The following is a 57,671-nucleotide window of genomic DNA, read 5'->3' as shown; positions in this document are numbered from 1 at the left end:
ATCTCGGCTATCAAAATGATAATGTAACAACCTGGTTCTATAAGGGCTTGTGTGAAGTGAACCGCGAACACTCGGTAGAAGAATGGATCGAGCTTATTATGGAATTTGGAAAAGTGAACTATCAGTGCATGGAACTGCTCGATAAGGCAAATACCGAATCCTTCGGCACACCAACGCCGACAAAGGTTCACACCGATATCCGAAAGGGACCTTTCATCGTTGTATCCGGTCATGATCTCCGCGATCTGGATCTGCTCTTAAAACAGACCGAAGGAACCGGTGTCAATGTCTATACACATTGCGAAATGCTTCCGGCTCACGGCTATCCAAAATTAGCCGCCTATAAGCATCTTGCCGGTAACTTCGGAACTGCATGGCAGAGCCAACAGACGGAATTTGATAATATCCCTGCACCCGTCCTCTTTACAACCAACTGCCTGATGCCGCCACGCCCCAGCTATGAGGATCGCATCTACACTACCTCTGTTGTCGGCTATGAAGGAATGGTGCATATCGAGGGAACAAAGGATGGCAAGAAGGATTTTACTCCGATCATCAAGCATGCCCTAAAGCTGGGCGGCTATGAACACGATCACAGCATGAGCGGTATCAATGGCGGTCATATCCTGACAACAGGATTTGCTCATGGCGCAGTCCTCTCCCATGCAGATAAACTTACAACCGCCATCAAGAATGGTGATATCAAACACATCTTCTTAGTTGGCGGTTGTGATGGTGCCCATCCGGGCAGAAATTATTATACGGAATTTGTAAAACAGACTCCTATGGATTCTCTCGTTCTGACACTTGCCTGTGGCAAATATCGGTTCAACGATCTCGACCTGGGTGAGATCGATGGAATTCCAAGGATCTTAGATATGGGGCAGTGTAATGATTCTTACAGCGCGATCAAAGTTGCCCTTGCACTGGCAGAAGTTTTTAACTGTGATATCAACAAACTTCCTCTGACCCTCGTTCTCTCATGGTATGAACAGAAGGCTGTCTGCATCCTTTTAACTCTGCTTGCACTCGGTGTCAAAAACATCTATCTCGGTCCAACCCTTCCGGCATTTATGACAGAAACCGTTGTCCGTTTTCTGGTTGACACCTACAACCTGCAGCCGATCACGGCTCCTGAACAGGATATGGATGCGATCCTCGGGCGCAGCTAAACAGTCAGTCGGCATCATCCCATTCCGGCAACAGCTTCATCACACATTCCGGCAAACATCAGAGCTTCATCACACATTCCGGCAAACATCAGTGCTTTATCACACATTCTGGTAACCACCACAATAAGGACAGCGGCTGGCATATCCGGTTGCTGCCTTATAAGAAGCACCGCAGTTCGAACATCGGACTGCGATCAGGTGAAGCTGTTCCGGATCGATCGGCTTGTTGTCCATCAGCTCTTCTTCTCTTCTGAGCCGTTCTCCACGGACAGAAGCAGGATCATAACTGTACTTACCATTGTATTCATAGATATCGATCGTCATTCCGATCGGGAACATGGAATCCGCTCCTCCACTGATCGAAGTCGGCAGGATCACTTCCCGCTCGATACCATAATTATCAAAATAATGCACCTTTACATTTAAAGGAAATCTGCCATTTACCATATAAGATGTATTTTTTACATAACCATAAATCTTCGCTGTATACTTTTCACCATGTACACGGATCATTTTCTTGTTATGGAGCATAACAAGGATCGTCACGATAAAACATAATCCAAGTACCACAAACATTAATGGAATTAATATAAATGCCCCGGGCTTACCAAATGCAAATAAAAAGATCAATGTCATAAAAAGCCCTATTCCTGCAAAACCCACTCCGACAATCATACATATCTTCTGTGCACTGTTCATATCCATCTGCCTCCCACATAATGATCATAACTATGATACTAGCATCTACCCATTTATAAGTCAAACAAATCCATGTATTATTGCGTATACAATTATCTGTTTTCACCTATGATATTCTTTATACCTGCATATGAAATTTTATAAATTTGAATATGAAATTTTCACTTGCATTTTTACTAAAAGCTTAGTATAATGACCGACGTTGTAAAAATTGAAGAAAAAGCTTTGGTATAAAATTGGAAACGACACAAGTGTGCTCCTGATATTTCACCTCGTTTGCCGACGGATGAGCATATCACTTGATAACGAACAACACATGTGTCTTTTTTGTGCTTATTTTTAAGATATTTGCAGTTTTGGTTCTGCATTTATTCAGATTATTTATCAAAAAGGAGATTTATTTTATGCCAAAAACTTTATTTCAAAACATTGTTTTCACTTTAATGATGTCTTTTCTTATGGTCTATGCCATGATCTGCTACAACATTTCCCTAAACACGGGTGGAATGTCAAACTCCGTTTTCTTAGCCGCCTTTCATGAGCTTATCATCATGTGGCCGGTTGCCTTTTTACTTGAATTCCTGTTTGTAGATAAGGCTGCACATGCTCTTGCATTCCGCTTCGTGAAGCCGGATGACCGCCCGATCATCATCACGCTTGCAATTTCTACCATGATCATCTGTATTATGTGTCCTTGCATGAGCCTTGTTGCCACTATTTTATTCAAGCATGCCGGTCGTCAGTTTGCAGCCGTGTGGCTCCAGACCACCTTCTTAAACTTCCCGGTAGCTTTCTTCTGGCAGCTTTTTTACTGCGGTCCATTTATCCGTCTGATCTTTCGCAAGATTTTTCCAGAGAAATAAGTCTGTATAAACAATGGATTCGAGCAATCCGAGCAGGCTGGCACTTCCTACATATGATCCGCTTTATTTTCTATTCGGTTCGCACGCTTATTCATCAGCAGTCGCCCAAACTCGTCCTTACGGACTCAAACATGGGCTTGATGCTGATAGCTAGTGCAAACCTCATAACGAAAATACGCTAATATCATATGTAGGAAGTGCCAGTCTGCCCGGATCACCCGAATCCATTATTTATATTATGAAATTAGAGAATCCCCTCCGACAGATGGTTATATGCGTAACGTTTTACCTGTATTTCTTATATGGTCATCAGACGTTTTCTAACTATGACATTTGCGAAGATTTCGTTGTGAGCTGCATATTGCCAGTAAATACGTGTGCCTGTTCGAGCTCAAAGAGCGAGTTGGCACAGGAGTATTTACGAATCAGGCATATGCAGCAAACAGAAATCATAGCAAGTCATAGTAAAAAACGGCTGACTGCCAGATAGGAAATACAGATAAAGCCCCATATGTATAACCATCTGTCGAAGGGGATTTACACATTACGACTGCCAGACCAGGTTACCGGATGGATCAAGAGCCTGAATCCGGTAGGTATGGGCTTTAAGGTCTGCGGACAGACGGGCAAGATAACCGTCCTTTTTCCAGGTGATATAAATACGGTTATACATCTGGTCCGCCGGTACTTCTGCAAAATGCAAAACATTTTCTGCCTGAGCGGAGATCTGCGCTGCAGGCTTTGTCCGGATTGTCATTTCCGCATCAAATCCAAATGCCGGAAATTCTTTCCGGAATTTCAACATTTCAAGCTGCTTTTTTACGACCTCCTTTTCAAGGCCTGACTCTATATCTTTTTGTGAAAGATTCGTCCGGTTGATCTCTTTATGTCCACCTGCACCCGCACGCTTCACTGCCTCATAATCATTAGATCCGGCAAACAGATCCAGATACCAGACCTGAGGTTTTCCGGGCATAAATATCTGTAATGCTCTGGCTAATAACAATGCCTGTTCATTTTCGCCAAGTGCATTATAATATGTCGTATTTACCTGATAATACATCTTTTTATTACCGTGAAGATCCTTTACAAAACCACCACGATCCACAAGCAGTCGGATCAGATCTTCAATCCTGTTGTCCGGCAACAATCCGGCAAGATCCAATACCGGTATTCCATCATGGCATCCAAGCATATTCACAGTATGAATATTCTCTTTTATCTGTTCCTTTGCCCACTGCTCCAGGTAAGAGCCATCGCCTCTGTAAAGAGCATCCAGGATCAATCCCGGAAGGAAAAAGTCATATGTCAGATATCCCTTCTCTGCTATCATCTTATACTTTTTCTCTTTATATCCGGCATGAATCTCCGGAAGAAGACGGATTCCATATGGTTTTGCAAGCTTATGGATCTGTTCAAGGAATTCCCATGTCTCCGGTTCATTTAAGAAATTGGCGCGTCCCGGTGCTTTTGGGGCATATGCAAATGCATCCAGACGGATTATCTTCGCTCCGTAACCTGCCAGTTTTTTTATGGTTTCACGGTAAAAGTCCCAAACCTTTTCTGATTTAATATTGAGATCCATTTGTCCTAAATATCTGGTATGATAATCATCAGTATCCCGAATCTCCTGATAAAACGTATTCCAGTATGGAATCCGACTGCCATCTGCCATTTCCACCATCAACAGAGGTAATCCCGGTTTGCGGAAGAACATTGGATCCAGATACTTCTGTTCCGGTTGTATATAGCCGTCTTCTGTCATTTCTCCACAGTTTTCCCAGAATGTATTCCAGTTAATAAAAAAGTCACGATATTCCGATTGACTGCCATTCTCCAACAGATCCTGAAACTGTGGCGACTGTACAGACGCATGGTTTAACACAAAATCCAGCTTCAGATCTATATTCTGTCTACCCAACCGTAATAGTGCCTTTTCAGAATGAAATGTCTCCTCAAGATCATAGTCGATTACAGAAAAACCACGATCCAGATCAGAATGGTAAATACTCGGTAGTATATACATTGAGGAAAATGCATCTGCAAATCCATCTCTTTCAAATAAATCCGCAACAGCTTCCAGATCTCCGCCAAGACTGTCCGGATACAGATTCAGCATTGGACCATTTTCAATTTTATTTATATCTGTCATAGTTGTTTCTTCTATCTCTGTTTTCCTCATATTCTATAACCTCCTGTTCACTTACTATTCCGTATAAATCCTGCCATGCATATCCTGAATGATATCTGCCCGATCCAATCCATCATTAATCTTCTTCTGCTCAATTCTTAATACTCTGGCTACAAAGGGACTGTCAATGGCAGTGTCACGATTCCTCTTCTTTCGGTTTTCAAGTGTTTCTTCCGGCGTACTGATCAATACAACAGATACATCCACCCCCTGCAGGTATGCACTGTTTCCATGTGTCCATTCAAGGATCAGAATATCTGTATCTGATACATCCCTGCGATCATACCAGATATCATCCGGGGTTCTTCCCATATGACGTAGCAGCAGTTGTGAGGTTCCTCCATGAAACTGCATGAGAAGATTCGATATAGCTTCATAATCCAGTTCCTGATCCGTACCCAGATAGTCTATAAGAGCCTTGTCTCCATACTTCTGATATATGGATAACCACTGCATGTCCTCTTGTTCTTCTGCATCCCTTCCGGCTTTTTGAAGCTCTAATAATTTTTCTTTTATTTCATCTGTATATAGCCTTTCAGTTATAAGTCCATTTAACCCGGACATACGAAATCTCGCAATTCGTTCTGCATCATTATATATGGGAATCCGATGCGGATAATTGTCCCCGCTTATAATAAGTGATTTCTTTCCCTGTTTTTCAAACATATTTTGAAGTAAGAAAGCCATTCCGGTCTTACCAACACCAGAACCTCCGGATACCGATATGACTGTTTTTTTCTCTTTTCTTTCTTCTGTTTTTTTCCGGATCAACGGAAATAATCGTTCTGCGTTTTTGATCTGTTCCTGTGCCAGATCCGATACTGTAATTTCTTTCGTATCCATCTGTCCGTCACCTCATTTCTGATCATCTTATATATCTTTTATTCTATTGTTTTTGCCAAACTCCCCGATCTCTGCAAACAGAAACCGGGGAGTCCTATTTATTCTTATTCTACTGCATCAAGCAGGATCTGATAGCTTGGATAATTACCGGATACTACCGTAAACGGCATACCGAGCTCCATCAAAGCAGCTCCTGAATAAACAGTACCTGTTTTCTTATCCCGATAGGAACGTTCCGGCGCAAGCCCTCTCAATCGAATATAAAATACAGGATGATTACCATGTGTATTTAATAAAACAGCACCTACAACTGCATGTTTTTTTTCTTCATCGACAGACATCCATGCTCCATATTCCGCCTCAAACGGATTACTTAATCTGTAATAATCCCCTTTTAAAATAACCGGTGCTGCTTCATGATAGGTTTTGATCTGTTCACGGACTGCCGTCTTATCTTCCTCAGATAACTTTCCAAGATCCAGTTCATATCCGAATGCACCTGTCATGGCAACCACACCTCTGGTCTTCATGTCCGTCACTCTGCCGGTCTGATGATTCGGCACCGCAGATACATGGGCTCCCATCGTTGATAAAGGATAAGCAAACGATGTACCGTACTGGATACGGATACGGTCAACGGCATCTGTATTATCACTGCACCATATCTGTGGTGTATAATACAGCATACCCATATCAAACCTTCCGCCACCGCCGGAGCAGCCTTCCCATAACATATCCGGAAATGCCTGCGTCAGACGTTCCAGCAGGTCATATACACCAAGCATATAGTCATACATTACATTTCCCTGCCATACCATACTGTCGGAATATATATCACATAAGCTTCGATTCATATCCCATTTCACATAATTGATATCGCCCTGCCTGAGGACAGCTGCAATCTGTTCATAGATATGATCCACCACCTCCGGATTTGCAAAATCAAGTACAAGCTGATTTCTGCCGTGTACCGGATGTTTACCGGGAACCTGAATTGCCCACTCCGGATGTTTTCTGTAAAGATCACTGTTTTCTGAAACCATCTCCGGTTCTATCCAGATACCAAACTGAACACCTTTGTCATGAACCCGTTTTGTCAGCTCCGTAAGAGAACAGCCCAGCTTATCTTCATTTACAATCCAGTCACCTAGGGATGAATTATCATCATCTCTTGTGCCAAACCAGCCATCATCCATGACCAGAAGCTCTACACCAAGTGCTGCAGCCTGCTCCGCAAGATTAACGATCGCTTCACCATTAAAATCAAAATAACAGGCTTCCCAGCTATTTACAAGAACCGGACGGATCTGATCTTTATATTTCCCGCGACAGATATGCTCTCTCACCAAATGATGCATCTGATTGGATAGCTGTTCCATTCCATACGCTGAATATGACAGAACTGCTTCCGGGGCATAAAATGTCTGCTCCGGCTTTAATTGATAGGAAAAGAAATCCTCCTGAAGACCCATAACCAGACGGATCTGATCAAACTGATCTAATTCTACGCTTCCTTCAAAGCTTCCACTGTACACCAGTGATACACCATAACAGGCTCCGGCGGTCTCTGTTGTGCCATGTTCCGCAAGGATCATATATGGATTATACTGATGTCCGGACGTACCACGATTACTTCCGATCACCTGTCTGCCATGTGTTACCGGTGTTCGCTGCATATTCCGTTCCATTGCATGCCGTCCATAAAATGTCAGTACATCATAATCTCCATACAAAAGATCAAGACATGCGCTGGAAAGCTTCTCCAGATAGATTTCATTCTTTCCGACATTTGTAACTTTTACACTTCTGGTTATTACATCGCAGTCAGGTAATACGCCATATAATAATGTTACCTCTACACCGACTCTTTCGTCCTTCAGATATATGCACAGAGTCTGTGCAGCTTCAGAATGTGCTGCCGGAAGTCCCGGGAGATCATACTTACCATCCTGAATCTGATATCCTGTATAGCGAAGATCAAGTGCCATACAGCCATTTGCTTCACGGATCTTTCCTGCCGTTGTTCTGTAATCACCGGTTCCAAGAACAGGGAATTCCTGAGGAAGTGCATCTAGGGAATAAGTACGATCGTTTCCAAGATCATATGGATTTCCTGAAAAACCTCGATCATAGTAAGTCAGTATATAATCCATTTCCGAATCCAAGCGTTTTCCGTAATACAGATGAAGCAAATAATCATGTGTATCGGCCATCATCTGATAAGTGGTATGTTCCGTATGGAGAGAAAATATTCTTTTCTCTTTGTTATATATAATAGCCATAAATTAAGTCTCCTTTTATTTTACTGCTCCGTTTGCCACACCTGATATGATCTGTTTCTGACAAATAATATAGAAGATCAGAATCGGAAGTAACGCTAACAGATAAGATGCAAAAGCCAGATTGTAATTTGTTCCAAACTGAGTCTGGAAATTCAGCTGTGCAAGCGGAAGTGTATTCTGATCACCGGACATAATTACAAGCGGTGTCATAACGTCATTCCATGTGCCAAGAGCTGTAAGGATCGCAACCGTTGCATGCATTGGTTTCATATTCGGGAAGATGATCTTCCAGTAAGTCGTCCATGTAGTGGCTCCGTCAACACAAGCTGCCTCTTCCAGTTCAAGCGGAAGATTATTCAGATATCCTGCATATAACATTGTGTTCATCGGAAGATAAAATACTGTATAAAGTAATACCACACCAATCATATTTGCCAGTCCCATTTTTGCTGTCTGTTTTACAAGCGGCATCATCAAAATAGCAAATGGCACGAACATACCACTGACAAGATAAAGATAAATTCCATTATAGATCCGATTCTTTTTCTTGCTTCGTCCAAGTACATAACCGATCAGGGAATGTATTACGATCGATAATGCGATAGTTGCCAGTGTGATAAATAAACTGTTACCGAGAGAATGCCAGAAATCTGTTACCTCCATAGCTTCCTTAAAATTACTCAGACTCCAGTGCTGTGGAAGAGATAAGATTCCATGGATATCATTTGTCATCTCAGACGGCTGCTTAAATGCGATCATAACCGTCATATATAATGGGAACAGGATGGTTATAAGACCAAGGATCAACAGAATCGTAACCCCGATATTATATCGTTCTTTTCCTGTCTTAATCCCCTTTTCTTTATATTCTTTTCTGATCTGTCTCTGCGATTTTTTCATAACTGTTCCTCCTTCTTACCCAGGAAACGCATCTGTAATACAGATATCACTACGATTACTATAAAGAACACGACTGCATTTGCACTCTGGAATCCAAACTGTCCGCCACTCATACCATTGTTGTAGATCAGGTAGGAAATGGATTCTGTGCTCTGCGCAGGACCACCCTTTGTCAATGACATGATCTGGTCAAATACCATCAGGAAGTTCTTCATACAAAGGACTACATTAATTGTAAAAAACGGAAGGATCAGCGGAAATGTCAGATAACGGAATTTTGCAAATCCGGTTGCACCATCTAAAGATCCTGCTTCGTATACATCTTCCGGAACTGTCTGAAGACCGGATATATAAATGATCGTATTCATCGCGATCGACTGCCATGCACATACTACTGCGATCGCAAGCCAGGCCGTTTTAGAACTTGCCAGCATACTGTTTCCCTCAAAACCGAGCATGATTGCAATCTGTGGCAGAATATAAGTAAAGAAATAGTTAAAAATATAACCAACAACCAGACCGCCTAAGATATTTGGCAGGAAATACAGTCCACGAAGACCGCTCTTAAAACGAATCTTGCTGTTTAATGCCATCGCAAGGATCAGGCTGACAACATTTACGATGATCGTTGTTACTATAGCCAGTCTAAATGTAAACAGATAGGATGAACCAACTCTGGCATCATGAAAAAGATCAATATAGTTTCGAAAACCAACCCACTCATAGCTGCCATACCCACGGAAATTGGTAAAGCTGTAAATCGCACCCTGAATCAAAGGCAATGTGTTGAATGTAAAGAACAATGCTACGATAGGAATTGTGATCAACATAAATGTTCTGGATTTCCCGGACATTTTCTTTTTCTTTTTAGCAAACTTCATATCTTCTGTCTTTTTTGTATCCATTTCTATTCCTCCTCTCCGGAATGCTCCTGCTCATATTTGCGAACCTTTGTGATCAGGTCACGATTGTACCGTTTCCATTCCGTATCAAATTTCTTCAAAAACGCTTCTGTATCTCCATCTAACAGATAAGTCTGAATCAATGCATCTACTGCCATCTCAGATGGATAAAAATGATCCTGATAATCAGTCACGATTCCGTTGTCCAGATATTCCTGCATACCGTCTAACATAGATGCAAGCTTGAAATCACCTTTCTTACAAGGTACTGCATTCTGATTGTCTATATAGTCCTGTACATTTTCATCCTCTAACAGGAAACGGAGGACTTCATAGGCTGCTTCCTTATTCGGACAGTCTTCCATCACGCAGAACTGAAGGTCTACACCGGATGTCAGAACCATGTCATCCTTATTGTTAGAAGCCGGGAATACAAATGAATCAATATTGATATCCGGATTTACTGACTGGATCTGTGGTACAGCATAGCTTCCGATCATATACATTGCTGACTCACCTTTTGCAAATGCTGTACAAGCATCATTATAAGAATATGCAACCGGATTGGCTTCTCCATACTGAAGCAGGGTTTTCATTTCTTCCGCAACCTGAACATACTGATCGGAAAATGTCGTTTCTCCCTTATTAACATCCTTACATACGGTCGAAGATGTCAATGAAGCTACTGCACTGTTCCATGGAGAAAGACAGGTCCATGTATCCTTGTAGCCCATATAAAACGGAAGAATTCCTTCTGCTTTAATCTCATCACATAATGCAAGAAGCTCATCCCATGTTTCCGGGATCTTCCAGCCATGCTCCTCAAACATATCCCGGTTGTACAGGATACCGGCAGCATTTGCCACATATGGAACACTGTATGTTCCTTCTGTTGGAATAAATTTCAGATTCTCACAGATCGTCAGATAATTTTCCTTTATATCTGCCAGTCCATCAAAATCAGAAATATCCATCAACATATCGGCATCAATAAAATTCGAATAATTGATGTCACCGCCAATACCAATGATATCCGGATTATCTTCACGAACAAATCTGGTCTTCAACACCGTCATTGCATCGTTCGGAGACTGATCTTCAATTCAATATCATCATGACTGGCATTAAACCGTTCCTCAACTTCTTCAAAATAAGAGGTTGCTTCCGGCTTGTACTGTACCAGTTCGATCACTGTTTTTCCGTCTTTATTATTCTTGCCACACCCCGCCAGTAAGCAGAAACCAGTCATCATTGTAAGTACAAATAATAGTTTTTTCCCTTTTAGCATAAATACATTTCTCCCTTCTTTTATAATATGCTTTTTTAAGTTATTTTCATTCTAACATATCATAATGCTTGTTAAAATATCGTAATAATTCCATTTTTATACCAAAATGCATTATTTTTGTCTCACTATTGCATTTATCTAGCATTTTGGTATATAGTAAAAAACAGTAGAGTTTATATTGTGTATTTGTTCTAATTTTGGGAGGTTTTTTTATGCATGAATACCTTTTTTCTATATTTCCAAATGAGAAATTTATAGATCTTGGACTATACCAGTACGGATGGGAACGCTGTGCACCGGCCCATCAGTTCGGTCCGGCTGCCAGAACCCACTATCTGTTTCATTATGTCATCTCCGGAACCGGACTTTTAATGGCACAGGACAAAAAAGGAGAGACTAGAAATTATTCGATCAAAAGCGGACAGGGCTTTCTTCTGTATCCGGGACAGATCAGCACCTATATCGCAGATGAGACAAACCCATGGGAATATACCTGGCTGGAATTTGATGGATTACGGGTAAAAGAAGCACTGGACATTGCCGGTTTTTCAAAAGACCAGCCCATCTATCATGCTACCTCAAAGGAATACCGGGAAATCATGATGAACGAAATGCTCTATATTGCCAATCACCCAAACGAACCGCCATTTCACCTGATCGGTCATTCCTACCTTTTTCTGGATGCACTCACCCGTTCCACCGCCTCTACCCAGATGATAAAAACCGGTAAAATGAGCGATTACTATATAAAAGAAGCAATCAACTTCGTAGAGCAGAATTTTCCTTATGACATCTCTATCGAAGATATAGCTGCCTGTTGCGGCATCAACCGCAGCTATCTGGGAAAGATATTTCATGATTCCATTGGCAAAACGCCACAGGAATTCCTGATAAACTATCGGATGTCCAAAGCAACAGAGCTGCTGAAAATGACTAAATTATCAATTGCAGATATAGGAAATGCAGTCGGCTATCCAAACCAACTGCATTTCTCAAGAGCTTTTAAAAATATATATGGTGTCTCCCCCAAAAACTGGCGGGACCAGAATCACTAACATAGAAACCCCTCCGGCAGATGATTATATATATGTGGTTTTATCTGTCGGAGGGGATTCGTTTCCTTAGTTATAGGTTCCACCTACGCCGGATCCGGCATTGAAGCCAAATAACGCACAACAGATCAGGTCGATGATAAAGACCGTGCTTAAGACAGCGCAGATCAGGATCTGTGTTTTCCGGCTCTTCTTATGCATAAAGCGGCTGAGCTTCGGCGCCGCGATATAGACACCGAACAGACTTCCGATGCCAAATGCAAGTAAGCCGACCAGACAGATCCTTCCATTTAAATTCAGGAAGAATTTCTTATAATTCCAGTAGTGGGAATTAAAGAAGAAATCCAGGATCCAGCTTGCGATATATTCGAGCACGCCACAGATACCCATAGACATCAAGAATAATTTCAATTTATCTGCCTTAAATCGGTCTAACAGGAAGATGATAACGACACCTCCGACACCATAGATTGGAAGCCACGGTCCATACATTGTTCCACGATTTACAAGCTCATGATCTCTGACGATATGGAGCATAACCTCCCACACCCAGCCGACAAAACAGAATGAGAAGAAGAAAAAGATGAAATCCGTCAACCGGTATTCACTCTTAATCTTGATTCCCTTTGGTACTTCTACTGCTGCATCCTGCAAGAGATATACCGGCACAGCAGTTTCTATACCTTTACAGTATGGTGCTCCGTCAAATGCACGCTCAACAAATGCTTCACTGTCTATTCTCTTTCTAAGATGAAAATACATCTCCACGTCGATCTCTACATCAAACGGTACTGCTACTAACAGACCGGCAATCGGAACAAGCTTTAACAGCATAACAGGAATGCATGACAGATCTGTTACGAACATCTTCCATTTGTATCCATTTGTCATTTCTTTGGATAAAGCTTTTGCCTCTTTCCAGCTAAGTGTCTGATTCTCTGCAACCAGATACGGAATCATCCGGTACTGATAGAATTTGTATATACCACCGACGATCGTAAGATCCATAAGAACAGAACCACCTTATATACGAACATCGTCCAGATCAATCTCAATAAATGTTTAAAATGAAATGGTGCAAACATACGGTTGATTGATACTTTATCACTGTACCGGCACTCCATCGCATACCGATTCTTTCCAACGATGGCTGCACTCTGAATAAAGAAATGCACGATCATCATAATAAATGCGGATAACAGAAGTGCAATGATCACTTCTCCGGTATTACGTTCCAGATAGGCGGCATTTGCGCCTAACAGCTTAATGATCCATGTCTGACTCTTGGAAGCAACATCGATCAGTCCGATCACAAAATCCGAATGTATAAACGGAACATCCTTTACAATCGGTGTATTTACAGCATAGTCTTTTAAGATTTCCACGTTACTTGCTACATGCGAAGTATCCAGTCCGATTGCCTTGTCAATCCCATTTACAAATGTCGACTGTGCAAATTCATCGACACCTAAAAATGCAAAGATGAAGCAGACTGCAACCAGTGCAAGCCACGCCATCGTTCCACGCTTAAACACCGTGTTCCACGCGCCTTTTCTCAGTTCTTTTCGATTCCAGTTCATATTCTTATGCTCTCCTCCAGCTCTGCTTACTGTATAATCTCATACTGTAACAGCTCGTAGTGCAGCTTCGTTCCCTCTGCGATCCCATTCGGCAGCAAGGCTCTTGCAACCAGCTTATCTCTTCGGAACCATCCAGATTCTGCAGATGCGCATATTCTCCATCAATCTGTTTTACAATATAATCACAAACTAACATTTCCATATCTCCTATCAAAAGCGTTAGCCTGATTATACTATCTCTTTCGACAAAATTCTATCTTTATATGCAATTTGAAATTTACAAAAAAACTTCGCAATCAAAATAAACTGCCTGTACGCATACATTTAATCATTAGACAAATATATCCACCCGGAAAAGAATTCAATGCATTTTTCGTTATAAGATACACATTGTCAACAAATGCGGGTGTATGTCTGAGCCCAAAGGGCGAGTTCACACAGGAGCATTTGTGAATCAGACATGTGTATCGAATAGAAAATGCATTGATATTTTCAGAGTGGATATATCTGTCTAATGTTATACTGCTTATAAACAGTTTATTTTGATTGCGAAATTTTTGCTACTTTCCAAAATGGAATAAGCCCTTTTTCTCATATGGCTCACTGGTTGCGGAAAGCATCTCATAACCGATATCCTTGATTGCCTTCTTTGCAGCCTCAGTATCGATATTGTCCTCGCTGATGATCACCGTTTCCCCGCTCTTGGCAGAAGAAGTTACCTTTTTTACCTTGAAATTCTTACGGATCACATCATTCATGTGGGCTTCGCACATACCACACATCATTCCATCAATTTTTAAAGTTGTCTTTATCATCTCAATTCCTTCTTTCGTATTCATTATGTCGCATTTAATATATACCCCACATGGGTATATGTCAATTCTGTTTCTATTATATTGAGAATTAATTATCGCTTAATCGGATATTACTTCACAAATCACTTTTTGAAAAATCATGCTGTATAAAAAGGAAAAACCGGCAGTCCCTAATCTGCCGGTCATCACCGATATCCCCACATCGGTCTCACGCTCTTTTCTTTATACTAAATTCCCAAATGCACTGATCTATTATCGATCATAGTCAAATTATATCACCCTGCACCACTTTTTGTACACTAACCAAACGGATAGTATTTGCCATTTATTTCATTTATTTTTATCTTTTTTACCTCTTCTTATCGAATCAAACATACACGCACTGTCCAATTTGCGGGTTGTATTTTTATATAGTTCTGATTAAAATAGAAAAAAAGAAAGGAGCACCCCATGACAATTCAGGATTTTGTTTCTCTTTCAGGCGAGATATTGACACAATATTATGACAACAACATTACGCCATTTCTCGATGCATGCCATGAAGATATTCTGTGGATCGGTCCTGCCGAAAAACAGGTGATTCGCACAAAAAAAGTACTGGTCAACACATTTCTGTCTGAACAGCACGAATTAAAATTTGTTCTTCATGATCTGGTTATTACTCCTCTTGCTACGACCAGCAACCGGGTAGTTGAGATCATTATGTTCTTTATGGTTGATACGATATGGCCTGATAACAGCATGAATCGGGTTAATCAGAGGATTCATCTGTCCTGGATCATGAACAACGGAGTTCCTCAGATTCGGCTCTGCCATATCTCAAATGCTATCTCTTACGATGAACGAGATACCATCTATCCGGTGCATTACGATTCCAAATTCCGCGGAATGCCGCTTGCCGGCGTATCCCGCTCGGAACGTTTGTCGTTTAAGGGTACAGATAAATCTCTGCTTTTTCTGAATCGGAATCAGATCCTGTACATAGAATCCCATGGCAGACACTCCAATATCCATACAATCTCCGATTCCTACGAGATTACAGAAAGTCTGCTTTCTCTGGAAAAACGCTTCCCGGATTATTTCCTGCGTTGCCATCAGAGTTATTTGATCAATCCTGATTTCGCATCATCAATTGAACGTTTTAAACTTACAATGTCCGATGGCTTTGTAATCCCAATCCCGGAAAAGAAATATACTCAGGTAAAACGTCTGCTTCTGGATTTTATTAACGCCCGGTCATCAGGCACCGGAATTTAAAAGATCTTTAAACGGTGCAAATGCTGATGGAATCGCAATCTCCTGCTTCAGCTCTTCTAATGTAACCCAACGAAGATCTTTCGCCTGCTGTTCCATACATTCCATATAAAAGGCTTTCATATGCCATTCTACATGGGAAAAAATATGTGTATATGTTGTCTCCATCCAGATTTCTTTTGGGTGGAGATTTTTTGACGTTACATACGAAAGGATCTCCTGTGTGCTGTAGCTTCCGGGAAGATTCGGAAATTCCCACAATCCATGTAACAACCCTTTCTCTGTCCGCTTCCGTATCGCAACCTTATCTTCATACCGAAGCATCAGCACCGCTTTTTCTTCCACTTTCCGTTTCTTCTTTGCTTCACGAACCGGATACTGCTGCCAGGAATCATGCTTATGAGCTTTACACAATTCCTGTAGTGGACATACCTCACATTTTGGCGCACCATTTGGCAGACAGATTGTTGCTCCAACCTCCATCAGACTCTGTGTCAGCATATCGCAATGTCCATACCGGTACACCTGCAGAAGCTCCTCCCGGATTTTCTTCTTTACTGCCTGCTTGTCGATATTTGACGGATCTTCCATCACTCTGGTATATACCCGGAGAACATTTCCGTCCACCGCAGGAGTTGGCAGATCAAAGCAGATCGAGCCGATTGCTCCCGCCGTATATTCTCCGATTCCCGGCAGGCTCAGGATCTCATCGTATTCTGCAGGGAAGTTTCCCTGCCATTCTATCACCACTTCTCCTGCTGCCTTTTTCAGATTTCTTGCACGGTTATAATATCCAAGTCCTTCCCAAAGTTTCATCAGGCGGTCATCATCTACCTCTGCCAGCGCCTCAATCGTCGGAAGCTCCTGCAAAAACGTTCTGTAATATTCTTTTACTGCTTCCACTCTCGTCTGCTGCAGCATGATCTCCGACAACCATACATGATACGGTTCTTTATCTTTTCTCCATGGAAGATCTCTGGCATGCTCCGGATACCATGCGATCAAATTGTCCGCGATCTGCTTATATACATTCTGCATAAACTCATTCCATCCTGTTGCGTTTTTGTATTTTATCTCTATCAATGACCAGAGCGGCAATTTTTTATTTTTTTGCCGTTCCGGTCATTTTGATAAGAATAATAATTATACACTTAAAATCTTCTTCCGCCCATGCCACACATAGGCTTTTCTTCTGTCTCCGGTGTTTCTACTACATAATTTGTGCGAAATGCAGCATTTACTTCTGCAATTTCTTTCTTGCCATCAATGTAATCTCTGAAATATTCCATCAAATTCATACCGGAATTCTCACAGCCTTCTTCTTCCTCCCACTGTTTTACAAGTGCAATTCGTTCTGATTTTGTTGTGTCTTTAATTAATGTACTTTTCATCTGAAATTACCTTCCTTTTTTCTTTTTTTCCGGGATCTCGATTCCTCTTGCTTCTAACAGTTCCTTCAATGACTGTGGCTCATAATTCATATACGGTTGCATACAACCGACATTGATCGCCAGGAAATCCTGGTCTTCCTCATGAAGATCCTTGCGTTCATTCAGCCGCTTTATGCAGTCCTGAAAAAACACATCCTCCGGGGATCGGTGTGTATGCCCATACAACAGGATATTCCCTCTATGCTGACCATTCCAGAACAGGATTGGATAATGACAAAGCACCAGCTTATATGCATTTCCTCGAATGTTGTCTGTAATCTCTTTGTAATTACAAACCTCCTCAAATAACTGCCGGAGCCTGTAATCTGACAGATCATCATGGTTCCCATGCACAAGAATCTTATGTCCTTTTAACTGCGCAACGAGTGCAATCAATTCTTCACTTTTTCCCCGCTTACTGAGGTCGCCAAGGATATAGACCGTATCACCATTTGTCACCTTCCGGTTCCATCTGGCAAGCATATCGGTATGCATTTCTTCCAGTGTCTTATAATCTCTCTCATCATATCCGCTTCCGCTGCCTGCAAGCTGACTGGCACAGCAGAAATGCAGATCGCTGATATAATAATTCATTCCGTGTTTTCACCTCGCAATGTCCTTATGACATTTTTCCTCTCACCAGTTTACATTCTACCAAATAGGTATATCAATTCATCCAGTGGATCTGTTCTCCCTGAACCAGTGGATATCTAAAAAGCTCGGAACCGTCCAGATCACAATGGTGCATATCCACACCTGTGATCTGGTGGTTGTCGTATGTTGTATAATAATAAATTCCTTTATCTGCATTACAGCAGGAAGTATAGAGTGTGATCTCATATTTGCCATCTGCCACTTCACAGCATCCACGCTGCTGATCGACCGATCCGAGAATATGGAAGAACTGGCTGATACTCTCAGCCTCGCTGTCACCGGATTTCGAATTCATTTTTGTAAATGCGACCTTCGCAAATCGTGACGCTGACGACAGATCACCCGGCAAACCAAGTGCACCCATGCCCCTGCTGTAAGACTGTAACTGCAGCTGCTCTGCGAAAGTATTTTCCGGCTGCTTCGGAGATAAGCCCTGATAATTATTCAATAAAAACATCTGTGTCTCAAATGGTGGATTGTTCGTGAGAACTCCGACCGGATTCTCATGTATATGCATTCCATCCGCCATACACTCAACTGTGATCGCAGCATTTCGATCTGCTATGATCCAGTGTAACTGTGCCGATGGAAGCTGTTCGCTGAAAGGTGTTCCGACCAGATTCATCCGGTCAAGCAATGCCCGTACCTCGTCCAGATCCGCACACTGTCCAAGTATCCACGGGATAAATTCAAACTGTGCAACATTATCCCTACCAGCTTCTACTGCCTGATAAACTGCATTTCCAACAAAATTAAGTCCCGCCATACCAACACCCTTTTCATTGATCGCATCATAATAAAGCGGATATCCACCTGCCACATGCGCCATGCCAATGATCGCATAATGAGAATACCTCTTTCCCATATGACGAAACTCAAACGGGAACTTTCTCGGTGTCACCGTAATCTCATCCCCATAAGAAAATTCATAATCTAACGTTCTGCCAAAATAAAAATCCTTCGTTTTATACGTCGCTGCTGTACACATCTATAACCATCATCCTTTCCTGTTTTCTCAATTTTGCAATCTTGCACTCATCAAGTTCAAAATTATATTCTTATTATTTTCATATACTACACATGTTACTATTAGCATTCGCATAAAACAATGGTTCAATTATAAAAGAATTATAAAAAGCGGCATTCTTGCAAAAGCATTTCCGTATAACCAGCTATTCACTATAATATAACATCAGCGAGGATTTCGTTATGACATGCACATTGCCAGTAAATGCGAGTGCTTGTATGAGCCGAAGGCGAGTTGCACAGGAGCATTTACGAATCAGGCATGTGCATGGAATAGAAACCACAGCGAGTTATATATAGTGAGTAGCTGATTATACAGAAATGTCTCTGCAAGAATGACGCTTCCAGATTCTATTCTTCCATGTATTCAATATAATCTGTTTCATCCGCAAAAAGCTGGTATCTTCCATCTACATATCCCATATAACCTTCCGTTACAAAATATCCTTTTATCATAATTCCGATCTCCTGTACATTTGTTCTGTCCTATAAAGTTCCGATTTTCTTTGAATTTCCTGTATTTTTATACAGTCAACCCGTTTATGGCTTTATATTACAGTTTTATATGCACAAAAAATCGTACATCTTTTAAACCAGCAAAATATCAGACAGATTTGCCTGAATTCCTGCTGCCACCTCCGGCTTGTTCATGGAATATACATGAATGTGCTTTACGCCATTTGCCAGAAGATCTATGATCTGATCAGTCGCATAAGCAATACCTGCCTGCTTCATTGCAGCTTCGGTATCTCCAAACCGGTCAACAATATTCTTGAAACGTTCTGGCACATTGCAGCCGGATAATTTGACGGCATTTTTCACCTGAACCCGCTTCGTGATCGGCATGATTCCCGGAATCACCGGCACAGCAATCCCTGCTTCTCTGATACGATACATGAAATTAAAGAAAATATTGTTATCAAAAAACATCTGTGTAGTCAGATATTCACATCCCGCTTCCACTTTCTTTTTCAGGTTTGCAATATCATCCTGCTTGTTTGCAGAATCCGGATGAACCTCCGGATAACAAGCTCCGCCCACACAGAAGTCTCCGCTCTCTTTTATTAATTTTACCAGCTCCGATGCGTGAGCAAAATCAGTAAATACCTGTCCATCATAATTCTTTGGAATATCCCCACGAAGTGCCAGGATATTTTCAATCCCTGCATTTTTCATTTCAGAAAGTGCTGTCCGGATGCTGTCTTTATTTGCGCATACACAGGTCAGATGCGCAATCGTCGGAACTCCGTATTTTTCTTGAATCTCATTTGCAAGCTTGATCGTATGTCCTTTTGTGCTGCCACCCGCTCCATATGTAACACTCATATAACTCGGCCGTAATGCCGCAATTCCAAGTGCCGCAGCTTCCACACTTGCAAAATCTGTATCCTTCTTCGGTGGAAAAACCTCAAATGACAATGTTGCTTTCTCCTGCCCTATAATATCTCTTATCTTCATGTATTTCCTCCTGTCATTTCATCTTTTTTGTATATCTGCAGTTGGGATAATTCGTGCATCCCAGAAATTTACCATATTTTCCTCTTTTATATACTATTTTTCCGCCACATTTAGGACAGATCCGCTGAACTTCCTTATTATTTTTTCTGATATTCTGTGCTTCCTTAATTCTCTTAACATGCCCAACTCTCAGGTCGCTAGATGCTTCATTAATTGTCTTAATTCGATCCGCCAACTGTTTGATTTCATCTTGTGTAAAAACAGGTTCTTTATATGATTTTATAACCTTTTTCACCTGTAAGATATGAACCACATAATCTCTACTTTTTACTTTTATTGTTGAATTTGCTGAAAAAGCAACAATGGATATAAATTTTTCTTCCGACAATCCCAATATTGTGCTCAAATTTTTTATATGACCATAATTCTGTCGTATTGGATTATAAAATTTATATTTTTTACCATACATATTTTTTGTCCATTGCTCAGCATATGGACTTCCTGTAATCCATCCTTTATAATTCTTCGTCTCAATTACAAAAATTCCATATAAAGAAACAACAATATGATCAATCTGAGTACTTCCCTTTTCTGTCGGCAGCATCACATCATTTAAAATAATATAATCACTATCTGGTAATGTCGCTAAAACCACCGATACTTTCTTTTCCCCGATTATTCCTTTAACCTTTGCCTGCAGCCATCCAACTAATATACCCGCTACAGCAAAACCTATTATAACCCAAATTGGCCAGTTCATAACATACCTCCCCTTATACTTTTCTCGGATGCCCCTATTATATAAATTCTACAATAATATGACAATAAAAACATTCTTTTCTGCCACACCATGAAAACTTTCGAAAAGTTTGCTGGCGTAATCCCATATTTTCCTGTATAGTATATGGGTATGTAATTTGTTTGGAGGAGTTATCAAAAGATGAAAAAACGTGAATCATTTAACAACAAATGGGGATTTGTCCTCGCCTGTATCGGCTCAGCGGTTGGCATGGGTAATATCTGGATGTTCCCAACCAGAGTATCCCTCTATGGCGGAGGCTCTTATCTGATCCCTTACTTCATATTCGTTATCCTGATCGGATTCACCGGTGTGATCGGCGAAATGAGTTTCGGACGTGCTACCAAATCCGGTCCGGTCGACGCTTTCGGCTATGCCTGTGGAACAAAGGGTAAACAAAAACTTGGCGAACTTCTTGGTTTTATACCGGTACTTGGCGCACTTGCCATGGCGATCGGCTATACTGTCGTAATGGGCTGGATCTTAAAATATATGATCGGTGCATTTACCGGTTCAACACTTGCACCGGAAAATGTAGAATCCTTTGGTGCCGCATTTGGCTCAACCGCTTCTGCATTCGGCAATAACCTGTGGCAGATCATTGCACTCGCTGTCGGCATTATCATTCTGATGTTTGGTATCGGAAACGGAATCGAAAAGGCAAATAAGATCCTGATGCCTCTGTTCTTTATCCTGTTTATCATTCTTGCGATCTATACCGCCTGCCAGCCGGGTGCTGCCGAAGGATATAAATATATCTTTCGGATCGAGCCAAAGGTTCTCGCCGATCCAAAGACATGGATCTACGCACTTGGCCAGGCATTTTTCTCCCTGTCTGTTGCAGGAAATGGGACACTGATCTATGGCTCTTATCTGCCGGACGAAGAAAATATACCGGAAGCTGCCGGACAGGTTGCTTTATTTGATACGATCGCTGCGTTACTTGCAGCCCTCGTTATCATTCCGGTTATGGCAACGACCGGTGCGCAGTTAGACCAGGGTGGTCCGGGACTTATGTTCATCTATCTGCCTGCCCTGTTCAAATCTATGCCGGGCGGACATATCATCGCCATGATCTTCTTCGTTGCAGTATTCTTTGCAGGCTTGTCCTCATTGATCAATCTGTACGAAGCTCCGATCGCAACGATTCAGGAAAAGCTTGGATTAAATCGTAAATTATCCTGTGGTGTGATCGCAGGAATCGGCGTGATCGTATCCATCTGTATTCAGGGAATCGTATCCGGCTGGATGGATGTTCTGTCCATCTATATCTGCCCGCTTGGTGCAGGACTTGCCGGAATCATGTTCTTCTGGGTATGCGGTAAGAAATATGTAGAGGAGCAGGTAAACCTTGGACGTGAAAAGAAGTTCACAGACAAATTCCTGCCAATCTGTAAATATGTCTATTGCCCTATCTGCATTCTGGTTTTAATACTTGGAATCGCATTAGGCGGAATCGGCTAAAACAGGGATAATGCGAGATTCAGATACTTCTATTTATAACAATACCCCTATTGAATAACACACTACGATTTCTGTTCGATGCACATGCCTGATTCGTAAATGCTCCTGTGCAAACTCGCCCTTTGGGCTCAAACATGCACCCGCATTTACTGGCAATGTGCATTCTCACAACGAAATCTCGTTCATGTTATATCAATAGGGGTATTATTATAAATATAAAATATCTGAATCTCGGCATTACTCCTCGTCATTAGGAATGCCATTTGCCAGGTATTCATTCCACTTGGCGTTGTTACGCTCCAGTTCTTTTTTCTGCATGATGCGGTTGCGGTCTGTGAGGATCGCGAGCATCTCATCTACGACCTCCTCCATAGGAAGGGTCTGATAATGTGACAAATAGCCGATCATACGACCGGCTGTAAAATCTGTATTCAGATTCTGTGTTATAACCTCGCAGAATTCCACCGGATAGCCCCGGTCAAGCATCATCTGATATAGGTTTTTACTTGCTTCTGATCTTGGTTTCATTTATGATCACCTGACTATTCTTTCGATATATATCTGCATATCCAATTATGCATCCAAACGGTTCGCTGATCGTCCGATCTGCTCTCCCATTTTCACCAGTGTTTCCATTCCTGATCCGGTATGTTCCAATAAATCCCGATCCGGTATCACAACATTCTTCTGTGTCAGCAGAATGATCGTTGAACCGCCGAATTCAAATCGTCCTTTTTCAACACCCTTATGAACAAATCCCAAGCCTTGCTGATTATTACTGATCTTACCAACCATCAATGCCCCGACTTCCATCTGAAGAAGCGTTCCAAACCGCTCCGTCTTTATCAGACAATACTCTCTGGAATTCATCTTGTAGATCGGACAGACATCATTTGCAACCGGGTTCACCGTATGCAGAATTCCTGCTATCTTACGCTGTTCGGATTTTCTTCCATCTGCTGCATAGCAATACCTGTGATAATCATCTACCGTCAACCGGATCACATAAATATGTCCGTCCAGATACCTCTTAGCCAGCTTCTTGTCCTGCAACAACTGTTCCAATGTATACTCGGTGTGTTTAATAAGAAAATGTCCGTTTTCATGGATCTTATACACACTGACCTTTCCATCACTTGGGCTGACCAGCGCATTTGCATCCGGATTAACCGGTCGTTCTTCTGCTCTGATCTTTCGAGTGAAAAAATCATTATATGAATCAAATATCTGTTTCTCATATAAGGACAGATCAATGCCATTCTTCTTTACAAACCCCGGAACTGCCAGTCCTGAAATCCGGGTATCCAAAAATGTCCCGCCTATGCGGGACACTATCGGTGACAGAAAGGGACGGATCAGACACCTCGTCACTGCATGTCCATAGATAAATGCAAGCAGGCGATCCTGACCGGTCTCGCCCTGTCTTTTATGTCCTTTTCGATCTATATATATGATACTCATTTTCTTTTCTCCAATCTTCTCCTACCATATATGGAGCATTCGAAGCACCGCCAGCGTTACAACGCCAACGATGATCACCAGTGTGCGGTTCTTTGGTTTACGGAATTTGAAATTTGTAATAAACAGCAAACCGACCAGCAGTACCAACGCATGAAGCTGAGCATAAATTCCCGCTTACCAAGCATCGGCTTAAATACTGCCAGAAGTGGCAGAAGCACAGCCATAGATGTGATCGGAAGTCCCTGATAATATTTACGTTTTTCCTCTGTCTCATCCTGTCTGACTTCCTCAGAAACATTGAACCATGCCAGACGGATCAGGCCTGCCAGCACATAGAATAACAGGATCGCAACACCAGTCAATCCACGCATTCCCATGCGGTAGCAAAGGATTGCCGGTGAAACTCCAAAGCAGACAATATCCGCCAGAGAATCGATCTGGATTCCAAATCGTTTTTCAGCCTCTGTACGATCTTTCTTTGTCCGTGCAACCTTGCCGTCAAACATATCGCACAAACCGGAAATTGCCAGACATACAAGCGCCATCCGGCAGTCTCCATTTAATGAAAATAACATACCACCAATGGACACCATCAGACTGATATATGTAAGAATTACTGTATAATCATAAACACCTAACATTTCTCTACCACACTTTTCTTTTTTCTTCCAATAGTAAAATTTGCAACAATCGTAAATATCGCACTGAGGATCAGTTCTGTATAATACCCCAAGCCACGGGACAATACCATACCCGGCAGAAGAAGCATGCTTCCAAATACCGGAAGGAAGATATCAAGGAATATCTTCTCACTGATTCCCATTCCGCCCGGAAGCGGCAGCATATCAACTGCAACCGCGATCGAGCCCTGAAGAAGTATCACGGTAAACGCTGATGTTCCTTTTAATCCAAATGCAAGATATACGAACCAGGTTGCTGCAAACAACGCAAACCGCTGCACCATCGTAATGAGGAATACAACGATCAGCACCTTTTTATTTTCCTGCAAATAAACAGCAGCCCCCCGATACTGATCCATCGACTGAACCAGCTTCTTTGCTCTTGACTTTCTATGTTTTAATATATGGATTCGTTCTAACAAAATATGCCCTTTGATCATAATTGACTTCGCAAAATTCGGATGAAATGCAAATACAACCATAATCGCTACACACACCACATTCAATCCCATTCCGAGATAAAACCAGAAGATTGCATCCGATAAATACCGATGTATAAATCCCTGCCCGAAGATCACCAATGCAATACCAAGCAGTACCAGTACCATCTTGTAGATAATGGTTATAATCAACAATACCATCGTTGAGATGGAATCGGTATATCTTCTTTCTTCATATAGTAAACCTGTGCCGGCTGACCGCCTGATGCAGACGGAGTAATGCAGCTAAAGAAAAAGCCAACGGATGAAAATAAAAAGCAGATCCATTTCTTTACCTTTATACCAAGTGAATGCATCAGATAATGAATAATGATAGATTCTCCCCATATGAAGATTATTACACAGATAACGCCGGGAATCAACCAAAACGGGTTCACAGTTTTAATTATTTCGATGATCCGCCCCATATCCTTGCCATGAAACACACCATAAAAAGTTGCCGCAAAGATCAGAAGCAAAAAAATTATATTAAATATCCATTTTTTCTTACTCTCCATACGTCCTCATTTCCAATTTCACTGCCTTATGCATGAAGCATTTTTACTGTTTCTTTACCATGTCTTTGCCAATATCTGTTTTAGTATATCACAACGTTTGAAAAAAATGTTAAATCTGACATTAATATCACATTAATAATATTTAATGTTGTATTGCAAAGTGTTTTTAATTCCTTATTCACCTTCCATCGCTTATATGACAACACAACTGAAAAAACATTACAGAAAAGCGTATTTTTTATAATCCCATCTTGACGACATTTGTCGATAGTGTTTAAATAGATTCTGCTTCTAATGTGTGAAAAAACATTTTAAAATACTACTTTGGGATTATAGATATGAAAACGATACAGTCAAAAGAAATGGATATGTTAAACGGGGGATTAGTTGGAAAGCTGATCCTTTTTTCACTGCCACTTGCATTCAGCAGCATTTTGCAGCAATTATTCAACTCCGCAGATGTCGCTGTTGTCGGCAGATTTGCCGGAGATAATGCGCTCGCTGCAGTCGGAAGCTGTGTGGCTCTGGTCGGCATCTTTGTCAACCTGATCGTCGGTCTGGCTGTGGGACCAAATGCCGTCCTCGCTAATCTGATCGGGCAGAAACAGCGTGACAAGATCAACGATATGGTACATACGATCCTGACATTTGGCACAATCCTCGGACTTGGGCTTATGATCCTCGGCTTTGCCTCTGCCCGGATCATTCTGGAATTATCCGGTACTCCGTCCGGTGTTCTTGCCGAAGCACTGTTATATATCCGCATCTATTTCTTAAGCATTCCGTTTATGACCGTTTATAATTTTGGAGCTGCCATTCTGCGAAGCTTCGGTGATACCAGACGACCAATGTTCTATCTTATCATCTCCGGTATCGTAAATGTCATCCTGAATCTGATCCTCGTCATCTGCTTTCATCTGGGTGTTGCCGGTGTTGCCATTTCCACTGTAATCTCTAATATTATCAGTGCTGTTATGGTCATGGTATACCTTTACCGCAGAGATGATGAATTTGCATTCCGGTTCAACCGGATGAAGATTGTGCGCCCGTATCTGCGCAAGATCCTTCAAATCGGTATTCCATCCGGTATCCAGGGAACCATTTTCTCGATCTCGAATGTTTTTATCCAGAGTGGTATTAATTCATTTGGCAAATTTGCGATTGCAGGTTCTTCTCTTGCGCTTAATTTTGAATATTTTACCTATGACATTGCAAATGCATTTGCACAGGCAACGGTCACCTTCACCAGCCAGAACTATGGCGCAGGGAACATCAAACGCTGCAAGAAGGTGTTCTGGTTAAATATGCTGTTTGGCATTGTCTTCACAGAGATTCTCGCAGTTATCTTCATCGTATGGAGTGACTTTTTCGTCGGAATCTACACAGAAAGTACAGCAGTCGCTGCCTACGCTTTGATCCGTATGTATCATGTCTGCTCACTGGAAGGTCTGACCACTACTTACGAGGTTGAAAGTGCCGCTCTCCGAGGTATGGGCAAATCAGTGGAACCTGCAATCTTCACCATCTTAGGAACGGTTGTTTTCCGCTTGATCTGGCTTGGAACAGTCTTCCGTCTGCGGTCAACATTTGACTGGCTGCTGAATGTATATGCGGCTTCATGGATATTTACCGGATGCGCACTGTTTATCGTGTATGTAAGACATATGAAGAAGGTGGAGAGAAGACAGAAATCAGCACTTTAGGGACTATGAAATAATAGCTTCTTTGGTAGTTCTGATTAGCTGCCTTTTGCTCATAAATTATTTTATTCCATCCTCCACAATCTTACAAATTGCACCGCCATCTATAACTGCGATAATCTTGCCCTTGGCTGTTTTACCGATCCTGTCATACAACCGGCCGGCACTTGAAGACTCACCCTTGACAGTGAATGGACTGTTTGCAACATAACCACATTTACCAATGCCTTTGATCTGCACCATAATTGCTTCTGAATCAAACTCATTGTCCGGTTCCTTTTTCAATTTCACCTTCATACCCTTTTCCATAAATTCATTTCCCAGATAATGATTACATCCTGTAATTGTAAAATACATATCCTTCATATATACCGACTCCTTTCTGATCATATATTATATCGTGAGCATAGCTCACTCAATGCATTCCGCAAAATCAACATCCTTGCGAGCAAATAATTTTGCGTTCATTATATCTTGTTGCTTATGAATGTCCCTGTCTTCATGGCTTTATATTAGCAACTATCATGTCCAAATAAATGTACATCCGAAAATTTCTTTTCATCCACAATATATTATTTAATACTGCAAAGTCGCCAGACACCTGCATTTCTACAGGTATCTGTGACTTTGCATTTTACTCTAAATGAGTGGACCATGTATGCCAGTCATATGGATCATACTTGTTGATATCTACATAATAATCACCCTTCATTAACTCTTCGATCGTATTATATTCATTCAAAGCGAACTTACATGATGCAGAAGTTAATGTACTATAAGTTGGTTTATGCCAGCCTGTAGGATCAAACTTAAATTCTGAACTGTCCGATGCATACCCCTGAACCTCACATTCTACAAACTTACCCTGCCCCATAAAAATCAGTGTCACCACATGTCCTCCACTTACATTATGCGGCTTTTTACTTGCAGCAGAATAATACCGGCTATAATCATTATAAAAACCATTTTCCCCATCATATGAACAGGACAATATTATATAGGGATAACCAAGTTCTGTCATGGCATTTGCTACCGTTGACGCACCCCAGCATGTATACTCTGAATAACTATGACTACCGATCCAATAATTAAGTGCTGTATATGTTTCATAATCTGTCATATCGGGTGCGCATTGGGCAACATCTTTTAAAATACCTTTCAAACGCACCTCTCTATCATAGTTATACACAGGCTCTAAAAACGGATCATATTCCCAATACTTTTTACGGTTAAATTCTACAGAATTTGAAAATCCGTTCGACACCAATGTTACAACCTTCGTATCACCAAAATACACATCTACGGATTGTTTTTTATCTAGCAGACAGCTTACATTTACAAGTATATACCCAATATATCCTTGCTTATAAAGCGTCTGCTGCATTTTGTCTCGCACCGGCATTTCATCATAATATACCACCGATATGTTTGTCGCTACCTGGACATTTTTTCTATCTGGGATATATTGTGTATTTGAAAAGCTGTTAAATCCACATTTTCCATTATACTCTGTATGAATTACAACATCGTTTTTCAACTTCTGTTTAATAAAAATCGGGAAATAGCACTGTGCAAAATCCTTTGAGATTTTGTATGCTTCATCATTATAATTCGCATAATCTGTATATTTAAAAAAAGGAAACTCATCCGTTTTGTAAGCAAGATCTATTCCGTTTACTGTTTTAGTCGTCATATGATAATCAGGTATCGGTATCTTTTTCGTTACCTTCGACCACTTGGAATAATATGTTTTTCCGCCTATTTTTTTATAGGTACGTATGCGGAATGTATATGTTATTCCATATTCACTGACATATAGATAGAAGCCGCTATAATAAGTTTCTATCTTTTTTTTCGTTACCTTATCCCCTATGGTTCCATTGTTTCTTACCTCAAGCTCATACCCATCCATTTTCATAGTAGCACTATTCATATTCCAATCGAAATCTAACGTATCACCATAAGTATCATTTCTGTAAAATGTGCTTTTCAAACCTTTTATAGTAGGAAGTGCTACACTATATTCTATCGTCTTACTTCCTTTTATTTTTTTACCTTTATATTTGCCTTTTAAGGTTACTTTGATTTTATATTTACCCGGTTTGACCGGATTTTTAGGATATGTAATCTTATAATTCTTCGGTTTTAATTTCTTCCCCTTATACTTTACTGTAACTTTAGGTTTAATTTTCTTTCCTGTATAAGCATAAGTTTTTTTACTCGTAGTTACCGTCCATTTCGAAGTTGTACCTTTTGCATAAGTCTCTATATCAGCTCCCTGAAATGCAAATATACCGAATACTAATAAAATAACTACGGCTAGTAAAAGTCCTCTTTTTCCTCTCATATAACGTTTCTCCTCTCAGGGTATTACCTATATTCTTCTATCAGTCCAATGGCTTCTTTGATCATGCCGTCACAGTGCGGTTTCTTCTGACCACCCGCCTGTGCATTTGCCCTTAACAGATCAAAGCAATTAATCATACCATTATGATTCTCTTTCATTTTTCTCTGGAACTCTCCTACAATATGAGGATCTGAGATTCCCAATGCTCCGAGTACCATCAGTGCTCCTGTCACAGCTCCACATGTACTGCCTGACTTCATTCCTCCACCAAAATTTGTACCAAGTGCCTTCATCTGGCTCTCCGACAAACCAAGCTCCTCTGCATAGGTCATCATTATCGTTTCCGCACAGTTCGGACACCTCTCATTATTTCTTAACTGCATTGCTTTTTCTATGTGTTTATCCATAAAAAACCTCCTGATTATCATTTGTAGATTCGGATATAAAAATACCCATTTGTCATTGTTTTTATGAGCAGCATGCTTTTCGGTAAAAATTATCTGCTGAATTAAAAATATCATTGTAAACTTATTATACAAGATACAAATACCATCGCAAATACTTTTTCATCATTTTCAGAAACTATACAATCTGCATCCATATCGCAGGTAATGATCTGCTCCTCAAAATCTAAAAAAAATCTTTTTCACTCCACCATTTGGGACCGGATGTATTTATAACAAAGCCATCGCATATATTTAATAGCAACGACAACCTATGATTAACATTTATTGTTTCATATGCCTCAGAATGTATGTAGAAATATGAATTAATCAACGATTTAAACATCTCTCCAGATGTTCTGCCCTTATTTCTAAATTCATTATAATCCAATACTCTCTTTTCTGAAAAATCTTTATCTATGCCCACTAAAGTACTTGCACATTTTCTCCATGTTTTACCAGTCTTATAAAATGAGAGAAAATATAACTTTTCAACATTCACATCAATACCATCAACATTATATTTGCATGGCTTATAGAAATATCCATCATACAAAGATGACAGCTCCCATATGCTACGAAGCACTTCTATAACATCTTCTGCATTACTTTCAAGTGATATCATAAATTTCTTTGTCTCTTGTATCAGATTACCGGATACATTTTGAAAATCAATATTTGGGGGCTGCATGATATTAGTATTTGCATTTGGTTTTGTTTCAAATTCAACTGTAATCCTCAATTCCAACCTCCTATTGTTGTTTTACCCAAACTTCAAAGAAACTCTTTTCTCTATCCTTCTTTTCAGGGTAACTTGTAATAAAACCTTTCCTTTGTAGTTGTGATAATAATTTTTCATTATGACCATTTACATCAATTGAAATTTCTTCCTTATGTCTGGATTTATTATCACTAAGCTTACTCCACTCACCCCCAAGATCCGTTAATAATCTCGAAATTTCTGCAATACTATACACTTGCAAATGATTTACAAGCAACATATGTCTTCCTGCGTTATCCAAATTTTTCCATGCATATTCAACATATGCCTTATCTACATTAAATTGATTATTGGCAATAGTCTTTGCCAGATTTTCAGTCATACTACTTGCAGATATTTTTTCCAATATTCCACGCTTGTACTTTTTATCAATAGTCGTATCATTCAGTAACATAACAATTTCTCTTTCGTTCAGTGGAATAGATGGCAAATCATTTACAAAGTCATCAATATATTCTTTACAATATACTCCAAAACTATCTTTTGCAAGACTTCTAATCTTTTCAATCTTTGATACGGTATATCTTATATAATGCTTTCTGATTAATAAATTTATTTTGTCCACCGGAAGTTTTGATACATCAAACTCAATTTCTTCATCACATTTATAATTATCTGCTATTTGTTCCACTGTTTGTACTGTAATTTCTGAATTAGTGATAATATTCTTTATACAATCATTGTCTATCTTATCTGTCTTCTCTGACTTTACAATGTCACTACAGTTTTCATTAACCCAGACTGACAGTTCAGTGGTAATACCAAATTCATTATAATAAGATTCGAAATTCTTCCAAGTGGAAGAAATACGGCTATTTTCAAGTAAATAATTCCAAATTTCTTTCCTTTTTTCTTTTTCAACATTATTCTCACAACATTCATCCAGGTTGTCCCAGTTTACTTTTTCCTTATCCAATACAGCTATGACAAGTTCAATATTTGTATTTGCCAAACGTTCTATGATATCTTCTACCGCACTTATTTCCTCAGAATTATTCTCATCTATTCCCAATACAAAATGATTAATATAATCTTCAAAATTATCCCAAATCCTTTTATTTAAGACATTAATTTCAGCATTTAGAATAGTTGTATAATGTGCGTTCTTAAGCCCATCTGCCAAATCCGAATGATAAAAATTTATTACCGATGAAACCATAGAATTATTTAACTCATACATATCGTTTTGGTATATATAATTTAATACTTTCGCGTCTGCACCTACATTATTAATTTTTCTGAATACTATCGCCTGTCTTGATATTACTTCGATTAGTACATCCGCTGATACTCCATTTAAGCATGCTAATGATTTTTCATCTTCAACGATAAAATTTTTTATGCAATTCGAGCGATCTACTTCATCCATTATTACAATTTGATCCATAGTTGCATTATTTAAAATTAACGACAAATATTTATATTTAGTCTCATCCAACAAAGAAACATCCTGCGCAATATTTTTCCACATATGGCGGTAGTATTTACACAATTCACTTACAAACTCATTAACATTTTGACCTCTCTCAATATATTCTTTTGTAAATTGATAATGTTCCACTCCTTTGTCCAATTCGAAACCATCAAAATAATACTTTTTATTAGTTTTCTCTGAACATTGGATAAGCATAAAATCCGTAAGTATATAATTTAATGTCTCTGTCTGCCTATACTCAGCATCATAAATACGATCACTCACCTGCTGCAAATTTTTTATTTCAAATGCGAAGTTCTTTGCTCTATTGCGCATACGAATGCTACGTAAATAATCATTCTCATCCTTCGTAATACTATTGGGATGGAAATAATTAATATAATCTGCATAACTCTCGTTATATATCCATTTATAAGTAAAAACTTTAAAAATCCATATTCACTTATTCCTTCCGGAAGAAAATCCTCTCCAAACTCAGCAATCAACTCTTTTAATGAGTATCCATCTATTTTGGCAATCGTCACTTCCAAATTTTGTATTTCTAAAATCAATTCTTGCTTTTTAGGGCCTTCGCTGAATTGCAAATCATTCATACGCTTTAAATATTTGCTACCCTCTGATGCCATTTTTTGTTTGATATTACTTACAGTATGCGATTGCTCATAATAACCATTAGATTCATAATATCCAATAATTAGCTGGTTAATGTTCTCAAATTTAGTTAAATCAAAATCCCCTTTAAGTATTTCTCCATAAGAATATTTACTTCCATTATTTATCTGCAAATTTTTTATTGGATAATATGTTCCATTGTCATATGATAAAAATCCCAAAAACGCATGCTTAATTTCTCGCAACCCGAAAAGAATATCGTTATGTACATTTTCTAGAATTTTTCTTTTAGGTACTATTAGCTCTTCAAGTTTTTCCTTTTCGGCATTGACATAAGTTCCTTTCTCCTGAAAAGCCTGCTTAACTATTCCTCTCTCAGCCTGTAATTCAGCAAATTCTTTCGGATATAGATTTTTAAATGTAATCATCGAAAACATTTCTTCATCTTTAAGTTTCGTCGTTTTTAATGTTCTCTTATATACAAGAAATTCATTGCATATATTAGTCAACACTCTCATATCTTGTACAAAAGGCGAAATCTTCCATATATAGCGATCAGATATATCATAATTTTTGCTTTTATATACACCATCTGCACCTTTTTCAAATTTTAACAATCCTCTTAATATTTCCCCAGAGTTTGTTGCATTGATATAAGGAATCACTGGAACAATGAAATCAAAAAACTTGGTTCGCTCCTCGTCTTTGAACATATCATCTTTTATCGCATATATAAATACAACTTTGCGTTTAATATTATCATAATTATTTATGACCGTATTTAATTCACGTAGTTTTATAAAAATATTAGGTTGGTTGAACCTGTCCAAATCCTCAATAAAAACAGTATCATAAGTTGTACTTTCAAAGAAATAGACAATTTCATCTAACGACTTATCAAAGATTGATTCCTTTTCTTCTTTCTTAGATATACTTGCCTTATCACCCAAGTTAATATTAGCAACTCTGAAATTTGACATCACATATTTAAGAACTGTTGTAATCAATAACAATACAACAAAGATTGTTACTATAAATACAGCATACGATGACCATTGATTAAGGTGAAAAAAAGCTCCATTATTAATGACTGTATTTTTAAAGTCTTCCAAAACATTCGGATTAATTTCAAAATAAACAACTGATGCTACGACAGTTAACATCAATAGCGAGAAAAACATTTTCCAATAGGATAATTTCTTAATCTTTCTATATCGGCTTTGTGGAATTTTGCCCACATCCACTCTGTAAAAAAGTTGTTTAAGAATCCCTTCCTCTATTACATTTTCATCAACGTCATCTAAAGTCCAATCATCAGCTAATGAAGATGTGTTATCATCTTCTCCATTTACTGATTTTGTTGGCGTTGAAAATGCTGCCAATGATATGGACAAATATTTTGTCTTAGGATATTTTTCCAGATACGTTTTTATAACACTACTTTTTCCCGCCCCATACGGACCTGATAATGCTATATTTTTTACCTCTTTATTCTTTATCGCCCAATGAAGTGCTCGTATATATTCTTCACTATTCTTTGTATCTGATTCTGGTGTTAAGTCCCTGTATCCAAACTTCCCCTCCGGGCAGCCATTTTTCTGTTGCCCAGAAATTAAATTTTGTATTTTTTCTTTTAGATTCAATTCTTTCATTTTTATCCTTTCCGGGCATCGTATGCTCTGCTATTTTTTCACCGGTTCTCTCATCTCTCGATATATAACCCCAGCCAATGCATTCATAATTGCATCATATTTAGCTTTATCTTCAAACAAAGACTGGTAGCTCTCCTGAGACTCCATATAACTATCCATTGCAACAGTTCCAAAAGCATTGGGGAAGATAGTCTGCATGAAGATAAGTGGATCTGTTGTGCGTGCTGAATTAGCAAGTTTCTCGTCTTTTGCTAATTTATCATGAAGAGCTCCAAGCATAACTCTATCCGCATCCGTGAAATCGCCCTTGAATTTTTCATTCACTTTTTCGAGAATTTCATCCAAAGTGCTCTTTTTCTTTAATCCCTGTTTTCCTTTATCTGTAACAGTTTCGTATTGACCATCCATATTTTCAAGTTGTATGACTCCTTCAAATGTCTTTTTTATCTTGTAATATTCAAGTTCCAATTTGCCATCAAGATCTACATCCTCCTCTTTTTCCGCTGGAATAATATCTATCAAATATCTAAGGAATAAATACTCATGATGCATCTCTCTGTCAAATATACGAACCACCTGCGATATATAGCTGTACCATTTTACAAGACTTCTCGCTTGTCTTCTAAACAGATAGCGTTCTTCTGGATTTTTAAGGTTATATCTATCAGCTACTGGTTTTAAAACACTGGTCATCTGCCCCATAGAATTCTTCTTTTGCGCACCAGGTCTATTCCATACCTCAATGAATCCAATAATGTCATTATCATTGTAAATAGCATAATCACGTAACTCTCGTTGTGTTTGATACATCAGGTCAACATTTACTTCCTGTTCCAAGCTTGTCTCCTGATAGAACGGCCGGAATGCATCCAATATCTCTTCCTTCGTATTTGCAAAATCGAGTATAAATGTATCTACCTTGCCTGGACATGTTCGATTAAGTCTTGAAAGTGTCTGCACTGCTTTTACTTTCTTAAGTTTTTTGTCAACAATCATTGTATGTAGCAATGGCTCATCAAAACCAGTCTGATACTTTTCAGCGACTACAAGAATATTGAAATTATCATGGAACTCGGTTTTTGTCTGTGATTCAGATATATGACTTCCATCACGTCTCACATTTAATCCCGTCTCTGTATATTCCTCATCGCCATCTTCTACACTTCCTGAAAATGCAACTAATACATCCATATTGTCATAGTGATGATTGGCTATGTATTTTTTTAGTTCATAAAAATATCTTACCGCTGCCAATCTGGAATCTGTAACAACCATCATCTTCCCTTTTCCACCAATCTTATAACGGGTAGTGTCTTGGAAAGTCTCTACTATAATTTCAGCTTTCTGACTGATATTATACGGATGTAGCTTTTCATATTTTTTTATTGCTTTTGTTGCCCTACTCTCTGGCAGTTCTGGATTTTCATCTGTTTTCTTTGCAATCTTAAATCAAGTACTATATGTCATATAATTCTGTAATACATCCAAAATAAATCCTTCTTCAATTGCCTGTCTCATACTATAAATATGAAATGGATAAAAGCCTTCTTCGCCATCAGATGCTGGTGTACCAAACATCTCAAGAGTTTGTCCTTTGGGTGTTGCTGTAAATGCAAAGAATGATAAATTCTTGTGTTTTCCATGTGTTATCATTTCCTGCACTACCTTATCATTTTTATCAACTTCATCTTCAGCAATTCCCTCAATCTCCGCATATTCTCGTAATGCTTCCTCTGTATCTGCAAGAGCTGTTTTTAATTTCAGTGCTGAGCTACCAGTCTGAGAAGAATGTGCTTCATCCACAATAATCGCATAATTTTTCTTTTCACTTTTATCAACTTCGGTATAGATTACAGGAAACTTCTGCAATGTAGTTACAATAATACGAATTCCATTATTTAAAGCATCCCTCAAGTCTATTGATTTCTTTTTATACCTTGAATGTAATTCCACGATGTTTAAAACCATGTCTTAATACATAGATAAGACCATCAGCATCACACGCATTATTAAATGCAAGACAAAATTTTCTTTCCGGATTATCTGCATTTTGCATGACAAATCGTTTCCAACAATTCTCCTGTGTAGCTTTAATAAATCTAATTAACGTATCCACATATAATCCTACTGTAATATGCATTAGGTGTAATACCAGCTACATTAAGAAATTTTTTGGTTTTAACCAATCCAACGGATGCCATATCCCTGATAAATGAATTAATAGTCATTTGATGGTCACTTAATTTTCTCAGGTAATAAATATAAAATAGCACCTGTTTTATCAATAATGGCATACGTGAATAAGTTAATAGTATTGGCGTATTTGAAATTGCATTTTTATTGTAGTTACCAAATTGCGGATAACTATTAACAATCGCCACAGTCTTATTCAACGCCACATTATAAGTAATTATATTGTTTTCTAAATTCCAAACTATGGAATACAATTCCTCTTTATCATTTCCTGATAACACTGAATTTGAATTTACCATAGCTCCAAATCTATTAAACGGGGGTAACATCTGATTAAGTTTAGTTATTACAGCTTTTTTATCCATTAATGTCAAGTCTGAACTTTCTCCTTAATTTATTCAATTTATTTTATCACAAAATTACAATTATCACCAAGATATACTATGTCAATACTTTTAATCTAGCTTCACACTTTTATCACTCTATAAACAACCCTTGTAAAACTTAAACCTACCCATCTAACAGTCACCAAATATCCCCAAATAATCCCCATCAAAAAGGCTAAAGCCCCACAAATGGCTTAGTTAAGCCATTTATGGGGCTCTGTTTACTACTCAAACTCTACAAAGACTAACGCTTTTTGTTTAGGAATTATTCTCTGTAATGTTTCTCGTTCTTTTGATTATTTGATATATCCATATTATCCTGCCTATACGAGCTAATGTTATCATTTTGTTATCGGCATTGATAACACCTACTCGATAACTGTGGATAATAACTATATGTAGCATGTCAAATTATAAGCTATTTTGCTTAGAGATTCAACACAAAACTGAAATTTTACTTTTCCTTATATTCATCTGGTATTGCTATTTGAAATGTTTCACACAACAGCATCACATCATGCACATCATTTTTATCGTGTTCATATCCCAAATGAAGCATTACCTGACTCAATGGTTCAATACAAGAAACAGTTATATCTCCAACTTTTCCAATACCGGAAAAAGTTTTTGATGGAAATATATCTCCCTCATAAACAATTCCGTCATCTGTAAATTCAAAACAATGTAAATCAATGATTCTTTGTTTATCATCTTTCCAGACAGTATGACCATCCGTTGTATAATCAGTATTTACTTCCTCAAATCCATGCTGCTTAATCACATAAATATAATCATGATAATGTTTCAGTTCAACAAACAAATCAATATCATTGTGTATTCTTGATTCTCTTTTAAGAAGTGCATCAACACCCCATCCGCCATCTAAATATACTTTAATTTCGTTTTGCAAAGCATATTTTATAATTTCACATGCATCTTCTGTACGTACCATAATCTATCCTCCAAATTCAAATCTTTGTATGCTTTCCAACTCACTAAAAGCCTGAAATTTGTCAGTCTTTCATCCTTTTTGTTATCAATCACCAATTAGCTGTAATCCATTAGGATTTAGCTGATATATTTTATCGCACACCTCTTCAATATACTTTCTATCGTGAGAAATGCTAATGACAGCCCCCGGAAATTCTCGGAGCATTTTTCTTATTACCGGACCGGACAATGGTGAAAAATTTCTTGTCGGTTCATCCAGAATAAGAACATTTGCACCACTTAAGCTCATCCTCAAGAGAAGCACTTTCGCCTTTTGTCCGCCTGATAACTCCCGAATCGGATGCTCCATTTCATCTGGTGTGTATTTAAGTGAACCAAGGTATGTTCTAATTCTTGTACGCTCTTCTTTATCTCCTGTTTTATCAAGGTAATCAACCGGTGTAACATCCAAATCCAGCAGGTCTTCATAAGTTTGAGGCATATATTCTGCTTTAATGTCATTCCGATTTAGGAGTTCTTCCGCTATCTTTTTTAGAAGAGTCGTTTTTCCTGCCCCGTTGGCTCCTATCATACAGATTTTTTCTGAACCTTTTATTTTTAAATGAATTCCTTCTGCTAAAATTCTTTTGCCATCCGGAGTCACAAGCTTTGAAAGTTCATATTCTATGACCGTTTTTCCTGCGGGAATGTGTGAGTTTTCATCCCCTAATTTGACAAAGATTGCTTCTTCCTGTTCCGGCATCTGAGTCATATTTTCATCTTCTTTTTCAAATCTTCGTTCCATTGCCTTAACCGTATGCATTTTGTCCTTTAAGTTTTTGGCAACAGACGGTGCTTGTCTGGTACAACTTCTTAATGCACCTTGTACACTCTGCATAACTCTTTGATATTTTTCATCGCGAATCTTTTTCTCCCTACGGTCACTCAGTGCCCGCTGTTTTTGGATTTCAAATTTATGAAGCCGTTCTTCCACATAGCGTCTATAGGGAAGCTTTGCCACGGTATATCTCGCCTTTGTTTTTCGTATAATCTGCTCGATATGTATCACCATGTTGGCAGTACGCTCTATCAGCGTTTCATCGTGTGAAATAAAAAGCACAATGTGCTTCCAGTCATTTATGATTTTTTCCAGTAATGTAAGCGTCGCAATGTCGATGTCATTGGAAGGTTCGTCCAACAACAGCACAGAAACATCGCGAATGAAAAGCCTCATAAGTTGTGTCTTGACTTTTTCGCCTCCTGAAAGACTACCCATTGTCTGGTTACTGTAGAAAAAATCATTTTTCATTCCAAATTTTCCCGCAATAACAGACAATTCTTTAGGCGTTTTCTCCCAGAATATTTCCTCTTCAGAAAAATATTCGTATATTGTTTTTTCCTTATCTTCATCGAGCATCTCCTGCGGAAGATAACCAAGACGTTCGTGTCCCATTATCCTTTCCCCATCTGCTTCTATATAGTTTTCTACAAGCGACGGATTGTATATCCACTTCATTAATGTCGATTTCCCATTTCCCTCTTCTCCAATAATAACTGCCTTATCTCCATCATTTAGCACAAGGTTGAAATCATTAAGAATTATTCTCAGGTCTTTTTTATGTGTTAAATTTAATTTTTTTATCTGCAACATTAAAGTTTCTCCTTTTCGAAGTCTGAGCCAATTATTATTTTGAACACACAAAAACGAGTCTTTTTTGCATACGCAAAAATAGACTCGCTAAATAGCCCCTTATTTCTTTTCCAAAAGGAAAACAAAGGAAATGCCTCTTGCGATAATCCAACTTAAGCGTACACAAAACAAACCTATTCTCTACAGGCTCAATAACTATATGTGTCTTACTTAAATCAAATTATCTATTAATCATTTCCTCACCTTACACAAAATGTGCCTTTCTTTCTTCTAATGGCAATACTATCATACTGTATTTTTTGTGTCAATACATTTCACCTTATGGAAGTGCAAATTAAAATTTTCACTTCCTAATTATACATCCAACCATTACGAAATTCAATCTTTCACAACCTCTTTACAACCACAACCACAGCACTCCAGCAAACGCAGGAGCACCATACCGTAAAACGCTTATGTGTAAATCAACTCCGTTCCTACAACTTCCCTCACACAAGCCTGAATATTATTCATTCTTCCAATCCATTCGTAGGGATTATCTTTCTTTAATTGTTCCGTCACATCTTGTCTGTCGGCATATTCCTTTACCAGTCGAAGAAACATATCCTCTGCTTGCTTATCGACTTCTGCAAGATAACTATGCAGCTTTCCGCTTGTCAGCAGGTTCATATATAACACTTTATAGTGTTCCTTTAAATGCCTTGCATGTCGTTTCCCCCATAAACCAATCGGCTCTATTTCTTCTTCGGCTGGTACTGTGATGTTCGGCAATAAATAATCACCCACCTGTCTATAAGTTCCGCCCATTTCTTCAAAAATTGTCTTTGTCATTTTCCTTTTCCTCCTGTGATTTTTGTCTATCGTGATCGTGTATTATCACGCTTGCGACCTTTAACTGTTCTTGCCTGCTCCAACAAATCATCTATCTGTTTGCGACCAAAAACCTTACGGAGCAGGCTGTAATCTTTATTTTCTGCTTTTAGGATTTTGTTTTCTTCGGTCAATCTTTCATTGACTTTCTCCAAACGCTGATTGGTGCGGTATAACTGTGCATTCGCTGTATTCAGCCTATGATAGTTGTCCCACCCCTCAAAGCAGCGGGCAAGCACCGTTTTGACAAGTTGCTTCAATTTCCTTACAACCGGCTCTGCCATTTTGGTTTATATGCTTGCAGTCATAAATTTCTCTGGTTCTGGCAACTGATATTTCGGTGCAGTATCAAGCTCTATTTCAAGATTTGACAGCTCGTCTTTTGCCTTATCATAGTTCAATACTCGTTCCGACAACACATCAAATTCAATCTGTTTCTGCTCGATTTTCGCACCTAATGCCGCCACTTCTTTTTCTCTTTCCTGCTTTTTATAATCCAAAACAGAAAGATGTTTTTCGTGTGTGCCTAAATGTTCCCACTCAATCCCATAACGTTCCATCACCGCCGCAAGCTGTTCTTTTTCGGACTGTATCCATTGCGACCACTCCGTATCGCCACGACTGCCGCCCTTAAAACCTTGCGTTGCAAGAGCCTGCTTTAGTGACACTCTTGTATCAAGTCCACGCTTGCTGCCTGTGGTAAAAGGTACAAAATCTATGTGCAGATGTGGTGTAGCTTCATCCATATGCAGATGAGCCGAGAACACCCGAAGCTGTGGATTTCGCTCCTGAAAACCCTGATAGTATTCATCTAAAATCTGCTTTGCCAGTTCTCCGTTTTCCGTATCGGCGTTCATATTTCCCTTACCGCCCACCTGTAAAATGATTTCGTGGAACGGTTTTTCCTGCTTGGAACTTCGGATTTTTTCATAATAATCTTTTATCTTTCGGTCTGACCTTATCTGCTTGGCATTGTATCTTTCCAATGCTTCATCAAACAATTCGTGATAAACTGTCTTTATATTTTCATTGCAGTAGTCGATATTGAGATGAGTACGAGTTCCGTCTACATTTTCTGCTCGGAACTTTCGGCTATTGTGATTGACCGAGCCTTTACCGACCATTGCACTTATCGTTCTCTGCATTTTTTCATCTCCCATCTGTAAATTTCAACATTCTCAGGTTTGTTACTTTTGTCAAAAGTAACGCAAAAGCACTTTTGACGGGTACACCCATCAAAAATGCGACCTGTAAACAGGTTTTGCGCTCCGAAGGCTCTCCGAGGGGTGAGCGTGTGCCGGTGGCACACACGCCTGCGAACCGACCGAGCCAGCAGGCGAGACCAAAGAGCCGCCTTTGAAAAGGCACTCTCTGCACACTCCCCTAAACTTTATCCGGTGTCAAAGTGTGACGATGGTGACAATGTTTTTCACAGCGTGCTGCTCTCAAAAACATTGACACCTTTGACACCGTTTGTCACGCCGTCTGCTCGGTTTCTTTCCAAAGTGAAACCTTTCTTCCGTCGTGTGTGCGGCTGTTCTGATAACGGATACCGTAATCACGAAACAGCCTGCTTGCGTTGATACTGAGCCTTAAAGAAAGTACATTCGGCTTTATATCCACCGCAAGCCTTTCGCAAAGTTCCGAAGCAGTTCCTTCCCATCTGTCACTTTCCGAAAAGAGCGTATCCGCTATCTTCTCAAGCAGAGGTTCGGGCGGTTCTTTCCACATCTCCGTTTCCGATTTTGCAAAGTTCCACACCAATCGCTCGCTGTCCCTTACAAGATGGATTTTCATATCCTGCTGGTCTCTGCCAGCAACATCAAGTGTGGCATTGTTGGAAGTACGCTTGTCCTTACTGAGAACAAATGCACCGTCTGCCGCACCCATCAGACCATTCGTGCCTGAAATCATATCGAATATATCTTCCGATTTTTGTTTGCGTGTATGATGAACAATAAGCATTGAAACCTTGTAACTGTCTGCCAACGCTTTCAGCCTTGCCACAACATCATAATCACTTGCGTAGCTGTAATCTGCTCCGCCTGCTTCACGCACACGCTTTAAGGTGTCTATGATAATCAAGCCTGTGTCTGGGTGTTCCCTCATAAACCCTCTTATCTGTTCTTCCAGTCCGCCATTGACCGTTTTACATTCCGTTGCGAAATACAGATTGCCTGTCTCCTTTGCACCGAACATCTGAAACAATCGCTTCTGCAAACGTGGGTAATCATCTTCAAGGGCAAAATAAAGCACCGTTGCCTTACGCACCTTATACTCCCAAAGCGGTGTGCCTGTGCTGATATGATAGGCAAGCTGTGCCATCATAAAGCTCTTTCCCACTTTCGGGGAACCTACGAAAAGGTAAGTTCCCCTTTGGAGCAGACCGTCGATAAGTGGTGTCTGAACCTCAAACACCGTATCATACAGCGTTGTCATTGATACTGTTTTCAGATAGGAAGGGTCTAACTGTCTGAGTATTTCCCTTTGCATTTCTTCAAAAGATTGCTCGTACCCCTTGAAATCCGTATCCTGATTGACTATACTATTGTCAGTACATTTGGAAAGTGACTGTTCCGCATCTGTTGCCGCAGATACATTTGGAATAGTCATTTCTTTTTTATTCTCCATTCGCATCCTCTCCTTTCAAACCGCCGAGAATAATGGAAATCAGTTCTATTACACTCAGCAGTTCATCATCCACACCTTTTCCTGCTTCAATCCTTTTCAGTTCCGCAAGGACTGTGGCAAATTCCGTTTTCAACGCCTTATACACTCTCGGATTGCCCTGTACCACCACATCCTGATTTAAGCAACGGCGGTAACAATACTCCTGTTTTGGCAATCCTGATAGAGCTACAGCTCTGTTAATGAGTTCGTTTTCTTCGGGCGATACTCGAAACCCTACTGTGATATTCCTCCAACGATTTTTGTTATCTCTGTTCTTAGCTGACATTTTCAAAATCTCCTTTCCCTAAATCATCTAATTTTTCTGCCATCTCAATCTGCTTTGACGGAAAGAGGTGTGCGTACTGATAAGTAATATCAATACTTTCGTGACCAACTCGGTCAGCAATCGCCACCGCAGAAAAGCCCATATCAATCAAGAGTGAAATGTGGCTGTGACGGAGATCGTGAATGCGGATACGCTTCACGCCTGCCGCCTTTGCCCCTCTGTCCATCTCGTGATGAAGATAGCTTTTCGTCACCGTAAAGATACGGTCTTTCTTCTTCAATCCGTAAAGCATACCGAGATATTCTTTCATTTCCTCACACAGAAACTTCGGCATTTTAATCGTGCGGTTGCTCTTTTTCGTTTTCGGAGAAGTAATCACATCCTGCCCTTTCAAACGCTGATAGGATTTATTGATTGTGACTGTTTCCTTATCAAAGTTGAAATCTGCCGGAGTCAAAGCTAACAGCTCGCCCTCTCGGATACCGCACCAGTAAAGCATTTCAAACGCATAAAAGGAAACAGGCTTGTCCATCATCTCAAAAGAGAATTTCTTGTATTCTTCCTTTGTCCAGAACAGCATTTCCTTGTGTTCCTCACGTCCCATATTTCCCACCTTTGCCGCAGGATTGGAACGCAGTTCATAGTAGCGGACAGCGTGATTGAAAATGGCGGACAACTGATTGTGCAGCGTTTTCAGATACGTCTGTGAATAAGGCTTTTTCTTCTCATCACGATAGGCAAGCATTTCATTCTGCCAAGTAATAATCTCCTTTGTGGAAATCTCGCTGATTTTCAGTTTCCCGAAATACGGAAGTATCTTTGTGCGTATGATATGCTCTTTGGTAAGCCACGTGTTTTCCTTCAAACGGTTCTTCACATCATTGATATAAAGCTCCGTAAAGGCTTCAAAACTCATATCAAGGTCTGAAGAAGTCTGCAATTTGAACATTCTTTCCCATTCCTGTGCTTCTCGTTTGGTAGCAAAGCCACGCTTGCATTTCTGCTTGCGTTCCCCTTTCCAGTTCACATACCTTGCCATCACATACCAAGTACCGTTATCTTCATTCTTAAATACCGGCATTTACATTTCCCCCTTTCCTGCTCCGTAGAGCCTTTCGTAAAAATACTGGCGATTTACACGCCCTGCAATCGTAATAAAGCCCTTTGCTTTCAATTCCTCATTTAATTGTCTGATGAGTTTATATGCATAAGGTTTTGATACGTTTAGTTCCTGAGCCACATCTTCGGCTCGGATAAATCTGTTTTCCATATCCTTTTTCTTCCTTTCTTAAAATAATTTTTTGCTTGCCGCTTTCTCCGTGTTAAAGTTCCAACAGGCACTCCTGCTTGTCGGCAGGCGCTGTGCTGTCCCAATGCACCGCAGTACATCAGGCGCTCGCTCGTATAGGGGTTCCCGAAAAGTCGGAGACTTTTGGGGAAGAGGAGGAGCAGTGCAGCGAATGAGCTTTTGTGCTTGCACACAAGCGAACGATACGGAACTTGCTCCGACGAGGTCTTGGCGGTTTGGCTTTTCGGACGGTCATTCAGTTGTCGCATTAAGCATATTTGTTTAATTCGTAATTTATTTTACTAAACATATTTGCTATTGTCAAGTGGTTGCAAAGAAAATATTAAACATTTTTGTTTCGGTTTTTCTTGACTTCCACTAAACATTTCTGCTATACTTATTTCACTAAATATAAAAGGAGCGTATCATTATGGCTATCAGCGAAAGAATACATTTTTTCAGACTAATGCGTGGTATGACACAAAAGTATCTCGGTACAGCAATCGGTTTTCCAGAAAAGAGTGCTGATGTGCGTTTGGCACAGTACGAAACTGGTACACGCAAACCGAAAGCAGACCTTACAAATGCATTGGCACAGGTGCTTGATGTTTCTCCACAGGCTCTTGATGTTCCTGACATAGACAGCTATATCGGTCTTATGCACACTCTGTTTACCCTTGAAGATATTTACGGTCTTACTGTCAGTGAAGCAGACGGAGAGGTATGCTTAAAGGTCAACAAGGACAAAGGCAGAGAAGCATATGAACTCCTCAAAATGCTGTATGCTTGGAAAGAACAGGCAGACAAGCTATCTTCCGAAGAAATCAACAGAGAAGAATACGATAACTGGCGTTACCATTATCCAGAGTTCGACACCACACAGCGTTGGGCAAAAGTTCCATCACAGGAATTAAGTGACGCTCTCGTGGAAGCATTCAAAGACCACTTGAAAGATAAATAAGCACCTACAGGACCTGCCACTGGCAGCTCCCTACAGATGCTTTGGCAACGACAAAAAAGCCCTTAACTATGGTTATTAACCACAGCTAAGGGCTTAGTTTATAATATGGAATTTGTTCAGAGCCAAGCTCCGAACTTTAGTCTGCAAGCCACCTGTTAATTGTTCCGTTACCCATAAACCACTGGATAACAAGAATAATGGCACTTGCTATGACTGTTATCAATTTGTTATCAAAAGACTAATCGAAATCGCTGAAACCCGCATAAACACTGGCTTTTTTAAGCAACTCGATTTATTCCCACTCCCCGCAGAGGAACTTATTATCCCTGTGAAGGCTTGATTTCTAGAGCTTTTAATGGCTATTATTCCGCCTTTTATCACAATTATTTTATATTTTCAAAAATTTAGGTATCATATGGGTATCAAAATTCCTATTAAAATCTAGGCACCAAATGATATAACATTCAAGTAATATATTGCTTTACAATATTTACAAAAATAGCAGTTGTATATCTACTCACTAAACTGCATCTTAACTTGTAAAATATTGTTAAACAAAGGTTCATTCCCTATTATTAATATACATAATCGTTCCCTTGCTCTAGATACTCCTTGAAACCAAAGTTTATAAAATATGTAATCAGGATTTGGATGAATTTTTCCCTGTAAATGTCCATCTTCAGCATATTTAAAATTATTATCCATACTAAAAATCACATTATCAAATTCCTGTCCTATTATATGATGTGTATTTGTATAATTAGAAAGTTTATCTATATCATTACTTTTTATTCTCGATGGCGTATACGATATAAATTTATATTGCTTATTTGTGACATAATGTTCAATTATATTTTTTGCCACTGTATAGTCAAAAGCATATAGAACTTCTATATTGCTATAATCCATATATCTTTTTGGTCGATGTGCTAAATTAATCACGTTTTTAATAAATGACGCAACTTCCTTGTTCGTACGTATTTTTTCAGATAATTTATTTTCACAAAAAAAGCTCAATCTATTTAATTGTTCTGGAATATTTCTATTTTCTTCGGCATATGATAAAACCTGATAATAGTCGTATCCAAAAATACAATGAATATCCAAATCCTGAAATGCCTTAACTATACAATCAAAATCTACTTGATATAACCTTTGCGACTCATCTATCAAAATGCAATCATATTGCCTAATCAAGTTTTCATTACATTCTTTAACTGGAATTATGTCAACTTCTCGTAAAATTGAATTTAATTCAATATGTCCTTGAGAAAGAATGCCCGAATGTATCACACATACCCTCATCATTTGTCCTAATGTTCTTGCAATATCATAGAGCAACAATGTTTTTCCCGTTCCAGCACTGCCTTGAATCCCCCATATTTTGTGTTCTCTATTATCTATTCCGTTAATTATTTTATTCTTAATCTCTTCCTGTTGACCTGTTAAATAATAATTTCCCTCGACAAAAAGCTGTGGTGTATTAATTGGAGAGATCAAATAATCCTTAGCCTTAAATAGGCTCTCAATATTTTCTTTAATAAACGTACCTTTTAAAGAAATTAATTGAGCAATTTCTTCTATATTGCTTTCTAATAATTTGTCTCCATCATATGAATATATCTTACCATTCTCCCCAGAATTAACATAAGTAAAACTATAAATTTTTTTCTTTAAATGTGATAAATAATATCTATTTTCCTCAACTGATACTCTATTTTGTCCATAGCTATATCATTACTTTTTAATTCAATATTTACAACTACATCATTTTCGAATATTTTTAACAAATCAAACTCTTTTGATATTTGTGGAATAGAAAATCCATAAAAAAATCCATCTAAATCCTCTATGGCTATACCCCAATTCAAAAGTTCATTAACAAATCTTTTCAATGTATCAATTTCAGCATTTTTCAATTGTTTTTTTCATATGAATTTGTCAATACTTTCTGATAATCAACCCAATTATCCAATTTTGTTCCTTCACATAAAATATATAAATTTACTGAATTCATATTATTAAATTTCTCCTAACCTTTTATTTGCCATTTTAATCATAGTAAATTGCTATTGGATACGAAATTAATACCTTCTCGTCATTTTCTCAATTATTCATCGGTAAAGTACGAAATTAATACCTTCTCGTCATTTTCTCAATTATTCATCGGTAAAGTATCTATTAATTCTTTTATTGCTGTTGATTTATAAACAATTCCTAATCCTAATACTTCTTCTGTTAAATAATGAGTATTTGTTTCTATCGATTTTAATTGATTATTCCTTATCATAGTAGCAGAAACAATGCCTAATAATTTTATATCTTTTTTACCAACAATTATTTGTCCATTCTTCATATTTTCATATGTCAAATCTATGTAAACCGGACTACCACTTGAACCTGGGAACACCTGTGCATCAATTATAAATGTTGGATTACCATTATAGTCATATTTAGGATTACTAGCAATCATACCAGTTCGTATCAATGGTAAATTATTTGCCTTATCATATCTATTATCTGGATATCCAACAAAATATACATTTTCAGCTACAGATAATTCTTCTTCATTGAATGTTGCTAACATATCATACGATACAGCTTTATAATATAGTTGTTCAGGCATCATAATAAAAAGTCCTGTACATTCTAAAACAGCAATATCAACATTAGAATCTGGATGCCCTACAATACTATCCTTTATATTTGATATTGGCAAACGTACCCTGTTACCAACATCTGGTTCATTTCCCTTATTTGCAGTAAAAGATATTGCAATTGAATCTGTATTGCACAAAACATGCTTATTAGAGACCAAATATAACTTATATTTATTATCTCCCACAGGTCTTTGTATAAGGAATCCTGTACCAATTGAAAAAATATTTCCAATACTATCTATACACTCAATTCTTAATGTAGTATACATTAATTGCTCAAATATATTATCTAACATTAAATATCTCTCCTTCCATTAAGTTTTATCCATTTTTCAATCAGATAGTTTACAAAAGCTGAGCATGAAACCAACATGTACTTAGCATCTTCACTTGCCACATTAACAAATTCAATGCTTCCATGTCTTATTCCACCTGAATCAGATGTATACCCATACAACTGCTTAAACGCATTTTCCATTGCTGGATGTATATTAATTCCACATTCCTTTAATTTTTTCAATGTATTACCTAATGTTGCCGTTCCACCCGAAGTATCTGTTATAATACTGCACATAGCTTCAACACTACTTATTGATTCTTTTACCGAATTTTCATAATCTGGTTTTTGTCTATCAGAGTATAACTCTAATGCCTTTGTCATATGTTTACTAACAGATTCATATTCCAAGTCAATTGTTTCACTTATTGAATTCAATTCACTTTTACCAATAATCGGTACAACTAATCCATTTAAAATTCTGTATGGAGCAACCTCCTCTTCTAGTATTCGATTAAATTCTAACGTCAGCCTTTGAGTTTTTTCACTATCAGTCAATCTAAGATATTTTTCAATAAAATCATATATTCGATACCATATACCTTCACATTGAACCACATACTTATGCAACTTTTCTGCATTTTCATTTTTGTAGATTTTATTTGCTGGAAATTCGTATTTAATTCCCATTTCCAGCATCATATCTTCTATTCCCGTTGTGTAAGATGTATATTCCGATGTATCATAGTAGTCATACTCTTCCTTATAAAATACATTCCATATACGTTCTCTCAATTGCATGCTTGTGCTTCTTACCCCATTGGGATTTACTCTTAAAACCTTATTTCTTGTCGAAAAAAATTCCATAAAGCGTTAACTCACCCCTCTCTAACAATGCCTAATTAATGCACACAAACCTGACAAGTCTCTATTCTTTCAAATGAGTGTTCTACCTGCAAATCTATCATTTTTAAGTTACTCTCTATATACTCCAACAATTCTGTACCATCCAAATATATATACATCTGTGGTGCTACAAATCCCGGAACATTTTCTCTTAAGTCATCTAATGATATCTGTGATGTTTCCTGAAATCTATCTATTTCCATAGCATACCTATAATGATACTTTTCTATATATTCTTTTATTCGTGTAACGACATTGCTATCTTCTTTATAGTCTTCCATCCAGTCAGATAGACAATGCCTTTTACCCAAGTATACAACACCGGTGATTGCTTTCACCGGTGAGCTGACATACATATATGCCATTATAGGTTCATCTGGAAAATTTCTCCTGTGTTCAAATATCTTCACACCAGATTTTATTTTTTCATAAACATCCGGTCTGAAACTTAATAGCATTTTTCTCAATGTCTGTACCGCCTTATTTCCATTTACATTCAATATTCAGCACTGATGTCGGCATACCAATAAACTGTACATCAAATTTTAAGCTTGGTTCAACCTTTGTACTTGCATTATGAATTCTGAAACTTAATTGCCATCCATTATCCAAAAACATTTCTACTGTATTAGTGCTTCCTGGCTTAAACTCAAGTGCCACAAGTCTTGTAGGTAGCTCTACTACTGGAACAGTAATTGCCGACACCTTATTTTCACTTGGTTTATTTAAAGTATCATGCATATTAAAAGTATGAATCATTGTAAGACGCTTACTATCACGGCTGACAACCTTATAGTAATCCTCTATTCCAATAAGATATTCTATCATCTTACGTGGCATATTCTTATCTTCTTTATATGCTCTATTAACCTCATCCATAAAAGCATGTAATAATGGTACATATACTACTTCGTCTTTGTCATTGATTTCAGACCATCTTGAACCGTTATCCTTTTCATTCTTCAACATATCAAATATTGGTTGAACCGCATCCCAATATGCATCACTACAAGGCATATCAAACCATTCTTTACCAAAATCAAGTTTATGACTTAATCTGCTATGTTTTACGGCATCGTGATTATGTTTGATACTTAATCCTATTTCCCACTCAATATCTTCTCTTCTAATAACAATATCTCTTACATCACCCTTTACGCCTGCTCCGTCCTTCTGAAATTCTAATGTCAATTCATCACTACTGCCTTCTGACATTTTAGGTTCCATTTCAAGTACTGTATCAATTGCTGATTCTGCTGATATCATAAATGTCTGCTGCATTTCCTCATCCATAAGAGCCCATGCCTTTTCATTTGCATGCAAGCTAGAATTATCAACTATTCTAGTTTTTCGCATCTCACATAATGCCTTGTAAAGTGTTTTTATCCAAGCATACTCATATGCTCTACCCTGATCATTACTCTTTGTACTCACTTTCTTCTCATTAACCTCCTTTGCATCTATAACCTCATTATCTACAGCAACCTCTGCACCATTACCTTCTAGGTATTTCTTTATCGCAACAGCTATTTCATATGCAAGGTTAACTGGAACAGCATTACCAATCATTTTATATGCTGTATTGGTATCCTCATATATAAATTTGAAATCATCCGGAAATCCCTGTACTCTGGCAACCTCTCTAATTGTCATTCGACGATAAAGATGTTCTTTTCCTTCTACAAATCTGCAATCATTCTGTGCCACTTTAACCATTTTAGGTGCCTGTGGATGAAGCTGACATTGTCTTCCTGATGCCTGAACTGTAAATGCCTGTTCATCCCATGCTTTTACCCTGTTACGACTCATAAATATTGGCGAATATGCTCCAGTATAGTATTCATTGTTATTGATTGCTTCTGGATTATGATGATTTTTCTCTCCTGATGGAACCGCTGTATCTTGCAAATCCCATATAATATCACGAAGAGTGATTTTCTTATCATCATCCTTTGTTGAACCTTTAGGAAATCCAAAATCAATGTTCAAATCCTTCCTGAAACCTATATAAAATACTCTCTTTCTCTCTTCTGCGACTCCGTAATCCTTTGCATTTACAAGGGTAAATGACACATCATATCCTGCATCATCAAAAAGATTTAGAATATTCTGCACCGCTTCTGAATGTCTGTTTGCCAACATTCCGCTTACATTTTCTGCCAAAAAGAACTTAGGCTTGAATTCCTTTAGTATTCTAATATAATCAAAGAACAACTGTCCTCTGGCATCCTTAATTCCCTTTAATGAACCTGCTTCAGACCACGACTGACAAGGTGGTCCACCGATAATTCCGTCAACTTCTCCATTTATAAACTGTTTTATATCTTCTTTTGTTACCTGTCTTATATCACCTTCAATCAGATGAGTATTAGGATGATTGGCTTTAAATGTCGCCCATATTGTTTTATCAAACTCATTTGCAACAGGAATATTAAACCCAGCTCTTTCAAAGCCTAAATCTAATCCACCACATCCACTAAACAAACTAATTATGTTCATGGGGATCCTCTCCTTCATTGTTTTCCTTAATTATTCTGGCAGCTTCTATTAATGCCGTTCTTCTTATAAACTCACTATATGATGAATATGCTTCTAATCTTGCTGCTTCCTTAAACTTATCTAATTCTTCTTCGCTCACTCTTATACTGATTGAAATTGATTTTCTCATCTCATTTATTCCTCCTGCTTCATAAATTTATAATACTTTCTTCGTATGTCAATGTCAATACTTTGTTGCACGAACAGATGTTTTTATTCTGTTTTTTTATAAACGTTTCCAACCACCTTCCCCACACTCTCCAAGAACCTCTCCAACAGATTAACTCCATCAATTACAAACTGCTTCATAAACTCATACGCCTTCTCCAACAGTTCCTTTAATGTAGTATTTTCCTCTCTAAGCTTCTGGTTCTCATACATTACATCAATAAGCTTCTCCCTGACATCATCAGTTCCACCCTGTCGGAACATATCATATACGTTCTCTGCAATTTTTGTTCTTTCAATCAGTTCACTTTCCTTAGAAGAAAGAAGTTCCAGATTATTCTTTTTATCCGTAATCATATCTTCATATTTTGCATATTCCGTTTCTGCTGCATTAATACTACTCCTGACTGTCTCCAGCCTGTCCTCATCAGCAGCTATAACATCCAGATTTCTACTATGGCATTGTTCCTGCGTAGCATCTGATATGATATGCTTGCGTTATTGCTTCTAAGTTTAGTGTTTTTCTCCTGCTCTTCATTGTTCTGCTGCTTTATATCAGCAAGCTTCCTACTCTCCTGTGCTACCTTATATTCCGTCACAGACAAGTCATGGTTGCGACCCTTTTTCTTCTCTGCCAGCTGTTCCTTGAAATAACATTCAAAACCATAGCTTGCCTCTTCACGCAGTTTATCCTGAAGAATCACTGATAATGTTTGTGGTGTAAACACATTTCTTTTTGATACTTTCTTGGATAAGCCACGCTTTGCTCCTTCCCATACCGGAACGCCTACTACATGCATATGCGGACTGGCTTCATCAAAGTGTATGACTGCATTTGCAATCTTGAACTCCGGCAGTAGCTTTTGCAGGCAGTCAAGAATATAATCAAATACCTCAGACATATAATCTTTATTTTTCCAATGTTCTTCCCAGTATTTCTTGTCCCCGCATTGAAAGATAATCTCAACTGCCATATCCTGATTAAGACCTGCAACATGTTCAAAGTAATCCTTTATCTTTCTGTCTTCTCTTTTCTGTCTGCTGTTATATTCCTTTACCACGTCATCAAATTCTCTGTGATATACCCGCTTAACATCCTGAAACAAATCTGTTGTTCCATATATCAGCCTGATGTTATCTGAGCTGTAATCTGCAGATTTATATTTACGCAGGTTATGCTTTGCAACTCCTGCAAGTGCTTTTTTACTTGTTATCGCACTCTTGCCATTGCTTATGTGAGCAGAGTATGATACATTTCCCATAGGCATTTGTCCTTTCTTATTCGTATTTTTCTGTCGGAGAGGTGCGGTTATCATCTTGGCTCTGCCATAGATGATAACCCCCTAGCAGTTTCGTCATACTGACAAAACTGTGGGGGCTCTCCGAGGGTTTTGGCATCAGCCTTTTAAACCTTACCTGCACTTAAACACAATCTCATTTATCACTATTTCCTCTGCCATCGCTCTTGCCTGATTCCGCAAATGTAGCTGCTCCATAAATGTTTTCTTTTTACCCGTCATATGCTTTTTCAACCAAGCCTCTTCAATATTGTCCAATCGCTCATAAGCTTCTTCATTTACTGCCTCTGCCTGCTTTCTAAGCTGTCCCATTCTTGCCATATGACGATACTCAGAACGTTCATTTTCTTCCATATACCTAAGCCACATCCGACCATATTTTCCTATATCCGTAAGATTGTATTCTGCTTCATCAACAGATAAAAGAGGATATAAAATTCCATCAACTTCTTTATATTCAACACATAATTCTTCAAATAAAGTCATAGTCATTGTCCTTTCTTTTCAAGACCGCAACATCGCAAGGTCTATATATTTTGCAACCTTGCAAGCTTCAAGATTGCAAAACCTGACATTTTGCAATGTTGCGATGTTGATTTTTATGCTCTCAAATTCCAGTACCAGTTATTATTGCAACGCTCAGCCTTTATATTGAGTTCTTTCTTGGCTGTCTCAAGTGTTCTCTTCGATATTCCTTCCTGTGCTGCAAGCTCTATAATCTCTGTACTTAAAATCCTCTGTGTTCTTTCTGCCTGTTCCCTTAAAAACTGCTTTGCCATCTCAAGTTTACTTGCCTTTGGCACTATACCTCCAAGCACTTCATCAGCGGTAATTTCATAATCACCTAACCAATGAAATCCATCCTCTGCCAGTTCAAATGCTTTGGGGTGACCAAATGCTGCAAGATTATTCTTTATCTGTATCACTGCCCTAAGATTGCTCTGTCCTTCAATTCTGCCGACAAGCATTACACTCCTTGCCACAGCAAAGAAATCTATGGAGCCCATTCCCCGGTAAGCAGCCTTTGCTCCTGAACCTTTATTCATATGACCGATAAGAACAATGGCACAGCCTGTTCTTTCAGCAATACTTCCAAGCTTCTTCGTCATTTCTCTGGCTTCATTTGCCCGGTTCATATCAGTATCACCGCCAAGATAAGCCTGTATCGGATCAAAAATGCACAACTTCGCATTTTCTCTTTTTATGGCTTCCTCTATCCTGTCATCCGTCATACTCACACTCTTATCAGACTCATCTATGATTGATATTCTGCTGCAGTCTGCATTTGCTGCTTCCAGCCTCGGCTTGACTGTATCTGCAAGTCCGTCTTCTGCCGTCTGATATATTACATTTACAGGCTCAGTAATATCCATATTTTCATCTATACGTTCTCCCCTTGACAGCCTTGCCGCAATATTAAGTATCAGCGTGGATTTTCCATCACCTGGATCTCCCTGCACTATCGACAGCTTTCCATAAGGGATAAACGGATACCACAACCATTTAATCTGCTGTGATTCTACCTCAGAGAGGTGTATCATTTTTAATTCTGTATTTGTTTCCACTGTCTGCCTCACTTTCGTAAATAATCATTGTCTCAAAAGTGAGCTGCTGTTATACTTTAATTGGTGTTTTGGTAACAGAAGCCCGCTTTTGTTATCTGCCGTGGCTTTCCCGATTGCCGTCAGGAAACGCCTATATCTGCCAGAGGTATTTTGCACCATCCAGCATATCCATAACCGCTTTTATCATAGCAAGATAGTCATGCTGCAATTCTTCAATATCTGTATAAGCTTCACCATCAACCGGTGATTCTTTTTCTTTTATCCGTCCTGTTTCTATGATTTCATCATACATTTTGTGAATATCTGCCTGCATCTTCTCTAGCGTCTGCACCAGCATATATACAGTTTCTTTCTTACCTACAACACATATTCGACCATAGATACAGCATCTTGTAAAAAATGTTTTCTTCATCATTCCACTTGCCTTGATTCTTGCTTCAATTTCACGCCTTTCATAGTCTGATATGCGAAAACTGATTGTCGGATTCTTATGAACTCCACTCACTGAATATCACCTCCATTCCCTGTACCCGGCACAAATTCTTCATTAAGCTTATCAGCCATCTCAATCTGCTCTGTCGGAAACATATGTGCATAATGAAATGTGATTGTCTGGCTTTCATGCCCAACCCTATTTCCAATGGCTACCGCTGAAAAACCCAGGCGAATAAGTAAAGAAATGTGCGAATGCCTAAGATCATGAATTCTTATTCTCTTTACTCCTGCAGCTTTAGCTCCTCTGCTCATCTCGTGGTGCAGATATGACTTCGTAATCTGAAATATTCTGTCATCTCTGCCATATCCATACAACATTCCGATAAACTGTCTTAACTCTTCTACCAGAAAATCGGGAATTACAACATCCCTTCTGCTCTTTTCCGTCTTAGGATCTGTGATGATATCCTCACCATTGATATACTGATAAGACTTTGTAATATGAAGTTTCTTATTCTTAAAATCAATATCTGCCGGTGTCAGAGCAAGCAGTTCACCTTCCCTTATTCCGCACCAGTAAAGAATCTGGAACGCATAATAAGATATTGGCTTGTCTTTAACACATTCTATGAACTTGAGATATTCTTCTTTTGTCCAGAAATCCATCTCATCAGCTTTACCTTTACCAATCGTTCCAGCCTTTTTTACAGGATTTTCTCTCAGATTGTAAAAGCGTACCGCATGATTAAATATGGCTGACAGCTCTGACTGCATTGTTTTCAGATAAGTCGGCTTATAGGCTTACCATCTGCCTGTCTCTTCTTGATCATCTCATTCTGCCATTTGATAATATCCGCAGGACTGATTTCATTCATCTTCTTGTCCTTGAAATATGGAATCAGCTTCTTCTGAAAAATGACATCCTTTGTACGCCATGTGTTAAGCTTCAGCTTAGGCTTTAAATCTTCCTCATACAGCTTGTAGAAATCTTCAAACCTCATATCCAGATTTGTTGCCTGCTGCAGCAGAAACTTCTGCTCGTATTCCAATGCCTCCTTTCTCGTCCGAAAGCCACGCTTTAGCTTTCTTTTGTTTTTACCTGTCCAATCGTTGTAGTGGAAGGAGACATACCATGTCCCCCTCGCCTCATCCTTATATGCTGCCATACAACTACTCCTTTCCCTTATGCTGTCTTATCACATAAGTCATATACTTTACTGTCAAGATACTTACGGCTGACTCTACCGGCTCTGACATAGAAGCCTTTAGAAGATAATTCCCTGTTAGCTTCTCTTATTACTTTGTATGCATGAGATACCGATACATCAAGCATCTCAGCAACCTCTTTTGCTGTGTAATATAACTTTTCCATGGTGCATTCACCTCCTCTCCCCGGCATGCGGTATGTATCAAGCACTTGTATTGGCAGCTACAACTTATATATAACTCGTTGCAACTATTGTATTTTCTTGTCTTAAATTTTAAAAGGGACAAACCCGACCCTTTTTCTCAGATAAGGGTACAATAGCGGTTTTTTTACAAATATAGCAGCATCCCTGTCTCTTGATTACATCACTCATTCTAATTCAAAGCATGAATTTGCTAAATATTCTCTCATGGACTTTTTTCGTCAAAACATATTCTCTGACGAACTTTTTATTTCTGCGTTATAAAGTCTACCGTAAACCATATTTTTACGGAAGAGACACCACTGGTGTATTTTCACTAATTTGCACCAATTTTTGGTGCTTCATATAATTGGGATAATTTTTGAAAATAAAAAGAAATGTGATAATTGAGAATACCTAT

57 protein-coding genes and 3 pseudogenes (1 of these 60 cut by a window edge) are annotated in these 57,671 nt (G+C 38.8%); 7 read left to right on the top strand and 53 right to left on the bottom strand.

Features of this window, described 5'->3' with window-relative positions; all coding sequences use genetic code 11:
• Positions 1–1,172 carry the 3' portion of a hydroxylamine reductase gene (hcp, locus tag DW959_RS04055; protein ID WP_330584349.1) on the top strand. 655 nt of this gene lie to the left of the window's left edge, so 1,172 of the gene's 1,827 nt are visible here — the last part of the coding sequence; its start codon lies off the left edge, out of view; it ends in the stop codon at positions 1,170–1,172.
• Between the two features lie 99 nt (positions 1,173–1,271).
• Here hcp and DW959_RS04050 read toward each other — a convergent pair whose 3' ends face one another.
• On the bottom strand, positions 1,272–1,871 hold the full coding sequence (locus DW959_RS04050) for a zinc-ribbon domain-containing protein (protein WP_021943325.1): 600 nt from the start codon (positions 1,869–1,871) through the stop codon (positions 1,272–1,274).
• Between the two features lie 404 nt (positions 1,872–2,275).
• Between DW959_RS04050 and DW959_RS04045 the strand changes: the two genes are divergently transcribed.
• A complete protein-coding gene (locus DW959_RS04045; protein WP_117822171.1) occupies positions 2,276–2,734 on the top strand; it encodes a DUF2798 domain-containing protein in 459 nt (152 codons plus the stop codon).
• A 544-nt stretch (positions 2,735–3,278) separates the two neighbouring features.
• On the opposite strand, the gene DW959_RS04040 is transcribed toward DW959_RS04045, so the two are convergent.
• The 7 genes from DW959_RS04040 to DW959_RS15025 form a co-directional block, all read right to left on the bottom strand.
• Positions 3,279–4,916, bottom strand: coding sequence for an alpha-amylase family glycosyl hydrolase (locus tag DW959_RS04040; protein ID WP_117822172.1), 1,638 nt, complete (start codon positions 4,914–4,916; stop codon positions 3,279–3,281).
• A gap of 24 nt (positions 4,917–4,940) precedes the next feature.
• A complete protein-coding gene (locus tag DW959_RS04035; RefSeq protein ID WP_117822173.1) occupies positions 4,941–5,768 on the bottom strand; it encodes an adenylylsulfate kinase in 828 nt (275 codons plus the stop codon).
• Between the two features lie 104 nt (positions 5,769–5,872).
• On the bottom strand, positions 5,873–8,050 hold the full coding sequence (locus tag DW959_RS04030; RefSeq protein ID WP_117807120.1) for an alpha-galactosidase: 2,178 nt from the start codon (positions 8,048–8,050) through the stop codon (positions 5,873–5,875).
• Positions 8,051–8,065: 15 nt separating this feature from the next.
• On the bottom strand, positions 8,066–8,950 hold the full coding sequence (locus tag DW959_RS04025; RefSeq protein ID WP_173783791.1) for a carbohydrate ABC transporter permease: 885 nt from the start codon (positions 8,948–8,950) through the stop codon (positions 8,066–8,068).
• Positions 8,947–9,804, bottom strand: a complete 858-nt coding sequence (locus DW959_RS04020; protein WP_347465184.1) for a sugar ABC transporter permease — start codon at positions 9,802–9,804, stop codon at positions 8,947–8,949. The genes DW959_RS04025 and DW959_RS04020 overlap by 4 nt, the downstream gene beginning before the upstream one ends.
• A 53-nt stretch (positions 9,805–9,857) precedes the next feature.
• Entirely contained in the window at positions 9,858–10,922 is a 1,065-nt protein-coding gene (locus DW959_RS04015) for an extracellular solute-binding protein (RefSeq protein ID WP_347475314.1), read from the bottom strand.
• 2 nt (positions 10,923–10,924) lie between these two features.
• Positions 10,925–11,140, bottom strand: a complete 216-nt coding sequence (locus tag DW959_RS15025) for a hypothetical protein (protein WP_347475313.1) — start codon at positions 11,138–11,140, stop codon at positions 10,925–10,927.
• Positions 11,141–11,352: 212 nt separating this feature from the next.
• Between DW959_RS15025 and DW959_RS04010 the strand changes: the two genes are divergently transcribed.
• The gene (locus DW959_RS04010; RefSeq protein WP_021943318.1) at positions 11,353–12,195 is read left to right on the top strand and encodes an AraC family transcriptional regulator; all 843 of its coding nucleotides are present in this window, start codon (positions 11,353–11,355) and stop codon (positions 12,193–12,195) included.
• A 66-nt stretch (positions 12,196–12,261) separates the two neighbouring features.
• Here the strand turns inward: DW959_RS04010 and DW959_RS14455 are convergent, their stop codons facing one another.
• The 4 genes from DW959_RS14455 to DW959_RS03995 form a co-directional block, all read right to left on the bottom strand.
• Positions 12,262–13,200 carry a DUF975 family protein gene (locus DW959_RS14455; protein WP_243023329.1) on the bottom strand — a complete coding sequence of 313 codons (939 nt, stop codon included), beginning with the start codon at positions 13,198–13,200 and terminating at the stop codon, positions 12,262–12,264.
• A complete protein-coding gene (locus tag DW959_RS14450) occupies positions 13,149–13,772 on the bottom strand; it encodes a hypothetical protein (RefSeq protein WP_243023328.1) in 624 nt (207 codons plus the stop codon). Before DW959_RS14450 ends, DW959_RS14455 begins: the two co-directional genes overlap by 52 nt.
• 4 nt (positions 13,773–13,776) lie before the next feature.
• The gene (locus DW959_RS04000) at positions 13,777–13,968 is read right to left on the bottom strand and encodes a hypothetical protein (protein ID WP_330584350.1); all 192 of its coding nucleotides are present in this window, start codon (positions 13,966–13,968) and stop codon (positions 13,777–13,779) included.
• A gap of 364 nt (positions 13,969–14,332) precedes the next feature.
• On the bottom strand, positions 14,333–14,587 hold the full coding sequence (locus DW959_RS03995; RefSeq protein WP_021943313.1) for a heavy metal-associated domain-containing protein: 255 nt from the start codon (positions 14,585–14,587) through the stop codon (positions 14,333–14,335).
• 450 nt (positions 14,588–15,037) lie between these two features.
• On the opposite strand from DW959_RS03995, the gene DW959_RS03990 reads away from it, so the two are divergent.
• A complete protein-coding gene (locus DW959_RS03990) occupies positions 15,038–15,844 on the top strand; it encodes a LytTR family DNA-binding domain-containing protein (RefSeq protein ID WP_117822175.1) in 807 nt (268 codons plus the stop codon).
• On the opposite strand, the gene mutY is transcribed toward DW959_RS03990, so the two are convergent.
• The 6 genes from mutY to DW959_RS03960 form a co-directional block, all read right to left on the bottom strand.
• Positions 15,827–16,879: an A/G-specific adenine glycosylase gene (gene mutY, locus DW959_RS03985; protein ID WP_117807112.1), complete on the bottom strand. Its 1,053-nt coding sequence runs from the start codon at positions 16,877–16,879 to the stop codon at positions 15,827–15,829. The two genes, DW959_RS03990 and mutY, sit on opposite strands and share 18 nt — an antisense overlap.
• A 113-nt stretch (positions 16,880–16,992) precedes the next feature.
• Positions 16,993–17,232 carry a hypothetical protein gene (locus DW959_RS03980; RefSeq protein WP_008399828.1) on the bottom strand — a complete coding sequence of 80 codons (240 nt, stop codon included), beginning with the start codon at positions 17,230–17,232 and terminating at the stop codon, positions 16,993–16,995.
• A gap of 6 nt (positions 17,233–17,238) precedes the next feature.
• Positions 17,239–17,865: a metallophosphoesterase gene (locus DW959_RS03975; protein ID WP_021943307.1), complete on the bottom strand. Its 627-nt coding sequence runs from the start codon at positions 17,863–17,865 to the stop codon at positions 17,239–17,241.
• A 73-nt stretch (positions 17,866–17,938) separates the two neighbouring features.
• A complete protein-coding gene (bsh, locus tag DW959_RS03970; RefSeq protein ID WP_021943306.1) occupies positions 17,939–18,913 on the bottom strand; it encodes a choloylglycine hydrolase in 975 nt (324 codons plus the stop codon).
• Positions 18,914–19,539: 626 nt separating this feature from the next.
• The gene (gene metF, locus DW959_RS03965; protein WP_021943305.1) at positions 19,540–20,409 is read right to left on the bottom strand and encodes a methylenetetrahydrofolate reductase [NAD(P)H]; all 870 of its coding nucleotides are present in this window, start codon (positions 20,407–20,409) and stop codon (positions 19,540–19,542) included.
• A 13-nt stretch (positions 20,410–20,422) separates the two neighbouring features.
• Positions 20,423–21,169, bottom strand: coding sequence for an NERD domain-containing protein (locus DW959_RS03960; protein ID WP_117822331.1), 747 nt, complete (start codon positions 21,167–21,169; stop codon positions 20,423–20,425).
• Positions 21,170–21,349: 180 nt separating this feature from the next.
• Between DW959_RS03960 and DW959_RS03955 the strand changes: the two genes are divergently transcribed.
• Positions 21,350–22,672: a sodium-dependent transporter gene (locus tag DW959_RS03955; RefSeq protein ID WP_117807108.1), complete on the top strand. Its 1,323-nt coding sequence runs from the start codon at positions 21,350–21,352 to the stop codon at positions 22,670–22,672.
• Positions 22,673–22,909: 237 nt separating this feature from the next.
• Here DW959_RS03955 and DW959_RS03950 read toward each other — a convergent pair whose 3' ends face one another.
• From DW959_RS03950 to DW959_RS03935, 4 genes and pseudogenes are all read right to left on the bottom strand, one after another.
• Positions 22,910–23,200 (bottom strand): hypothetical protein, encoded by a 291-nt coding sequence (locus DW959_RS03950; RefSeq protein WP_117807107.1) that lies wholly within the window; start codon positions 23,198–23,200, stop codon positions 22,910–22,912.
• A 45-nt stretch (positions 23,201–23,245) separates the two neighbouring features.
• The gene (locus DW959_RS03945; protein ID WP_117822176.1) at positions 23,246–24,133 is read right to left on the bottom strand and encodes a phosphatidylserine decarboxylase; all 888 of its coding nucleotides are present in this window, start codon (positions 24,131–24,133) and stop codon (positions 23,246–23,248) included.
• Positions 24,134–24,207: 74 nt separating this feature from the next.
• Positions 24,208–24,774, bottom strand: a complete 567-nt coding sequence (locus DW959_RS03940) for a CDP-alcohol phosphatidyltransferase family protein (protein WP_347475312.1) — start codon at positions 24,772–24,774, stop codon at positions 24,208–24,210.
• Positions 24,768–25,720 (bottom strand): annotated as a pseudogene (locus DW959_RS03935) (lysylphosphatidylglycerol synthase transmembrane domain-containing protein). Before DW959_RS03935 ends, DW959_RS03940 begins: the two are co-directional and overlap by 7 nt.
• Positions 25,721–26,148: 428 nt before the next feature.
• Between DW959_RS03935 and DW959_RS03930 the strand changes: the two are divergent.
• Positions 26,149–27,513 carry an MATE family efflux transporter gene (locus tag DW959_RS03930; protein WP_117822179.1) on the top strand — a complete coding sequence of 455 codons (1,365 nt, stop codon included), beginning with the start codon at positions 26,149–26,151 and terminating at the stop codon, positions 27,511–27,513.
• Between the two features lie 57 nt (positions 27,514–27,570).
• Here DW959_RS03930 and DW959_RS03925 read toward each other — a convergent pair whose 3' ends face one another.
• From DW959_RS03925 to DW959_RS03845, 17 genes and pseudogenes are all read right to left on the bottom strand, one after another.
• Positions 27,571–27,876, bottom strand: coding sequence for an HIRAN domain-containing protein (locus DW959_RS03925; RefSeq protein ID WP_117822180.1), 306 nt, complete (start codon positions 27,874–27,876; stop codon positions 27,571–27,573).
• Positions 27,877–28,144: 268 nt separating this feature from the next.
• Entirely contained in the window at positions 28,145–29,857 is a 1,713-nt protein-coding gene (locus tag DW959_RS03920; protein ID WP_117822181.1) for a hypothetical protein, read from the bottom strand.
• 23 nt (positions 29,858–29,880) lie between these two features.
• Positions 29,881–30,264: a C-GCAxxG-C-C family protein gene (locus DW959_RS03915; RefSeq protein WP_117822182.1), complete on the bottom strand. Its 384-nt coding sequence runs from the start codon at positions 30,262–30,264 to the stop codon at positions 29,881–29,883.
• Between the two features lie 223 nt (positions 30,265–30,487).
• A complete protein-coding gene (locus DW959_RS03910; protein ID WP_117822183.1) occupies positions 30,488–31,042 on the bottom strand; it encodes a hypothetical protein in 555 nt (184 codons plus the stop codon).
• 10 nt (positions 31,043–31,052) lie between these two features.
• Positions 31,053–32,831, bottom strand: coding sequence for a hypothetical protein (locus tag DW959_RS03905; protein ID WP_118615442.1), 1,779 nt, complete (start codon positions 32,829–32,831; stop codon positions 31,053–31,055).
• Entirely contained in the window at positions 32,795–34,780 is a 1,986-nt protein-coding gene (locus tag DW959_RS03900; protein WP_118615440.1) for a hypothetical protein, read from the bottom strand. Before DW959_RS03900 ends, DW959_RS03905 begins: the two co-directional genes overlap by 37 nt.
• A 30-nt stretch (positions 34,781–34,810) precedes the next feature.
• Positions 34,811–36,058 carry a type I restriction endonuclease subunit R gene (locus tag DW959_RS03895; RefSeq protein WP_117822185.1) on the bottom strand — a complete coding sequence of 416 codons (1,248 nt, stop codon included), beginning with the start codon at positions 36,056–36,058 and terminating at the stop codon, positions 34,811–34,813.
• 171 nt (positions 36,059–36,229) lie between these two features.
• On the bottom strand, positions 36,230–36,733 hold the full coding sequence (locus tag DW959_RS03890; RefSeq protein WP_147340236.1) for a hypothetical protein: 504 nt from the start codon (positions 36,731–36,733) through the stop codon (positions 36,230–36,232).
• Positions 36,734–36,879: 146 nt separating this feature from the next.
• Positions 36,880–37,347 carry a hypothetical protein gene (locus DW959_RS03885; RefSeq protein ID WP_147340237.1) on the bottom strand — a complete coding sequence of 156 codons (468 nt, stop codon included), beginning with the start codon at positions 37,345–37,347 and terminating at the stop codon, positions 36,880–36,882.
• A gap of 466 nt (positions 37,348–37,813) precedes the next feature.
• Positions 37,814–38,311: an aminoglycoside nucleotidyltransferase gene (locus tag DW959_RS03880; RefSeq protein WP_009247521.1), complete on the bottom strand. Its 498-nt coding sequence runs from the start codon at positions 38,309–38,311 to the stop codon at positions 37,814–37,816.
• A gap of 84 nt (positions 38,312–38,395) precedes the next feature.
• The gene (locus tag DW959_RS03875; protein ID WP_009247522.1) at positions 38,396–39,940 is read right to left on the bottom strand and encodes an ATP-binding cassette domain-containing protein; all 1,545 of its coding nucleotides are present in this window, start codon (positions 39,938–39,940) and stop codon (positions 38,396–38,398) included.
• Between the two features lie 453 nt (positions 39,941–40,393).
• Complete coding sequence (locus tag DW959_RS03870) at positions 40,394–40,771, bottom strand: TnpV protein (protein ID WP_009247523.1); 378 nt, start codon at positions 40,769–40,771, stop codon at positions 40,394–40,396.
• Positions 40,772–40,797: 26 nt separating this feature from the next.
• Positions 40,798–41,934: pseudogene (locus DW959_RS03865) on the bottom strand (plasmid recombination protein).
• A gap of 352 nt (positions 41,935–42,286) precedes the next feature.
• A complete protein-coding gene (locus tag DW959_RS03860; protein WP_009247525.1) occupies positions 42,287–43,441 on the bottom strand; it encodes an AAA family ATPase in 1,155 nt (384 codons plus the stop codon).
• Positions 43,431–43,766, bottom strand: coding sequence for a hypothetical protein (locus DW959_RS03855; RefSeq protein WP_009247526.1), 336 nt, complete (start codon positions 43,764–43,766; stop codon positions 43,431–43,433). Before DW959_RS03855 ends, DW959_RS03860 begins: the two co-directional genes overlap by 11 nt.
• Positions 43,756–44,847, bottom strand: coding sequence for a site-specific integrase (locus DW959_RS03850; RefSeq protein WP_009247527.1), 1,092 nt, complete (start codon positions 44,845–44,847; stop codon positions 43,756–43,758). The genes DW959_RS03855 and DW959_RS03850 overlap by 11 nt, the downstream gene beginning before the upstream one ends.
• Positions 44,848–45,036, bottom strand: a complete 189-nt coding sequence (locus DW959_RS03845; RefSeq protein ID WP_009247528.1) for a transcriptional regulator — start codon at positions 45,034–45,036, stop codon at positions 44,848–44,850.
• Positions 45,037–45,484: 448 nt separating this feature from the next.
• Here DW959_RS03845 and DW959_RS03840 point away from each other — a divergent pair, with 448 nt between their 5' ends.
• The gene (locus tag DW959_RS03840; protein WP_009247529.1) at positions 45,485–46,015 is read left to right on the top strand and encodes a helix-turn-helix transcriptional regulator; all 531 of its coding nucleotides are present in this window, start codon (positions 45,485–45,487) and stop codon (positions 46,013–46,015) included.
• 513 nt (positions 46,016–46,528) lie between these two features.
• Here the strand turns inward: DW959_RS03840 and DW959_RS03835 are convergent.
• The 14 genes and pseudogenes from DW959_RS03835 to DW959_RS03775 all read right to left on the bottom strand — a co-directional run bounded on the left by DW959_RS03835 (position 46,529) and on the right by DW959_RS03775 (position 57,234).
• Positions 46,529–47,515, bottom strand: a complete 987-nt coding sequence (locus DW959_RS03835) for a DNA/RNA helicase domain-containing protein (protein ID WP_243023327.1) — start codon at positions 47,513–47,515, stop codon at positions 46,529–46,531.
• A 173-nt stretch (positions 47,516–47,688) separates the two neighbouring features.
• Positions 47,689–47,934: a hypothetical protein gene (locus DW959_RS14445; protein ID WP_243023326.1), complete on the bottom strand. Its 246-nt coding sequence runs from the start codon at positions 47,932–47,934 to the stop codon at positions 47,689–47,691.
• Between the two features lie 236 nt (positions 47,935–48,170).
• Complete coding sequence (locus DW959_RS03830) at positions 48,171–48,971, bottom strand: serine protease (protein WP_118615438.1); 801 nt, start codon at positions 48,969–48,971, stop codon at positions 48,171–48,173.
• Positions 48,971–49,819: a hypothetical protein gene (locus DW959_RS03825; protein WP_147353063.1), complete on the bottom strand. Its 849-nt coding sequence runs from the start codon at positions 49,817–49,819 to the stop codon at positions 48,971–48,973. Before DW959_RS03825 ends, DW959_RS03830 begins: the two co-directional genes overlap by 1 nt.
• 35 nt (positions 49,820–49,854) lie before the next feature.
• Positions 49,855–50,325 (bottom strand): hypothetical protein, encoded by a 471-nt coding sequence (locus DW959_RS03820; RefSeq protein WP_147353062.1) that lies wholly within the window; start codon positions 50,323–50,325, stop codon positions 49,855–49,857.
• Positions 50,326–50,338: 13 nt separating this feature from the next.
• Positions 50,339–52,357 carry a HaeIII family restriction endonuclease gene (locus tag DW959_RS03815; protein WP_118615432.1) on the bottom strand — a complete coding sequence of 673 codons (2,019 nt, stop codon included), beginning with the start codon at positions 52,355–52,357 and terminating at the stop codon, positions 50,339–50,341.
• Positions 52,344–52,526 (bottom strand): DUF1778 domain-containing protein, encoded by a 183-nt coding sequence (locus DW959_RS03810; protein WP_118615430.1) that lies wholly within the window; start codon positions 52,524–52,526, stop codon positions 52,344–52,346. The genes DW959_RS03815 and DW959_RS03810 overlap by 14 nt, the downstream gene beginning before the upstream one ends.
• 83 nt (positions 52,527–52,609) lie before the next feature.
• Positions 52,610–52,921: a hypothetical protein gene (locus DW959_RS03805; protein ID WP_118615428.1), complete on the bottom strand. Its 312-nt coding sequence runs from the start codon at positions 52,919–52,921 to the stop codon at positions 52,610–52,612.
• Positions 52,922–52,998: 77 nt separating this feature from the next.
• Positions 52,999–53,826, bottom strand: a complete 828-nt coding sequence (locus DW959_RS03800) for a plasmid recombination protein (RefSeq protein ID WP_118615464.1) — start codon at positions 53,824–53,826, stop codon at positions 52,999–53,001.
• A 150-nt stretch (positions 53,827–53,976) separates the two neighbouring features.
• The gene (locus DW959_RS03795; RefSeq protein WP_118615427.1) at positions 53,977–54,348 is read right to left on the bottom strand and encodes a TnpV protein; all 372 of its coding nucleotides are present in this window, start codon (positions 54,346–54,348) and stop codon (positions 53,977–53,979) included.
• A 113-nt stretch (positions 54,349–54,461) separates the two neighbouring features.
• Positions 54,462–55,403 (bottom strand): AAA family ATPase, encoded by a 942-nt coding sequence (locus DW959_RS03790; protein ID WP_118615462.1) that lies wholly within the window; start codon positions 55,401–55,403, stop codon positions 54,462–54,464.
• A gap of 154 nt (positions 55,404–55,557) precedes the next feature.
• Entirely contained in the window at positions 55,558–55,932 is a 375-nt protein-coding gene (locus DW959_RS03785; RefSeq protein WP_118615425.1) for a hypothetical protein, read from the bottom strand.
• A pseudogene (locus tag DW959_RS03780) lies at positions 55,929–57,028 on the bottom strand (site-specific integrase). The gene DW959_RS03785 and the pseudogene DW959_RS03780 overlap by 4 nt, the downstream one beginning before the upstream one ends.
• 17 nt (positions 57,029–57,045) lie before the next feature.
• On the bottom strand, positions 57,046–57,234 hold the full coding sequence (locus tag DW959_RS03775; RefSeq protein WP_021923573.1) for a helix-turn-helix domain-containing protein: 189 nt from the start codon (positions 57,232–57,234) through the stop codon (positions 57,046–57,048).
• Positions 57,235–57,671 lie beyond the last annotated feature (437 nt).

The sequence above is a fragment of the Clostridium sp. AM46-21 genome (assembly GCF_003480025.1).
GTDB lineage: Bacteria > Bacillota > Clostridia > Lachnospirales > Lachnospiraceae > Coprococcus > Coprococcus ammoniilyticus.
Note: the sequence above shows the minus strand (reverse complement) of the source record. Positions and strands in the feature narration are given on the sequence as shown.

What these genes read in the sequence shown, in the direction of transcription:
- DW959_RS04050 (WP_021943325.1), bottom strand. Translation starts at nt 1,871, where the DNA reads ATGAACAGTGCACAGAAGATATGTATGATTGTCGGAGTGGGTTTTGCA.
- DW959_RS04045 (WP_117822171.1), top strand. Translation starts at nt 2,276, where the DNA reads ATGCCAAAAACTTTATTTCAAAACATTGTTTTCACTTTAATGATGTCT.
- DW959_RS04040 (WP_117822172.1), bottom strand. Translation starts at nt 4,916, where the DNA reads ATGAGGAAAACAGAGATAGAAGAAACAACTATGACAGATATAAATAAA.
- DW959_RS04035 (WP_117822173.1), bottom strand. Translation starts at nt 5,768, where the DNA reads ATGGATACGAAAGAAATTACAGTATCGGATCTGGCACAGGAACAGATC.
- DW959_RS04030 (WP_117807120.1), bottom strand. Translation starts at nt 8,050, where the DNA reads ATGGCTATTATATATAACAAAGAGAAAAGAATATTTTCTCTCCATACG.
- DW959_RS04025 (WP_173783791.1), bottom strand. Translation starts at nt 8,950, where the DNA reads ATGAAAAAATCGCAGAGACAGATCAGAAAAGAATATAAAGAAAAGGGG.
- DW959_RS04020 (WP_347465184.1), bottom strand. Translation starts at nt 9,804, where the DNA reads ATGTCCGGGAAATCCAGAACATTTATGTTGATCACAATTCCTATCGTA.
- DW959_RS15025 (WP_347475313.1), bottom strand. Translation starts at nt 11,140, where the DNA reads ATGCTAAAAGGGAAAAAACTATTATTTGTACTTACAATGATGACTGGT.
- DW959_RS04010 (WP_021943318.1), top strand. Translation starts at nt 11,353, where the DNA reads ATGCATGAATACCTTTTTTCTATATTTCCAAATGAGAAATTTATAGAT.
- DW959_RS14455 (WP_243023329.1), bottom strand. Translation starts at nt 13,200, where the DNA reads ATGGATCTTACGATCGTCGGTGGTATATACAAATTCTATCAGTACCGG.
- DW959_RS14450 (WP_243023328.1), bottom strand. Translation starts at nt 13,772, where the DNA reads ATGAACTGGAATCGAAAAGAACTGAGAAAAGGCGCGTGGAACACGGTG.
- DW959_RS04000 (WP_330584350.1), bottom strand. Translation starts at nt 13,968, where the DNA reads ATGTTAGTTTGTGATTATATTGTAAAACAGATTGATGGAGAATATGCG.
- DW959_RS03995 (WP_021943313.1), bottom strand. Translation starts at nt 14,587, where the DNA reads ATGATAAAGACAACTTTAAAAATTGATGGAATGATGTGTGGTATGTGC.
- DW959_RS03990 (WP_117822175.1), top strand. Translation starts at nt 15,038, where the DNA reads ATGACAATTCAGGATTTTGTTTCTCTTTCAGGCGAGATATTGACACAA.
- mutY (WP_117807112.1), bottom strand. Translation starts at nt 16,879, where the DNA reads ATGCAGAATGTATATAAGCAGATCGCGGACAATTTGATCGCATGGTAT.
- DW959_RS03980 (WP_008399828.1), bottom strand. Translation starts at nt 17,232, where the DNA reads ATGAAAAGTACATTAATTAAAGACACAACAAAATCAGAACGAATTGCA.
- DW959_RS03975 (WP_021943307.1), bottom strand. Translation starts at nt 17,865, where the DNA reads ATGAATTATTATATCAGCGATCTGCATTTCTGCTGTGCCAGTCAGCTT.
- bsh (WP_021943306.1), bottom strand. Translation starts at nt 18,913, where the DNA reads ATGTGTACAGCAGCGACGTATAAAACGAAGGATTTTTATTTTGGCAGA.
- metF (WP_021943305.1), bottom strand. Translation starts at nt 20,409, where the DNA reads ATGAAGATAAGAGATATTATAGGGCAGGAGAAAGCAACATTGTCATTT.
- DW959_RS03960 (WP_117822331.1), bottom strand. Translation starts at nt 21,169, where the DNA reads ATGAACTGGCCAATTTGGGTTATAATAGGTTTTGCTGTAGCGGGTATA.
- DW959_RS03955 (WP_117807108.1), top strand. Translation starts at nt 21,350, where the DNA reads ATGAAAAAACGTGAATCATTTAACAACAAATGGGGATTTGTCCTCGCC.
- DW959_RS03950 (WP_117807107.1), bottom strand. Translation starts at nt 23,200, where the DNA reads ATGAAACCAAGATCAGAAGCAAGTAAAAACCTATATCAGATGATGCTT.
- DW959_RS03945 (WP_117822176.1), bottom strand. Translation starts at nt 24,133, where the DNA reads ATGAGTATCATATATATAGATCGAAAAGGACATAAAAGACAGGGCGAG.
- DW959_RS03940 (WP_347475312.1), bottom strand. Translation starts at nt 24,774, where the DNA reads ATGTTAGGTGTTTATGATTATACAGTAATTCTTACATATATCAGTCTG.
- DW959_RS03930 (WP_117822179.1), top strand. Translation starts at nt 26,149, where the DNA reads ATGAAAACGATACAGTCAAAAGAAATGGATATGTTAAACGGGGGATTA.
- DW959_RS03925 (WP_117822180.1), bottom strand. Translation starts at nt 27,876, where the DNA reads ATGAAGGATATGTATTTTACAATTACAGGATGTAATCATTATCTGGGA.
- DW959_RS03920 (WP_117822181.1), bottom strand. Translation starts at nt 29,857, where the DNA reads ATGAGAGGAAAAAGAGGACTTTTACTAGCCGTAGTTATTTTATTAGTA.
- DW959_RS03915 (WP_117822182.1), bottom strand. Translation starts at nt 30,264, where the DNA reads ATGGATAAACACATAGAAAAAGCAATGCAGTTAAGAAATAATGAGAGG.
- DW959_RS03905 (WP_118615442.1), bottom strand. Translation starts at nt 32,831, where the DNA reads ATGCGCAATAGAGCAAAGAACTTCGCATTTGAAATAAAAAATTTGCAG.
- DW959_RS03900 (WP_118615440.1), bottom strand. Translation starts at nt 34,780, where the DNA reads ATGAAAGAATTGAATCTAAAAGAAAAAATACAAAATTTAATTTCTGGG.
- DW959_RS03895 (WP_117822185.1), bottom strand. Translation starts at nt 36,058, where the DNA reads ATGATGGTTGTTACAGATTCCAGATTGGCAGCGGTAAGATATTTTTAT.
- DW959_RS03880 (WP_009247521.1), bottom strand. Translation starts at nt 38,311, where the DNA reads ATGGTACGTACAGAAGATGCATGTGAAATTATAAAATATGCTTTGCAA.
- DW959_RS03875 (WP_009247522.1), bottom strand. Translation starts at nt 39,940, where the DNA reads ATGTTGCAGATAAAAAAATTAAATTTAACACATAAAAAAGACCTGAGA.
- DW959_RS03870 (WP_009247523.1), bottom strand. Translation starts at nt 40,771, where the DNA reads ATGACAAAGACAATTTTTGAAGAAATGGGCGGAACTTATAGACAGGTG.
- DW959_RS03860 (WP_009247525.1), bottom strand. Translation starts at nt 43,441, where the DNA reads ATGGAGAATAAAAAAGAAATGACTATTCCAAATGTATCTGCGGCAACA.
- DW959_RS03855 (WP_009247526.1), bottom strand. Translation starts at nt 43,766, where the DNA reads ATGTCAGCTAAGAACAGAGATAACAAAAATCGTTGGAGGAATATCACA.
- DW959_RS03850 (WP_009247527.1), bottom strand. Translation starts at nt 44,847, where the DNA reads ATGCCGGTATTTAAGAATGAAGATAACGGTACTTGGTATGTGATGGCA.
- DW959_RS03845 (WP_009247528.1), bottom strand. Translation starts at nt 45,036, where the DNA reads ATGGAAAACAGATTTATCCGAGCCGAAGATGTGGCTCAGGAACTAAAC.
- DW959_RS03840 (WP_009247529.1), top strand. Translation starts at nt 45,485, where the DNA reads ATGGCTATCAGCGAAAGAATACATTTTTTCAGACTAATGCGTGGTATG.
- DW959_RS03830 (WP_118615438.1), bottom strand. Translation starts at nt 48,971, where the DNA reads ATGTTAGATAATATATTTGAGCAATTAATGTATACTACATTAAGAATT.
- DW959_RS03825 (WP_147353063.1), bottom strand. Translation starts at nt 49,819, where the DNA reads ATGGAATTTTTTTCGACAAGAAATAAGGTTTTAAGAGTAAATCCCAAT.
- DW959_RS03815 (WP_118615432.1), bottom strand. Translation starts at nt 52,357, where the DNA reads ATGAACATAATTAGTTTGTTTAGTGGATGTGGTGGATTAGATTTAGGC.
- DW959_RS03810 (WP_118615430.1), bottom strand. Translation starts at nt 52,526, where the DNA reads ATGAGAAAATCAATTTCAATCAGTATAAGAGTGAGCGAAGAAGAATTA.
- DW959_RS03805 (WP_118615428.1), bottom strand. Translation starts at nt 52,921, where the DNA reads ATGATTACGGATAAAAAGAATAATCTGGAACTTCTTTCTTCTAAGGAA.
- DW959_RS03800 (WP_118615464.1), bottom strand. Translation starts at nt 53,826, where the DNA reads ATGGGAAATGTATCATACTCTGCTCACATAAGCAATGGCAAGAGTGCG.
- DW959_RS03795 (WP_118615427.1), bottom strand. Translation starts at nt 54,348, where the DNA reads ATGACTTTATTTGAAGAATTATGTGTTGAATATAAAGAAGTTGATGGA.
- DW959_RS03790 (WP_118615462.1), bottom strand. Translation starts at nt 55,403, where the DNA reads ATGATACACCTCTCTGAGGTAGAATCACAGCAGATTAAATGGTTGTGG.
- DW959_RS03775 (WP_021923573.1), bottom strand. Translation starts at nt 57,234, where the DNA reads ATGGAAAAGTTATATTACACAGCAAAAGAGGTTGCTGAGATGCTTGAT.